The sequence below is a fragment of the Pseudomonas sp. lyk4-TYG-107 genome, assembly GCF_030209055.1.
Taxonomy (GTDB): Bacteria; Pseudomonadota; Gammaproteobacteria; order Pseudomonadales; family Pseudomonadaceae; genus Aquipseudomonas; species Aquipseudomonas putida_A.
Genome location: NZ_JARVST010000019.1, coordinates 517,070 through 572,949 on the forward strand (window position 1 = coordinate 517,070; position 55,880 = coordinate 572,949).

A 55,880-nucleotide genomic window follows, 5' to 3' on the forward strand; every position below is an offset into this window, starting at 1 on the left:
GAATGTCATCCTTATAGTTGGTGTTGCCGCCGTCGATGATGGTGTCACCGGCTTCCAGCAAGTCGCTCAGAGTGTTGATGGTGTCTTCGGTCGGCGCGCCGGCCGGCAGCATGACCCATACGGCACGTGGCTTGGCCAGGCCTGCCACCAGAGCGGGCAGGTCGGCAACGCCGGTGGAGCCCTCGGCGACCAGGTTATCGATGAAAGCGGTATTGCGGTCGTAAACAACGGTGGTGTGACCGTTGAGCATCAGACGTCGCGCAATATTGCCGCCCATGCGGCCCAGTCCAATAATCCCGAGTTGCATGTGCTGATGCTCCTTACTACAAATAAATGTGTGTCATTGGTTATAGCCCAACGCGACTGATGGAGGTTAGTCCAGAGCGTTGCGATGAAGTTTCCGGGCATTGTGCCCGATCCAGACTGATAACGCCCCGAATCCTGCCGAAGACACACCGACCATGAAAAATAAAAAAGTTCCATTCACGGGCAAAAGAAATCAAAATTGGCGCCGATAGCAAGTCAGTAGCCCCGACGTGGGGACGATTTGCAGTTGAGACACGCCATTTGCGAGGTGAGCAATGGGCACAGTACACACAGCAATGCCGCCACAAACCCTGTACGTCACGATCCGTCGCGATGAATTGCGCCAGTTGAAAGACGAGCGCGACCAGTTGAAGCAGGAGCTGGCGCAGCTGCGCTCGCTGACCCAGGGCGCTCAGCCCAAACCTCTGCCGGTGGTCCAGCGCCATCCGCACGCCTGACCTGCCCCGCCAGCTTCGGGAACGGCGCCTGTCGTTCCCGACATGATGCTCCCCTGCCCCTGATCAGCAACTAACGAAGTTTTCACACTGCCTTGGTGATACTCCGGCCCATTCTGGCCGTGCGTTTGCGCGCGGCTTCCGTTCGTCGGTTTGATGTAGCGCTCCGACGGTGGTTAGTGACGATGAGCTGGAGTGCTGAATGGCATTGTTCAAACGCAGCAAAACGACTGCGACAGGTTTCGACTGGGCCGGGGTTCTCTGGCTGTTCGCTTTCTTCTGGTATTTCTCGGGCATCACCCAACTGTTGATTCAGCTGACCGGCACCTCCGGTTTCAGCGGTTTCCGTCAGGCCTTCGTGATGAGCGCGCTGTGGCTCGCCCCGATGCTGGCGTTTCCCAAACGCACCAAACTGCTGGCCGCGCTGATCGGTATCGTCCTGTGGGCCTGCTCGATGGCCAGCCTGGGTTATTTCTTCATCTATCAGCAGGAATTCTCGCAAAGCGTCATCTTCATCATGTTCGAGTCGAACATCTCTGAAGCCGGCGAATACATGACCCAGTACTTCGCCTGGTGGATGATCCCGGCGTTCCTCGCCCATACCGCTTTCGCCTATTTCCTGTGGACCCGCCTGCGCCCGGTGTACATGCCCCGAGGCCGCGCGTTCGTGGCCGCGATCGCGATCGTCTTCGCCGTAGTCGGCTACCCGCTGATCAAACAGACCCAACGTACCGGCAGTTTCGCCGGCGGTTTCGAGAAGTTCGAAGACCGTATCGAGCCAGCCGTGCCTTGGCAGATGGCGGTGGCTTACCACCGTTACCTCGACACCCTGGCCGGCATGCAAGACATGCTGCACAGCGCGAGCAAGGTTCCGCCGCTGCATAACCTGAAAGTTGCCGACGCCGATAAACCGTCGACCCTGGTGCTGGTGATCGGCGAGTCGACCAACCGTCAGCGCATGAGCCTGTACGGCTATGGACGCAACACCACCCCGGAACTGGACAAGCTCAAGGATCAGCTCGCGGTATTCGACAACGTCATCACCCCGCGCCCTTACACCATTGAAGCGCTGCAGCAGGTGCTGACCTTCGCCGACGAAGAGAACCCTGATCTGTACCTGTCCACGCCGTCGCTGGTCAGCATGATGAAACAGGCCGGTTACAAGACCTTCTGGATCACCAACCAGCAGACCATGACCAAACGCAACACCATGCTCACGACCTTCTCCGAGCAGGCCGACGAGCAGGTGTACCTGAATAACAACCGCAACCAGAACGCCGCGCAGTACGACGGTGACGTGATCGAGCCGTTCAACAAAGCGCTGACCGACCCGGCGCAGCGTAAGCTGATCGTCGTGCACTTGCTCGGCACTCACATGAGCTACCAGTACCGCTATCCGCCGACCTTCGACAAGTTCCAGGACCGTACCGGCGTGCCGGCCGGCGTACGTGACGATCAGGTGCCGACCTACAACAGCTACGACAACGCCGTGCTGTACAACGATTTCGTGGTGTCGAGCCTGATCAAGGACTACGCCAAGTCCGATCCGAACGGCTTCTTGCTGTACCTCTCCGACCACGGTGAAGACGTGTTCGACTCCGCCGGCCACAACACCCTCGGCCGTAACGAGAACAAACCGACCGCGCCGATGTACACCATTCCGTTCATGGCCTGGGCGTCGCCGAAATGGCGCGAGAACCACGACTGGAACTTCGCCGCCGACCTGGGCCGGCCGTACAGCAGCTCGCACCTGATCCACACCTGGGCGGACATGGCCGGTTTGAGTTTCGACGAACTGGACCGCAGCAAGAGCCTGGTCAGCGACAGCTTCAAACCGCGTCCGCTGATGATCGGCAACCCGTACGAACGCGAGCAGCGCGCCTTGATCGACTTCAGCCTGATGAAGCCAAAAAAGGTCGACCCTGCCGCAGCGAATGTCGTGCAGCAGTAACCGCTCGGAAGGCATCGGTTTCGAGAGATCGCAACCGGTGTAACGCATAAAGAAAAAGCTCCGTATCGCAAGATACGGAGCTTTTTTCGTTTTGGGCGTTCAGGAAGCCCGCTTTATGGGGCTCTACTGTACCGCCTGAGGGAAATCGGAGCAGCCAGCATGCTCGCACGTACCCTCCTCCCTGAAAGAGCAGCCAGCGCGCTCAGAAGGCGCCAGTAAATTGCACCACCAGGATCAAGGATTGTTCCAGCACAAAATCAAACGCCCCGAACAAGTCGGGGCGTTTGTGGATGCGTTCACTTGAGTGCTTTCACACCCTTCGCGATGCAGGTCCGGCGCTATCAGTAAGCCTTGCCGGTCTTGTAGAAGTTCTCGAAGCAGAAGTTGGTGGCTTCGATGTAGCCTTCAGCGCCACCGCAGTCAAAACGCTTGCCCTTGAACTTGTAGGCCATGACGCAGCCGTTCTGGGCCTGCTTCATCAGGGCGTCGGTGATCTGGATTTCACCACCCTTGCCTGGCTCGGTCTGCTCGATCAGATCGAAGATGTCCGGGGTCAGGATGTAACGACCAATGATCGCCAGGTTCGACGGCGCGTCTTCCGGCTTTGGCTTCTCGACCATGCTGTGTACGCGGTAGATGTCGTCGCGGATCATCTCGCCGGCGATCACGCCATACTTGCTGGTTTCCTGCGGATCGACTTCCTGAATGGCGATGATCGAGCAGCGGAACTGCTTGTACAGCTTGACCATCTGGGTCAGTACGCCGTCGCCTTCGAGGTTGACGCACAAGTCGTCCGCCAGCACCACGGCGAACGGCTCGTCACCGATCAGCGGACGACCGGTGAGGATCGCGTGGCCCAGACCTTTCATTTCAGTCTGACGGGTGTAGGAGAACGAGCACTCGTCGAGCAGCTTGCGGATGCCGACCAGGTATTTCTCCTTGTCGGTGCCTTTGATCTGGTTTTCCAGCTCATAGCTGATGTCGAAGTGGTCTTCCAGAGCGCGCTTGCCACGACCGGTCACGATCGAGATTTCAGTCAGGCCAGCGTCCAGAGCTTCTTCAACGCCGTACTGGATCAGTGGCTTGTTTACCACCGGCAGCATTTCTTTGGGCATGGCTTTAGTCGCTGGCAGGAAGCGAGTACCGTAACCGGCTGCTGGGAACAAGCATTTCTTGATCATATAAGTCCTTGAAAGGGCTGTGTGTACGAGTTTCGGCGCAGTCTAATCAGGCGGCGTGCACCTTACAATGCCCCGCACTGGCTAACCGATGCCAACATAGAGAAATATTCTCGCCGATAGTTCCGTTGGCGACTTCGACCCGCGAAAACAGAGTAGCTCAAACACGCAAATGCGCTGCATCACCATACGCTCATCATCCCCCAATGTGAGGATTTGTCGGTATCATGGCGCCTTTGAACCAGCGAACGAGACAGATAGATGGCCGCGGTAAAAATCATCAACGGGTATGTGATCGACAAGAAAGACGGCAAGTGGAACCTGACCACGACCAATGGCGAACACATCGCCGGTCCTTTCGACAGCGAGCAACTGGCGACTGATGTAGCGTCGGTATTCACCGACACCCCTGCGTCGTCCAAACGCCGTGGCAAAGATCAGGACTGATCTGTTGCGACACGCGCCGAGCCCTGCCCTTGTGCAGGGCTTTTTTGTGGCCGCTCGCAGCATGATGAAAACAAGTGGCCAATCGCTATAACCTTTTCATGCTGGCGGTGTCAGAGCGTTTAGCCCCTCCCTCGCTGAAGACGACACACTTATGAACATGAACAGAATGCTGCCGCTGATCGCGGTATTGGCCCTCGGTGGCTGTGCCACCTCGGAAACCACCTACCTGAACAACGGCGAACAGGGCTTGAGCATCGACTGCTCCGGGGAAGCCAACTCCTGGGCCACCTGCTACGAAAAGGCTGACGCCTCCTGCGCCGGCACCGGCTATCGCATCGTCGGTACCGACGGCACGCCGGCGCCCAAGGAGAGTGACAAAACCCTGGGGGTCGACGTCGGCAACTACAAGAACCGCAGTGTGGTGGTGGTCTGCAAATAGACCCTACATGTGGATCTCGGCGAACTTGATCCCGAGCCCGCGCACGATCTCGATCAGGTCGTCGAGCCGGGCAAAGGATTCGACTTCGTCGTTATCGTCCACCAGAAAATAGCTGCGACCGGCGCTCTTCTTGAAAAACACGATCCATTCGCCCGAGTTCGCCGGGTTCTGAATCACATGCGTGGCAGAGATAAGGCCCTCTGCATGCCGTTCCCGTACTTGCTCTCGCTTCATGCGCGACTCCAGAAATGAAAATGCCGTCACAGCAGGACTGTGACGGCATCGGTGCTGATGGACGCTATTCTATCAGCCGGAAATACAGGCATTGGCGGCGTTTTGCACGTCACGGGGACGAACCGGCACATTGGACATCCGCTCATGCAGCTTGATGCTGCTGCCGCCGGAACGGTCTTCGATATCAAACACCGCAGCCGCGCCGGTGGAAAATTTCCCGGGAACAATCACTCGCACGCCATCCTTGTGCGGCTGCATCTGCAGCGCGCCGCGGCTGTTGGCAAGCTTGTCGGCCAGGCACTGAGCATACTCATGGGGTTTCTTGCCGGAAATCACGCTCATGGTGGGCAAGGTTTCGTTGATTTCGGAAACACTCGCGCAACCACCCACGACCAACATCAACGGCAGACACACCACACCCCACTTCATACAAATACCTCCCATAAAGACCCTCGGACAGCAGTAATGCCATTTTTCTCCGAGGCTTACTCCATTAAACCCGCATGGAATCGCGAATAACTGTTTTTAATTGTCAAAGCAGCGCTCGACGGCGGGATAATAACCCGTTCGGGCTGATAAACTGCGCCAATCGCACATGCTATCGTTTTGATTTAGTAGAAAAAGCCCTTCTGGAGGCGCCCATGAAATTCATTCACCAGCGCGAGCACCTCAACGAAGACGACATCGTCGTCATCCAATGCTCGCAAACCTGCAACATCCGCTTGATGAACGACGCCAACTTCCGCGCGTTCAAGAACGGCGGCCGCCACACCTACCACGGCGGCGCTTTCGACACGTTTCCTGCGCGCATCACCGCGCCGAGCACCGGTTTCTGGAACATCACCATCGACACCGTCAACCGTCGCGCCATCAGCGTCACGCGCAAGCCGACCCTGACCCACTCGATCAAGATCATCCGCCGCTCCAGCTCCAAACTGAGCTGAGTCGCCCCTGACACAAAGGTAAGCACGACCGTGGCCCAAACGACCAAATACGTCATCAAATACAAGCTCAACGGTGAACGCCGTTTCGAGTTCGCGCAACTGGAAAACGGCACCGTCGAAGAGGCCAAGGCCGCACTGGACGCCATCCATGGCACCACCGAAGACGTGATCAGCGACATCGCCGTGAGCAAAGCCCTGTAACGCAACACTCGGGATTCGACCGCAAGCGGCGGAGTGTTCTGCCGCCGGTATTTGCCCAGACTGACAGCCTCGACCAAAGGGTTCAGGAGTCAGCATGTCAATGTCCCCGTCTCGGCTGGATGCGCTCGATTGGGCAAGCCTCGAACAGCATCTGGATCAATATGGCTATGCCATCGTCCGCTCGTTGCTGTCGGCGCAAACCTGTGAACGCTTGAGCGCCCTGTATTCGCAGACCGAACCGTTTCGTTCGCAGGTCATCATGGCCCGCCACGGTTTCGGTCGCGGGGAATACAAGTACTTCAGCTATCCCCTGCCGACAGCCATCGAACGTCTGCGCACTGCGTTTTACCCGCGCCTGGTGCCGCTTGCCAACCGCTGGTACGAACGCATGAGTGTGCCTGTACGCTTTCCCGCAACCCATTCCGAGTTTGTGCAGCGCTGTCAGGCTGCCGGCCAACTGCGGCCGACACCCTTGCTGTTGCAATACGGCCCGCAGGACTACAACTGCCTGCATCAGGATCTGTACGGAGAACTGGTTTTCCCACTGCAAGTGGCGATTCTTCTGTCGCAGCCTGGAGAGGATTTTACCGGTGGCGAGTTCGTCCTGACCGAGCAGCGTCCACGCATGCAGTCGCGCCCGCACGTTGTGGCTCTGCACAAGGGTGACGCGGTTATATTCGCGGTCAACCAGCGCCCGGTCAGCGGCACACGCGGCGATTATCGAGTGACCATGCGTCACGGCGTCAGTCGCCTGCACAGCGGAAATCGGCATACTCTGGGCATCATCTTCCACGACGCATCATGAACGCCATGCACCCGACCACCTTCGACCTGTTCGCCGACCACGAACCCGAGCAACAACCCCGCGCCGAGCAGATCGGCGAACAATCGTGGGTGTTGCGCGGCTTCGCCCTGCCGGTGATCGATCAACTGTTGCCCGCGCTGGAAGCCATTCTCGCCGTAGCACCGTTGCGCCACATGATGACCCCGGGCGGTTTCAGCATGTCGGTGGGCACCAGCAGTTGCGGAACCCTGGGCTGGATCACCGACCGTAGCGGTTATCGCTACAGCACCGTCGACCCGCTGAGTGGCCAGCCTTGGCCAGCGATGCCTGAAGTGCTATCGGAGCTGGCGCAAACAGCAGCACAGAACGCAGGATTTGCCGACTTTCATCCAGACTCCTGCCTGATCAACCAATATGTCCCCGGCGCGAAAATGTCTTTGCATCAGGACAAAGACGAAAATGCCTACGCGGCGCCGATCGTTTCGCTGTCATTGGGGTTGCCGGCGATGTTCCTGTTCGGTGGTTTTGCCCGTAGCGACAAAAGCCAGCGCATTCCTCTGCTGCATGGCGACATGGTGGTCTGGGGCGGGGTTGATCGCTTGCGCTTTCACGGCGTGCTGCCGATCAAACCCGGGCGGCATCCACAGTTGGGCGAACGCCGGATCAACCTGACCTTGCGTGTCGCCGGGTGAACTGAAAAGTTTGACCGCAAGGCCCGGAGTGTTACCAACATCGCCGCTGATTAACCTGAATCAAACAGGTCAACGGACTACTCGCCATGAAAAAGCTTTCACCCCTCATCAACGTTGAAACCGATCCACGCTGGGCCGCCGTCGTTGCACGGGACCCGCGGGCCGACGGACAGTTTGTCTATGCGGTGAAAACCACCGGCATCTACTGCCGCCCCAGCAGCCTTTCACGTTTGCCCAAACCGCAAAATGTCGAATTTTTCGACAGCGCCGAAGCTGCCGAAGCGGCGGGCTACCGCCCAAGCAAACGCACAAGCAAAGATCAGACTGACGTCGCCAGCCAGCACGCCGCGACCGTGGCGATGGCCTGTCGGCAGATCGAGTCGAGTGAAACAGTGCCCGCACTCAATGAACTCGCCGAAACCGCCGGCCTCAGTCCTTTCCATTTTCATCGGGTGTTCAAGGCCGCAACCGGCCTGACACCAAAGGGTTACGCGGCGGCGCATCGTTCGCGCCGGGTGCGTGAACGGCTCGCGGATGGCGGCACGGTGACCGATGCGCTGTACGACGCGGGATTCAATTCCAACAGCCGCTTTTATGAGTCAGCCGACAAGGTGCTGGGCATGAAACCCGGCGACTACCGCGCGGCTGGACGCAACAACGACATTCATTTTGCCGTTGGCCAATGTTCGCTCGGGGCGATTCTGGTGGCGCAGAGTGAGCGCGGCGTGTGCGCGATTCTGTTGGGCGACGATCCGCACCAACTGGTGTGCGATCTGCAGGATCAGTTCCGTCAGGCCAACCTGATTGGCGCCGATGCCGGCTTCGAGCAGTTGATTGCCAAAGTGGTGGGTTTCATCGAAGCGCCAGCGCTGGGCCTCGACTTGCCACTGGATGTGCGTGGCACAGCGTTCCAGGAACGGGTGTGGCAGGCGTTGCGGGAGATTCCAGTGGGTCGCACCGCCAGTTACGCCGAAATCGCTCAGCGCATTGGCGCGCCGACCTCCATGCGCGCCGTGGCGCAAGCCTGCGGCGCCAACCGTCTGGCTGTAGCAATCCCCTGCCATCGCGTGGTGCGCAGCGATGGCAATCTGTCGGGGTATCGCTGGGGCGTAGAGCGTAAGCGCCAGTTGCTGGAACGCGAAACCCAGTCTTAGCGCACGCCGATGTAGACCGACACGGACTCGGGGCCGGTGTAGGCCTCGAAGTCGGTAGCGTAACGGCGCTGAATCTGCGGATTGGCTGCAAAGAAGTCCCAGATCTTTCCCCAAATCGAGATGACCGCATCAGGCAACGGCCCCTGCGCTTCGAACACCAGATACTCGCCCGCTTCGATCCGCACGGACTCAAAGTCTTTGACTGAAGCATTCACGGCAACGCCAGCGGTAACGTCAAACGCACCCGAAGCATCCGACTCGTAAGCCGAATACACGCCATAAATCGGCGAATTGGCTGACTTGCCGGGAATGGATTCGGCCAACTCCTCGCCGAAAAACCGGCCCCACATCGGGCCGATTTTCGCGGTTTCGGGTTGGTGCTCTGCGGCGTTGGTAGTGCGAACCTGCAGGCCAGCAACGGTGAAGGCGTCGATTTGCTGTCGTTTCAAATCCATCGAAATTGCGGCTCCCTGTATAGAAGTGCGGCCACACAGGGCCGCAATGACGCCTACTCTGTCAGCGATTGACGTCGACCACAACCCTGCCGCGAAGCTGTCCGGCGAGCAGTTTTGGCGCCGCGTCGATGGCTTCGCTGAGGGCGATTTCATGACTGATCAATGGCAACAGGGCGAAGTCCAGATCCTTGGCCAGACGCGCCCAGGCCTCGATCCGCCGTGCCTTGGGCTGGGTCACGCTGTTGATTCCGGCCAGGGTCACACCGCGCAGAATGAACGGTGCCACCGACGCCGGAAAATCCATGCCTTGAGCCAAGCCGCAGGCCGCCACAGTGCCTTCGGCGCGGGTGCTGGCACAGGCGTTGGCCAAGGTGTGACTGCCGACCGAATCGATCACTGCGGCCCAGCGTTCCTTAGCCAAGGGCTTGCCCGGCTCAGACAAAGTTGCGCGATCGATGATCTCACTGGCGCCCAGTTGTTTCAGGTACTCATGCTCGGACACCCGGCCCGTGGACGCCACCACGCGATAACCGAGCTTACTTAGCAAGGCGATGGCGAAACTGCCCACCCCGCCATTGGCGCCGGTCACCAGCACTTCGCCCTGATCCGGGGACACGCCGTTACGCTCCAGCGCCAGAATACACAGCATCGCCGTGTAGCCGGCGGTACCAATGGCCATGGCTTGCGCCGCGGTAAAGGCTTTGGGCAACGGAATCAGCCAGTCGCCATTGAGCCGCGCCTTCTGCGCCAATCCGCCCCAGTGACTTTCGCCCACGCCCCAGCCGTTGAGCAGCACCTGATCACCGACCTGGTAATCGGGATGCGAACTGACCTCGACCGTGCCCGCCAAGTCGATCCCCGGCACCATCGGAAACTTGCGCACCACCGGGCTGCTGCCGGTAATCGCCAGTCCGTCCTTGAAGTTCAGCGTGCTGTAGGCGACCTTCACCGTCACGTCGCCTTCAGGCAACTGCGCTTCGCTGATCTGCTGCAGGCTGGCGCGGTAACCGCTGTCGTCTTTGTCGATCAAAATGCCGTTGAACATGGCTGCCTCTCAATCAATGGATTCAAATCCTCGTGCCCTGAAATAACACAAAGCAACACATTGCCCCACCCGACTTTGCGCCAATTCGCGAATTCGCCCGGTAATTGTGAAGCGGGCGGCTATGCTTTTTCGACGGTCGTGCTTTCGCTGCCATCCTGCTGAAAGCGGCCCTGTCGATGGAGCTGACAATGTCTTACCCGCGCTCGTTGCTTGCGATACTGATGCTATGCCTGCTGACGGTTGGCAACACTTGGGCTGCCCCGGCTACCGCCAGCAAACCTGCTGCTGCCGACGCTGCCCCGAGCGCGCCGACGTGGCCGCAAGTGATCACCAGCGGCAAGGCCAAACTGACCGTGTACCAGCCGCAACTCGACAGCTGGGATGGCTACACCCTCAATGCCCGGGCTGCCGTCGAAGCCACCGGCGCCGACGGCAAACCCACCTTCGGCATCGTCCAGTTCAGCGCGCACACGCTGGTCGACAAGGCCACGCGCTGGGTCGCACTGGATCAGTACAAGATCATCAAGGCCGACTTCCCTGCCGACGCCAGTCAGGCCGACGTCTGGCTCGGCGCGCTGCAGAAAGATGCCGAAAGTCGCAAGAAAACCATCTCCCTCGATCAACTTGAAGCCGCCGTCGGCGTACTGTCGGCCGAGCAGAAAGCCGACAGCGCGCCGCTGGAAAACACCCCGCCGACGATCATCAGTTCCGACGTTCCCGCACTGCTCGTCTACATCGATGGCGACGCCGTGTACCGGGCGGTCGACGGCACCGGGCTGCAGCGGGTGATCAACACTCGCCCGCTATTGCTCAAGGACGCCGAGGGCAAGCACTACCTGCATGTGTTCGATGGCTGGATGGTCGCTGACAGCCTCAGCGGCGCATACACCCGTCTGACCACGCCGCCGGCCGATCTGGAGAAGGCCAAACAGGCGGCGATCCAGAACCGTCAGGTCGATTTGCTGACCGGGCAGAGTGATCCGAAAGACAAGGTGCCAAATCTGGCCAGACCGCCGCAGCCGAAAATTTTCATCGCCACCACGCCCACCGAGCTGATCGTCACCGACGGCGCAGCGCAGTGGCTGCCAATTCAGGGCACCAGCCTGCTTTACGTGAGCAACACCACCGGGCACATTTTCAAGGAAATCGGCGACCAGAACAGTTACGTGCTGATTTCCGGGCGCTGGTTTCGCGCTGCCGACATGCACGGCCCATGGACGTTTACCCCGGCGGACAAACTGCCGGCAGATTTCACCAACATCCCGGATGACAGCCCGAAAGAGAACGTCAAGGCCTCGGTCGCCGGCACGCCACAGGCCAAGGAAGCCGCGATCGCGGCGACCATCCCGCAAACCTCGGCGATCAAGAAAAGCGCAGTGAAAATGACCGCACCGCAGTTCGATGGCGAGCCACAGTTGAAGGCAATCAACAGCACATCCCTGCAGTACGTGGTCAACAGCGCGACGCCGATTATTCGTGTCGACAACGACAACTGGTATGCGGTGGAAAACGGTATCTGGTTCAGCGCCACCTCGGTGAACGGACCATGGAGCGTCGCCAGTTCGGTGCCGGCGGTGATCTATTCGATCCCGCCGAGTTCACCGATGCATTACCTCACCTACGTCAAAGTCTATGAATCCAGCGGGGACACCGTGGTGGTCGGCTACACCCCGGGTTATCAGGGGTCGAATCTGGATCCGGCCACCGGTGTGGTGGTCTACGGCACCGGTTATCCGTACACGCCGTGGGTCGGCAGCGTCTGGTACGGGCCACCGGTGACCTACGGTTTCGGCGTCGCCATGCGCTATACGCCGTGGACAGGCTGGACCTTCGGTTTCGGCTTCGGCTGGAGCTGGGGCGGCAACACCGTGGCGATGGGTTGGGGCTGGGGCGCTTATCCATGGTGGGGCAATTATGGCTGGGGTTACGCCTGGGGCCCGCGCCTGTACCCCGCGCCACTGGCCTGGGGCGGCGCCGCTTATGGCTATCGTGGCGGTGCTGTGGCCTGGGGGCCCGGTGGCTGGGCAGGCACCACCGGCAACATTTATCGTCAGTGGGGGGATCGCGCGACGGTGAGTCGCTATGGCGCCGGATACAACGCCTGGACCGGCAATCGCTGGGCCGGTCAGGTTGGCTCGTCCTATAACTCGCGCACCGGCATTGCGGCGGCAGGCCAACGCGGCGCGGTGCACAACGCCTACACCGGCAACTACGCGGCTGGACGCAGCGGTGAAGTGGTCGGGCCGAATGGTGGCGCCATCGCCGGTGGCCGGGTCACCGCAGGTAATGCTCGCACCGGCACCCAGGTCACCGCCAATCGTGGCGCGGTGTACAACCCCAACACCGACAAGACCACGCAGTATGCCGGCGTGAAAGGCCGCAACGGCGGCGCCGCACGGGTTGGCGACAACGTCTATGCCGGGCGCGACGGCAACGTCTACAAGAAAACCGACAACGGCTGGCAATCGATGGTCAAGGGCAGCCCGGCCCGCACGGCGCCGGTCAACAACAATGCGCAACTGCAGAACCTCAATCGCGAGTCTGCTGCGCGCAACTTCGGCAACCAGCGCACCAACAACTTTCACAACTCCTCGCAAGTCATGAACCGCTCATTTGGGGGCGGCGGGGGCGGCGGTTTTCATCGCCGCTGATGGCTGCATTGAAAATTCAGACTGGCCCCGAGTCCGGTTTTGCTGTTAAAAAACCGGCTCTGCCGTCCCTGCCCCGTTTCATCGTTCGGAGAACCGCTTTCATGAGCCAATGGCCTGACACTCGCATTCTTGACCTGCTCGGCATCGAGCTGCCGATCATTCAGGCCCCGATGGCCGGCGCCACGACTTCGGCAATGGTGATCGCCGTGTGCAACGCCGGCGGCTTGGGTTCGATGCCTGCCGCAATGCTGAGCATCGAGCAGTTGCGCGAAGAGCTGAAGACCATTCGCGAGCACACCCGCAAACCGTTCAACGTCAATTTCTTCTGCCACCAGCCACCGGCCGCCGATGAACAGCGCGCGCAAGACTGGAAAAACCTGCTGGAGCCTTACTACCGCGAATTGGGCGTGGATTTCGACGCACCGACACCGGTTTCCAACCGCGCGCCATTCGATGCGGCAGCGTGCGCCGTGCTCGAAGAGTTTCGTCCTGAGGTGGTGAGCTTTCACTTTGGTCTGCCGGAGAAATCCCTGCTGGATCGGGTCAAGGCCACGGGTGCGAAAATCCTCTCGTCCGCCACCACTGTCGATGAAGCGATGTGGCTTGAGCAAAACGGTTGCGACGCGATCATCGCCATGGGTTACGAGGCTGGCGGGCATCGCGGGATGTTTCTCAGCGATGATTTGAGCAGTCAGGTCGGCACCTTTGCGCTGGTGCCGCAGATCGTCGATGCGGTCAAGGTGCCGGTGATCGCTGCCGGCGCCATTGCCGATGCACGCGGTGTCGCCGCAGCATTGGTACTCGGTGCGTCAGCGGTGCAGGTCGGCACCGCGTATCTGTTCACCCCGGAAGCGAAAGTCAGCGCCTCGCATCACCAGGCGCTGCGCAGCGCCAAGGAAAGTGAAACTGCGATTACCAACCTGTTCACCGGCCGCCCGGCTCGCGGCATTCTCAATCGGGTGATGCGCGAAATCGGCCCGATGTCACCGAAAGCTCCGGCCTTCCCGCTGGCCGGCGGGGCGCTGATACCGTTGCGTGCCAAAAGTGAAGCGCAGTTCAGCAACCTCTGGGCCGGTCAGGCGTTCCCATTGGGCGAAGAGCTGAACAGCGCTGATCTGACCCGGCAACTGGCGGATGGCGCTCTGGCAAAACTGCTCCGCCGCTGATCCGGCGCAGGGTGAGACATGGCACCACCTCACCCTGTGTTCACCAGCACTTCCTGTTTAGCGGCATTTCGCTATATATTTCGCTATATAGCGTTCCACCCTTCGCATCGGTGCAGTCCACCTCCAACAATAACTGCCCTCTGCACTCGCCCATAACGGAGCTGTTACATGACCATTCGTGCCCCACGTTTTGCCCCAACCTGCCTGGCCACCCTGCTTGCGGTATTCGCCTTCGGTACCGCTCAGGCTGATGAAGTGCAGGTGGCCGTTGCCGCCAACTTCACCGCGCCGATCCAGGCAATTGCTGCCGATTTCGAAAAAGACACCGGGCACAAACTGGTCGCCGCTTACGGTGCCACCGGCCAGTTCTACACCCAGATCAAAAACGGCGCACCGTTCGAAGTGTTCCTCTCGGCGGACGACACCACGCCGGAAAAACTGGAAAAAGAAGGCGACACCGTCAAGGGTTCGCGCTTCACCTACGCCATCGGCACCCTGGCCCTGTGGTCGGCGAAAGAAGGTTATGTCGACGCCAAAGGTGAAGTCCTGAAGAAGAATGAATACCAGCACCTGTCCATCGCCAATCCGAAAGCCGCGCCATACGGTCTGGCCGCCACTCAAGTGCTGGAAAAACTCAAGCTGACCGAGGCGACCAAGGCGAAAATCGTCGAGGGCCAGAACATCACCCAGGCCTACCAATTCGTGTCCACCGGCAACGCCGAACTGGGTTTTGTCGCACTGTCGCAGATCTACAAGGACGGCAAGGTCACCAGCGGTTCGGCGTGGATCGTTCCAGCGAGCATGCACGACCCGATCAAACAGGACGCGGTGATTCTCAACAAAGGCAAGGACAGCGCCGCCGCCAAAGCGCTGGTTGAATACCTCAAGGGTCCGAAAGCCGCTGCGGTGATCAAGTCCTACGGTTACCAGCTCTAAATGTCGCTGACGAGTGCCGACTTCGCGGCGATCTGGCTGACCCTGAAACTGGCGTCCCTGACCACCGCTATCCTGCTGGTCGTCGGCACGCCGATTGCCCTGTGGTTGTCGCGCAGCCGTTCCTGGCTGCGTGGCCCCATCGGCGCAATCGTCGCCCTGCCCCTCGTACTGCCGCCGACCGTGATCGGCTTTTATCTGCTGCTGGCGATGGGGCCCAATGGCTTTCTCGGCCACTTCACGCAATGGCTGGGTCTGGGCACTCTGACCTTCAGTTTTACCGGGCTGGTGATCGGTTCGGTGATCTATTCCATGCCGTTTGTGGTGCAACCGTTGCAGAACGCGTTCTCCGCCATCGGCACCCGCCCACTGGAAGTGGCCGCGACCCTACGCGCCAATCCCTGGGACATTTTTTTCAGCGTGATCCTGCCGTTGGCCCGCCCCGGTTTCGTGACGGCGGCGATCCTCGGTTTCGCGCATACCGTTGGTGAATTCGGCGTGGTGCTGATGATCGGCGGCAACATTCCCGACAAGACCCGCGTGGTATCGGTGCAGATCTACGACCATGTCGAGGCGATGGAATATGCTCAGGCCCATTGGCTGGCCGGGGCGATGCTGGTGTTTTCGTTTCTGGTGTTGCTGGCGCTCTACTCCAGCCGCAAGACCCGCGCGGGTTGGAGCTGATCGATGATTGATGCACGTCTGAAAATCACTTATCCGGGTTTCAGCCTGGATGTCGATCTGCATTTGCCGGGGCGTGGCGTGACTGCGCTGTATGGTCATTCCGGGTCGGGCAAAACCACTTGCCTGCGCTGTATCGCCGGGCTTGAGCGGGCTGAACAGGGCTTTATCAAGATCAACGACGAAGTCTGGCAGGACAGCGAACGGCGGATTTTTGTCCCGCCGCACAAACGTGCGCTGGGTTACGTGTTCCAAGAAGCCAGTTTGTTTCCGCACCTGTCAGTGCTGGCCAACCTGCAGTTCGGTCTCAAGCGCATTGCCAAGGCCCAGCGCCGGGTCGACATGGCGCAAGCCACCGAACTGCTGGGCATCGGTCATTTGCTGGAGCGTCATCCGCAGCATCTGTCCGGCGGCGAACGCCAACGTGTCGGCATCGCCCGCGCGTTGCTGACCAGCCCGAAACTGTTGCTGATGGATGAGCCGCTGGCCGCCCTCGACAGTCAGCGTAAAAATGAAATCCTGCCATACCTGCAACGTCTGCACGACGAGCTGGACATCCCGGTGCTGTACGTCAGCCATGCGCAGGATGAGGTCGCCCGCCTGGCCGATCATCTGGTGCTGCTCAGCGACGGCAAGGCCCTGGCCAGCGGCCCGATTGGCGAAACCCTCGCGCGCCTTGACCTGCCAATGGCGTTGGGCGATGACGCTGGTGTAATCATCGAAGGCCAGGTCAGCGCCTACGATGCCGAGTACCAGTTGCTGAGTCTGCAATTGCCGGCGACTGCCATGAACATCCGGGTGACTCACGCGCCGATGGCGGTCGGTCAGGCCCTGCGCTGCAAGGTGCACGCCCGCGACATCAGTCTGGCCCTGCACAACAGCGAGGCCAGCAGCATCCTCAATCGCTTGCCGGTGACCGTGGTCAGCGAGCTGGCGGCGGACAACGCCGCGCATGTGCTGATTCGTATGGATGCCGGCGGCACACCGTTGCTAGCGCGGATCACGCGGTTTTCCCGGGATCAGCTCGGCATCCACCCGGGCCAGCATTTATGGGCGCAGATCAAGGCCGTCGCCGTGCTGGCCTGAATTGGTTGGCACGACGGCCATGGCGCGCGGTCAATCGCTGTAACAGAGCGATTCGCCAAGGACACCGCCATGCCCGACACCGCACTAGCCGACGTCTTACCGCCCGACCTGCATTACGTCGACGATACCCAACCCGGCCTCACCCGTAAAAAGCTGCGTGGCAAGTTCGCCTATTTCGATCCGGCCGGGCAGCGCATTACCGACCCTGATGAGATCAAACGGATCAATTCGCTGGCAGTGCCGCCGGCCTACACCGATGTCTGGATCTGCGCCGATCCGCGTGGCCATTTGCAGGCCACCGGACGCGATGCCCGGGGCCGCAAGCAGTATCGCTATCACCCGCGCTGGCGCGAGGTGCGCGATGCCGACAAGTACTCGCGCTTGCGTGAGTTCGGCATGGCATTGCCGAAGTTGCGCAAACAGCTTGAAACCCTGCTGGACGCACCCGGCTTCAGCCGCGACAAAGTCATGGCCACGGTCATCACGCTGCTCGACGCCACATTGATTCGTGTCGGCAATACCCAATACGCGCGGGACAACCGCTCCTATGGCCTGACCACCCTGCGCAGCCGACATGTCGAGGTCAACGGCAGCGCGATCCTGTTCCAGTTTCGCGGCAAAAGCGGCATCGAACACCAGATCACCGTCAAGGATCGTCGCCTGGCGCGCATCATCAAGCGCTGCCTGGAAATCCCCGGACAGAATCTGTTTCAGTATCTGGACGAAAACGGCGAGCGGCACACCGTCAGTTCCCATGACGTCAACAGCTACCTGCAAACCCTCACCGGTGCCGACTTCACCGCCAAGGATTACCGCACCTGGGCCGGCAGCGCACTGGCTCTGGCGGTGTTGCGCGAACTGCAATGGGAGTCGGAAGCCGAGGCGAAACGGCACGTGGTGGAGATGGTCAAGAGCGTGTCCAAACAGCTGGGCAACACCCCGGCGGTGTGCCGCAAGTGCTACATCCATCCAGCCGTGGTCGAGCGCTTCCTGCTCGGTGCGCTGGCCGAACTGCCACGCCCGAGGGTGCGCAAGGGCTTGCGCTCCGAGGAAGTGGCGCTGGCGATGTTTCTCGAGCAAATGATGGACGCGTCTTGATCGCGGCGGATGGGTGATCTAGGCTAGCCTCCTTTCCCCCGTCCGGACGACCGCAGACAGTGAACAATCAAGCCTTCTGAAAATGTAATCGCGATAAGCGCTGAATGGCGCCTGTCAGTCTTCACGACATTTTTCGGAGGTGCCGATGACTCACGTCTCGCGTACGCCTGCCCTCGTCTCCCTGAATCAAACCAGTTTTCAGTTCGCTAATGGCGAGACGATTTTCAACGACCTGAATCTGCAATTCGATCACACCCACACCGCCATCGTCGGGCGCAACGGCGTCGGTAAAAGCGTGCTGGCCAAGCTGATCGCCGGGCACTTGCAACCAACTGCCGGCAGCGTCACCTGCTCGGTGCCATTGGCCTATGTGGCGCAAACATTCACCGCCGATGCGGCGCAGACCGTGGCCGATGCCACCGGCACCGCCGCCGCCCTTCGCGCATTGCAACGGGTGCAGTCTGGCGAGGCGGCAGCAGAAGATTTCGACATCCTCGGCGAGCGCTGGGATCTGCCCGAACGTCTGCGCCAATCGCTGGATAACGCCGGTCTGCCGGACATTGCTCCCACGGATCTGACCCTGCCGCTGAGCGGTGGCCAGCAGGCACGGCTGGCTTTGATCGGGGCTTTTCTGAGTCCGGCGCGCCTGTTGGTGCTGGATGAACCGACCAACCATCTCGACGGCCCCGGCCGCGACTGGTTGATGAGCGAACTGGAACGCTGGCGCGGCGGATTGATCGTCATCAGCCACGACCGGCAATTGCTTGAACGCATGCAGCGTATCGTCGAGCTGACGCCGCTGGGTGTCACGGTGTACGGCGGCAATTTTTCCGCTTACCAGCAGCAACGACAAATCCATCAGGCGGCAGCGCAAGCGACGCTGGATCAAAGCCGAACCGAGCGCCGGCGCGAGCAGCAGCGCTTGCAAAACGAGCACGACATTATCCAGCGGCATGCCGCCCGCTCACTGCGCAATGCCAAAACCGCCAACGTCTCGGGCTTCGAACGCGCCGGCCTCAAAGGTGCGGCGAGGCAGATCATGGGCCAGGTGCGTCATGGTCATCAGCAGCGCAAATCGGAGCTTGATGCACGGGTGCGCGATGCCTACGCCAAAGTGCTCGCGGATGATGCGGTGCTGATGAACCTGCCCGGCAGCGCAGTGCCTGCTGCGCGCAGAGTCTGTACGCTGATTGATGCGTGCGTGCCATGGTTGCCGGCGCAACCGCTCAATGTCACGCTGAGCGGGCCCGTGCGCGTCGCCGTCAATGGTCCGAATGGCTGCGGCAAATCGACGTTGCTCAGGTTGCTCGCGGGTCAACTGCATCCCGCCAGCGGCGAATGCATCACCCATGTTCCTGCGGCTTATCTGGACCAGCATCTGAAGCTGCTGGATGACCGTCTCAGCGTCATCGAGCAACTGCTCGCGCTGCAGAGTCCGTTGAGTGAGAGCGAATTGCGCAGCCATCTGGCGCATCTGCAACTGGACGCGCAACGGGTCACTCGAGCGAGCGCTTCACTGAGCGGTGGAGAACGTTTGAAAGCCGCGCTGGCGGTGGCCTTGTGGGGCAAGACGCCTGCGCAACTGTTGCTGCTCGATGAGCCGAGCAATCACCTGGACCTGGCATCGGTTCAGGCTTTCGAGCAGGCATTGCAGACGTTTCCCGGCGCAATTGTTGCGGTTTCCCACGACACTGAGTTTCTACAGGCGTTGAAACCGACGCATCGTCTGGATTGGCATGCCACAGAATGGCGGCTGCAACCGACGAACTGACTGGCTATTTTTTGCACGATTGGCCAAGGCTTCTATAGTTGATCTGACACCTATTTGCTGTGGTGACGCCATGGAAGACATCTTTGTCGTGAAGCGCTGCAACAAGATCATCATTCACGGCCGCCGCGCCGGGGAAAGTAAGCATGAACCCGCTGAGGCCAGCAGTTGGTTTCGGATCAACGACACCCGCACCGGCGGTTTCATCGGCGATGGCTACGATCTTGAAGAAGATGCCCGACGCGAATGCCGACGGCTCAATGCGGCCAGCTCGCCGCTGCCGGCGCGACAATCGGCCGGCTGATGCAATTGACAGGCGGGGTCTATACTCAAAGCAGCTGACGGACCAGCGCCCCAACGGTAGAGAGCTCGCAGCCCGCGGGCTTTTTGCTGCCTCTCAACGGTTTGTCTGAACGGAGGTGTTCCATGTCCGAAAAAGAGTCCATCACCACCCTCCTCACCCTGCTCGACTCTCGTCAGGCGCGACTTGCCGCGGCCTGCAAGGAAATCGCCGACTGGGTCGATCATCAAGGCGGCCATCCGACTGCCTTGCGCATCCGCGATCGACTGAACGACATCGAAAAAGACACACCGCTGATCCGCAGCACCCTGTCTTCGCTACAGCCTGTCGAACGGCCACTGCCGCGTTTCAGATGACTGCACCGCGATAAACGACAGCTAACCGGCGTACCGTCTGGCCGATGTACCGAACGCCCCGAGGTGTGGGCGGTACAAAACCTGTACACGTCACCCAGGAGACGGTTCATGGTTATCCATTTCAAAACAGACGGACATCTGGCTTGTGGTCACAAGGGCAACAACCTTGCCTCAAGCCTGGAACTCAATCGCGTCAAATGCCGCAGCTGCCGCAACACAGACGCCTACAAAGAAGCACGCAAGACCCAGCGCAATGCCGCACGCCGCGCAGCGCGCCACACCAAAGCTGATCATGGTGCGTCGAACTGGCGTTCGGAGTGGATCGAACGCCTGACCGCGCTGGCCGGGCCGCAGCGCCTGCCAAGGGGCTTTTTCGGGCAAGCGTTCGTATAACCGATTGATGTCGTTTTTTTAGTCCATCACTCGACGTGAATTGCCACGAATTCACCGCTCGAACCCATCAATGCCCTGGCCTTATCGTCAGGGCTTTTTGTTGAAAACTCCGGTTCGAGCAGCCCGTAGCCCTGAGGCAAGCTTGCAAATAGCCAACGCGCCCTCATAACCAGAACCGTATCCACAGTCAGCGAGAGGCAAAAAATCATGACCGGACAAACCGAAACCGCGATTCTCGCCGGGGGCTGCTTCTGGGGCATGCAGGACCTGCTGCGGCGTTATCCCGGCGTATTGCAGACGCGAGTCGGCTACAGCGGCGGCGATGTACCGAACGCCACCTACCGCAACCACGGCAACCACGCTGAAGCCATTGAAATCATCTTCGACCCGGCGGTGATCAGCTACCGGCAGATCCTCGAGTTCTTCTTCCAGATCCACGATCCGAGTACGCCCAACCGTCAAGGCAACGATCTTGGCCCCAGCTATCGTTCGGCGATTTATTATCTCAGCGAAGAGCAACGCGACATCGCCGAGGATACCGCCGCCGATGTTGACGCTTCCGGTCTCTGGCCGGGCCGAGTAGTCACCGAAATCGAACCGGCGGGACAGTTCTGGGAAGCGGAACCTGAGCACCAGGACTACCTGGAGCGGATACCGAATGGCTACACCTGCCACTTCATCCGTCCGAACTGGAAGTTGCCCAAGCGCAGCTAATAACACACCTGCGTAATCACCCCACGCACGGCGCTGGCCTCAACTGAAGGCCGGCACTTGCGCACCTCTGGAATCGATCATTTTGGTGAGCCCTCCGTAGCACAGTTCAAGCGCCCGAGGATGAACATACGTTCATCGCAAGCATGGCTCAATGCGTCTAGCCTGCAGGTTCCAACATAGTGCCTACAGGAGTACCCCACCATGTTCTCGCACGAAAGTCTCCCGCTGATTGCCATTTTCACCATCATGCTACTGTGCGTACTGGCTGCGTTTTTACACCCGGTACATGCATTCTTCAGCTGGCTGCGCAGGCGCAAGGAACGATCAAACGCCCAGGCTGCAAAAGAGGTTGATTCGCGCTGAATGTGTTCCCTGAACCGGCCCGGGTATGCCTGAGCTTTTTGTTTTCTGGCCGAACAGCAGATACAAAAAAGCCCAGCGCGGGGCTGGGCCTGATTATTCGTCAACGTTAAAAACATCCAGGCTTTTTAGCCACGAGAGTGCAACTCAAGTGACTTACGCAAAGCTCCTTTCGTGCTCGCTTTCATGGACATAAACCCATGAAATTCCAGATGGCGAGGCCTGATCGACGCGCATCAGCGCCGAATCGACTTTCTTCTTGGTAATGCCGTCTTTGACAAGGTCGAAGACGGCCAGGAAACAGTCCCCGGGAAGCGCTGTGATCGAGAGGTTGGTGATGTGTGATTCAGGGCTTCCAGCACGCTTGCCATACAAGCCCCAAAGTCGCTCCCAATAGTCCGCCCGACACATGATCTCTCCATCGGTGAGTACCACACGGAAGTCATTCGCCAACGCATCGTACAGAGGCTTGATGGCGCCCTCCGACCGGGAAGACATACCGCGCGACCACGGAAAGAAGAGATTGTACCAACGGTACACCTCGGCTTCGACGAGAGCGGTTTTATCGGTTGCTGCGTGCACTTGATTGATTGCCATCGGTGTTCTCCTTAACACGTCAAAAATGGCGGGGCTGGCGTAACAGACAGCCCGTCTGAATGCCGATCAACTGAGCGATGTACCGCGCCTTGATCAAGATCCATCCTGATATCAACGCCACCGGGTCAAGCTAAAATGTTCACTCAATGGCTTTTGATATCTTCGACCAAGCCACAAACGTAGACGCTTGCAGGATTGGTTGCATCGAGAAGTGACCAACGGTCTTTGCGCGCAGGAACGCAAGGAATTGATGAGGAGCCAGTTAAAAATGGCAATCCGAAAACAAACAAGGGTTTGCTTCAGCTTTCGCCCGCAAACCCTTGATTTAAGATGGTGCCCGAAGCCGGAATCGAACCGGCACGCCCTTACGAGCGGGGGATTTTAAGTCCCATGCGTCTACCAGTTTCGCCATTCGGGCGGTAGCGCTGTTGTAGTGCTCAAATCAGTCGACCAGAGAATCTGTCTTTGTTGAGCCTTTGAAGCAGAGCGGGAAATATATACATCACGTCCCGGTGAAGCAAGTTCACAGTGGCTGATTTCAAGACTAAATCTTGCAGTGCACTGAAAATAAAAAAGCTCCGTAAATCATGGATCTACGGAGCTTGTTTATAGTGGAGGCCGAGGTCGGAATCGAACCGGCGTAGGCGGATTTGCAATCCGCTGCATAACCATTTTGCTACTCGGCCTCAAACGATCGCTGTTTAGTAGCACAACAACAACCGCGTACAAACTTGGAGCGGGAAACGAGACTCGAACTCGCGACCCCGACCTTGGCAAGGTCGTGCTCTACCAACTGAGCTATTCCCGCTTGGTGTGGCGCATTCTATAGATTTCAGATGCCCCGTCAACCCTTTGATTCAAAAAAGTTTTATTTCTTTTCAACGTCGGTTTTCAGATGCGGCCAGGCGGCCCGCAGGTATTGAACCATCGACCACAACGTCAGGCCCGCCGAGATCATCAGCAAGGCGTAACCCAGCAGCACCCAGAAGCTGAAATCGCGGGGATTGGCCAGCAGGATCACCAGCGCCAGCATCTGCGCCGCGGTTTTCCACTTGCCGAGATTGGACACTGCTACATGAGCGCGGGCACCGAGTTCGGCCATCCATTCACGCAAGGCCGATACGACAATCTCGCGGCCGATGATGACGGCTGCGGGAAGTGTCAGCCACAAATTGCCGTGTTCCTGAACCAGCAGTACCAAAGCGACTGCCACCATCAGCTTGTCGGCAACCGGATCGAGAAACGCGCCGAACGGCGTGCTTTGTTCAAGGCGGCGGGCCAGATAGCCATCCAGCCAATCAGTTGCCGCCGCAAAGGCGAATACCGAAGCGGAGGCCATATAGCTCCACTGGTAAGGCAGGTAAAACAGCAAAATGAAGATCGGGATGAGCAGGACGCGGAGAACGGTAATCAGATTAGGGATATTCATCGGCACAACTGGCTACGAGGTGAGTTGGCATTCTACTCGCTATGCAGGTTTGCATAAATCGACTCTGCGAGCTTTTTACTGATCCCCGGTGCTTTGGCGATCTCTTCGATGCTTGCACGAGACAGCTCCTGCAATCCACCAAAATGTTTCAACAAGTCCCGACGTCGGGTCGGCCCGACACCCGCAACGCCTTCCAGCGTCGAGGTACGGCGGGTCTTGCCGCGCCGCGCACGGTGGCCGGTAATTGCGAAGCGGTGCGCCTCGTCACGAATCTGCTGAATCAGGTGCAGTGCCGGTGAATCACCACGCAGCGTGAACTCATGCGCGGCATCATTGAGATACAAAGTTTCGAAGCCCGCCTTGCGTGTTGCGCCCTTGGCCACACCCAGCAGAATGAGATCCGGCACTGCCAGTTCGTTGAGTACGTCGCGGGCCATCGACAACTGACCTTTGCCGCCGTCCACCAACAGAATGTCCGGCAGCTTGCCCTCCCCGTCCTTCAGTTTGCTGAAGCGCCGGGTCAACGCCTGGTGCATGGCTGCATAATCATCACCCGCCGTGACGCCTTCAATGTTATAGCGACGATAGTCGGATTTGATCGCGCCTTCCGGGCCGAACACGACACAGGAAGCGACGGTGGCCTCACCACTGGAGTGACTGATGTCATAGCACTCCAGACGCTGCGGCGGCTCATCCAGGTTCAGCACTTCAGCCAGCGCATCGAAACGCGCAGCCGTGTGTTGACGATTGGCCAGGCGTGCGCCCAGCGCTTGCTCGGCATTGGTGACCGCCAACTGCTGCCATCGAGCTCGCGTGCCGCGTACCCGGTGGCTGATGCTCAGCTCCCGACCGCGCAGCTCGTGGATGGCGTCGATCAGAGCCGTGGCGTCTTCGGGAACCACGTTGACGATCAGTTCGCCTGGCAGGTCGCGCTCCGGACTGCTGATGTAGTACTGACCGAGGAACGCCGCCATGACTTCAGCGACCTCCTCCTCGATACCCACCTGCGGAAAGAAGTTCTTGCTGCCCAACACCCGACCGCCGCGCACACTGATCAAGTGAACGCAAGCGCCGCCCGGGTTGACGAAAGCTGCGATAACATCGATGTCGCCCGTTCCACCTTCCATGCTTTGCTGATCCTGAACACGGCGCAGCAAGGCAATCTGGTCACGCAACTCGGCGGCGCGCTCGAATTCGAGATTGATTGCCGCCTCTTCCATTGCCGTGGACAGCTCATTGGTCAGGGCATGACTGCGCCCCTCGAGAAACATCACCGAATGGCGTACATCCTCGGCGTAGACCTCAGGTTCGACCAGACCGACACAAGGCGCCTTGCAACGCTTGATCTGATATTGAAGACACGGGCGCGTGCGATTTTTGTAATAGCTGTCTTCGCACTGACGGACGAAAAAGGTCTTTTGCAAGAGGCTGAGGCTTTCGCGAATCGCCCCGGCGCTCGGGTACGGGCCGAAATACTTGCCCTTGGCCTTCTTCGCGCCACGGTGGATGCTCAGACGTGGGAATTGGCCGTCAGACAGAAAGACATAGGGATAGGACTTATCGTCGCGCAGCAGAATGTTGTACGGCGGCCGCCACTCCTTGATCAGCGTCTGCTCAAGCAGCAACGCCTCGGTTTCGTTGGCGGTAATGGTCGTTTCGACCTGCGCGATACGCCCGACCAGCGCAGCGGTTTTTGGCGCCAGCCCGGTCTTGCGAAAATAGCTGGCAAGGCGCTTCTTGAGGTTCTTGGCCTTGCCGACATACAGCAGGCGCGCATCGCTGTCGAACATGCGATAGACGCCGGGGCGCCCACTGACAGTCGCCAGGAAGGCGCCGGAATCGAATACTTCAGTCATGATCAGGCGCTGGCATCCACCATGCCGTGGCGCACAGCCAGCAACGTCAGCTCGACGTCACTGCTGATCGACAGCTTTTCGAAAATCCGGTAGCGATATGTGTTCACCGTTTTCGGCGACAAGCAGAGTTTGTCGGAGATGATCTGCACCTTCTGGCAGCCGACAATCATCAACGCGATCTGGATTTCCCGCTCGGACAAGGCGTCGAAAGGGGAATCGTTGGTTGGCTGGAACGATTTGATCGCCAGTTGCTGGGCAATCTGCGGGCTGATGTATCGCTGCCCGGCAAACACCAGACGGATCGCCTGAACCATTTCCGGCAAACCAGCGCCCTTGGTCAGGTAGCCGGCGGCACCAGCCTGTAACAGGCGCGTAGGAAATGGATCTTCCTCGCACACGGTCACCGCGACGACCTTGATGTCCGGGTGGCTGCGCAACAGCTTGCGCGTGGCCTCGAGGCCACCAATACCGGGCATCTTTACGTCCATCAGGACCACATCGGGTTTCAACTCACGGGCCTTGATCAGGGATTCTTCCCCGGACTCGGCCTGTCCAACCACCTGCAAGCCATCGATATCGGCCAGCATACGTGTAATGCCTGTACGAACGAGATCATGGTCGTCGACCACTAGCACCCTAATCAAGCAGACACCTCGCGATATGGTCTTATTGGGATGCCGGACACCTTAGCAAAAAGTGCCAGACAGACCTAGCGGCAAGCATCATTTAAAAAGTTTCAATTCATCATCGAAGGCTTGCCGGCCGTGGGTTTCAGAGCACAAGTGTACCGAAATCGAGCTCCATCCTCAGGAAACACTCGTCCTCACCGCACACCTTGAAGCCTTTTCTCTTATACAGACTTTGCGCCGGATTATTTTTGAATACTGTCAAACGCAGTGCTGACAGTTTTTCGCCGCGAGCCAAAGCGACAACCTGATCAATCGCCCAGGATCCTGCACCTTGCCTGCGAGAGGCCTCGGCTATTTGCAGCTCGCGGATGTACAAGGCCCGGCGATCATGACTGAGACTGAAAAATCCCACAGGAACTTCACCAAGAAGGACCAGCCAGTTGTCCCGCCCATCCCAGGCAACGTCGAACGCTTCGTCCTGCCACAGCAGCTCGTGGTCAATGTAATAGCGCAGCATGTTCTGGCACGTCAGCTTTCGGGCGAACGCCCGATCTGCCGATTCGGCACGACGCAATGCCCAGGTCACAGGTCTACCGCCACGGGTACTACTTGCCCCTGCCATGCGCCGGCATCACGCCGGGCAATAACCAACACTTCACCCGGCCCTCGCGCCGCCACCACCAGCGTCCCGCTTTCAGACCAGAACGCGCTGCGACCCGCCGATTGCCATCCACCCGTGAGCCCGGCGTGATTGGCCATCAGCACCGCCATTGAGTGGTTTTGGGCATAGCCCTGCAGCAGCGCGCTATCCACGCCGTAGCCTTTTTCCCCGATCAGCACGCCTGCTGCGTACAGGTCGGCACCAAGATTGGCGGCCGCTGCCGCGTGACTGGCGTGGGAAAAGTCAGCGCAGACCGCCAGCGCTACGGTATCGCCGCCTATGCTCAAGGACGAACCACCAGCACCTGGGGCATAGAAAAGCTCTTCGCCACTGTGCAGATGTTGTTTGCTGTAAACCTCAAGAGAACCATCCCCTCCTAATGTCAGCGCGCCGATCAATACCTTCGAACTGTCCCTATCGCGAATCGGCATACCGACGACAGCGGTGAGGCCCAGCTCGCGAGCGCAATCGCGCAAGGGTTGCAGCACAGCATCCTGCGGATCGATTGCCAGGTCTGCGGCCATCTGGCCTTCGTAGCCTGTCAGCGACAGCTCCGGGAACACCAGCAGCTCGACGCCCTGCTCCGCCGCCACGGCCATGAAGCGCAAATGACGGGCGAGGTTCGCCGCCAGATCACCGGCAATGGAGAGCGACTGGGCTGCAGCGACCGTGAACATCGACATGAATCATCCTTGGTGTTTGTGCAAAGCAACCAGTGTGTCACAACGCCTGCAGCACTCAAGCGATAGGTAACCTCCGCAATGGCGATAGCAATTTCTGATTGCTCAGCCGTACGGGCCTCTAGTAAGCTCGGCGCATTCATCGGAGACAAACCATGTTCAACGCCCTCTCACAGCTTCGTTCCGCCAGCGCCCTGCGCTCGGTTGCGGCTGCCCGGGCGAATGACGTTTGCGCTCCTGTCAGCTTTTATTTTGGGTATTGGTTTAGCCACTGGCGCGCCTGATACCCACCGGCGCCCATAAAAACGGGTCGCCTACCAGAGAATTCTCAACCCCCGGTCGGCCTCCCGACCGGGGGTTTTGTTTTTTCAGGCCCCAAATTTTTCAGCAACACACCAGAACTTTGAGGAATCACGACATGAACTACGCCACTTATTACCGTTACGACACTTTTACCGCCTGGCGATTTAGCAACCTCCGCTCGGGACAGCCTGCCGCCTCCGATCGGTCACCCACAGGTGGCAAGCACACACACGCAGCCAATCCGGCCAATTGTCGAACACCCCAGTAGGGCCGAGTGAGCGGGAAACACCCGCCGCCAGCCCAGGAATCCCGAATATGAACTCGTCTGTTTCTGCTCTGCCACTGACCACCCTTGATTCTGCCAACGAAGCACTGACCCTGCGTCTGCCCAGCGCGTTGCAGCTCAAACAGCAATTGCCCCTGAGCAATGCCCTCGCCCAGCAAGTCGCAGCCCACCGCCAGGCGGTCCGCGCGATCCTCAATGGCGAAGACCATCGCCTGCTGGTCGTCGTCGGCCCTTGCTCGATTCATGACCCGCGCTCCGCACTCGAATACGCCGAAAAACTTTCCCGCCTGGCCCATGAAGTCAGCGACGAGATGCTGCTGGTGATGCGCGCCTACATCGAAAAACCCCGCACCACCGTCGGTTGGAAAGGTCTGGCTTACGACCCGCACCTGGATGGCAGCGACGACATGGCTGGCGGCCTGACCCTGTCGCGTGAATTGATGCTTGAGATGATCCGCCTGGGGCTGCCCATCGCTACCGAGTTGCTGCAACCAATGGCGGCCGGCTACTTCGACGACCTGCTCAGTTGGGTTGCTATCGGTGCACGCACCACCGAATCGCAGATTCACCGGGAAATGGCCAGCGGCCTGAACATGCCCGTTGGTTTCAAGAACGGCACCGACGGTGGCGTAGGTGTAGCCGTCGACGCCATGCGCTCAGCAGCACATCCGCACCGACACTTCGGCGTCGACAGCCAAGGGCACCCGGCGATCATCCAGACCCCGGGCAATCCCGACACTCATATAGTGCTGCGCGGCGGTCATCACGGTCCTAACTACGATCGCGAAAGCGTCGCCCGCGTACATGCCGACCTGAGCCGACTGAAAATTCCGAGCCGGATCATGGTCGACTGCAGCCACGCCAACAGCGGCAAGGATCCACTGCGCCAGCCCGACGTGTTCAACGAGGTGCTCGAACAACGCCTGCAAGGTGATCGCGCCTTGATCGGCATGATGATTGAATCCCACCTGTTCGAAGGCTGCCAGCCCTTGAGCCCCACACTGCGTTACGGGGTGTCGGTTACCGATGGTTGCCTTGGGTTCAGTGCGACGGAACAGTTGCTGTCGAGCGCTGCCGAACGTCTTCGAGACTGATGATCCGAGCAGCCTTTGCGGGCTTATCAAAATCCCGCAAAGGCTGAGTCATCGCTCAGACTTCACCACCGGGTTATGCCCGCACCCGGATGCGTGTTATCTCGGAAGCCTGGCTGACATCATCCAGCCGCTCCACTGAATACGACACCTGCACCACAGTTTCCCGATGCTCTCGCCAGAAACGATAAGGCACGATGAATACCAAAGGCTCGCCTGCAGTTTCCCGGGTGATGTCCCGATCATCGCGGTGACTGAAATACTCACCATCGCATTTCAAGTAAACCAGCTCCCCCTCCTCGGCCTGGGCATTGCCGATCACCACGGTAATGCCATCCTCGGCATCTGCTGCCTCCAGTTCGCCATCTTGCGCTTCCAGTACCTGCGGAGCTGCGAGCTCGCCTCGCATCAATGGCGCGATCAGAATTCGCGAGGTTGCAGAGTTCCTCACCTGCTCCGCCCCTGACTCCACCCGGTAGCTGACGCTCACCTCCTGCATACGATGAGGGGCGATGCGATCTGCGGGTATCCAAAAAGACAGCGCTTCGCCGACAGCAAACGGCTCCACGAGCAACACATCACTGATCACCGGCAGTGCTTCGACACCTTGCCACGACAGGGTGACCCGGTCCCCGACAGCCATGCGGGCGTATGGTCGCACGATAACGCTAGTGCCCTGCGGAACACGGGCCGGATCGAGCGTCCCGCCCACCGTTTCTTCAAGGATCGGAGCCAGCAAATCGGGTTCCGGATCACCCACATTCAGCTGCAAACGCCTGGATGACACGGGCTTCTGAAGCGCAACGCTGTACAGCGTCCAGTAAACCTCCAGCGAGCCGCGCTCCAGCGCTGCGATGTGCAAACCCTTTATGACAAAGACGAGTTCCTGACCCACCTGGTTTTCACTGACCGCACGAGTGGTTTCGTGAATATAGGGCAATCCTTCGTCATCCAGTCCTTGCCAGCTCAGCACAAGTTTGTCGCCGCACAACATGTTCGGGTAAGGCGCCACCCTGACGAATGCATGGTCCAGTGAAGGATCAAGCATTCCGCCCTCCATAACCTCAAGCATCGGTGCAGGCAGCCATGAGTCTGGAGAGGATGCCGCTGCAGTCGCGTGTCGATAGCAGAATTCGAAGTGGTCGCCGTCCACCTTCAAATTCAGAAAACCGTGTTCACCGGACTCATCCGCTACAGGGGACATATTTGACGCTGGTGCCACAGAAGAATCGCCGGTGGCTTCGTATATAGACATTCGTAGCTCCATTCCTTGGATAAAACGCCGCCGTGAAGGCCGCGTCGAACGAAATCCATTGAACACCATCCAGCGACCGGCGGAAGTCAGCACAACGCCTTCCGTCGGCAGGGTAAATACACCGCATGACGTAGGCTTACGAAGCAGAATCCAGCGACACCGGGCAAAAGATTGCCAAATGTTCCGACTACCCTCTCAAGCAGAAGCGAAAATTCGTACCGCTTTTAGTCCAATTTCCTTTCAGTACAGAGGATTTTTCAGACATCGCCAACCCGCAGGCCTGTTTTACAGTGGCACGCACCAACCACTGACAAGCATCTGCAAAAGAGGCAGGAACATGCAACGGAATGCGACAACCCGCTACCCCATCCTTTTGGTCCATGGCCTGTTCGGGTTTGACCGTATCGGCCATTTCGAGCTTTTTCATGATGTCAAGCAAGCGCTGAGGGAGGCAGGCGGGCAAGTGTTTGTGCCGCAGCTGTCCGCAACCCATAACAACGAAGTTCGCGGCCAGCAATTGATGTTCCAGATCGAGCGCGTTCTGCGAGGCACCGGCGCCGGTAAAGTCAACCTGATCGGACATAGCCAGGGCGCGCTGGCATGCCGTTATGCCGCTGCGCTCGCGCCGGAGAAAGTCGCCTCGGTGACATCGGTCAGCGGCCCCAATCACGGCTCGGAACTGGCTGACGCCTTACGCTTGGCGCTGATTCCGGGAGGCCTGCCGGAGCAGGTGGCGGAGCACGCTGCGACACAGTTTGCGCGATTCCTCTCGCTGCTCAGCGGTCAACCGGGTCTGCCGCAGGCCGCCGTAGCCGCACTCAATGCCCTGACGACTGCGGACGTCGGGCAATTCAACAAAAAATACCCTCAAGGCCTGCCTTCTACCTGGGGCGGCCAGGGGTCAGAACGGGTCAATGACGTTCACTACTACTCCTGGAGCGGCACGCTGCAGGACAATTTGTTGCAGGCTCTGGATCCAGTGCATTCCGTCTGCCACGCATTATCCAGCCATTTCGTCACGGAAGCCGGACAGAACGATGGTTTCGTGGGCCGTTACAGTTCTCACCTGGGCCGGGTCATCCGCTCCGACTATCCCCTCAATCACCTTGGCAGCTTGCGCCATCCGGGCGGGTTGCGAATACCCGGCGCGGATCCCGTCGACCTCTATGTCGAACACGCGATGCGCCTGAAAGCCGCGCAACTGTAGATGTACGTCAATGTACCGAGTGGAACTTTGCCGAGAAATCGCTTACTGAATCCGGTAGGCTCCACACTTTACTGAAATAGATTGGAGAATTTTCCCATGGCTAAAGCCACTGCCCGCCACATCCTGGTTTCCAGCGAAGACAAGTGCAACGAACTCAAAGCCCAGATCGAAGCCGGTGCTGACTTCGCCGAAGTCGCCAAGGCCAACTCCAGCTGCCCGTCCAGCCGTCAGGGCGGCGATCTGGGTTCATTCGGTCCTGGCCAGATGGTCAAGGAATTCGACACCGTAGTCTTCAGCGCGCCAATCAACGTCGTGCAAGGCCCGGTGAAGACCCAGTTCGGTTATCACCTGCTCGAAGTCACCAGCCGCCAGGACTGATCCGTCGCCTGATTGCTGTCCCAACGGCCCGCCTTTTGGTGGGCCGTTGTGTTTTGGTTACAGGATACGGCTGGCGACTGACGCGCCGCTCGCGTACAAATTGCGCTTATCGATCACCCGGCTTTAAGGCTGACAATGCGACTGGCTTTCCCGACTTTACTGTTCACTGCCGTGGCCCTGCTATTGGGCGCCGCCGGTGTGAACGCCACCCCGCAACATGCGTTGACCGTCTATGGCGAACCTGCCAAATACCCGGCCGGTTTCAGCCATTTCGACTACACCAATCCGCGGGCGCCCAAGGGCGGCACCATGCGCCGCTCGGCGATAGAGATCGGGCATTTCGATCACATCCTGCCTTATATAGATAAAGGCATCGGCGTCACCCAGATCGACGGCATGCTCTATTCGCCGCTGGCCCAGCGCTCGATGGACGAGCCCTACACGGTCTATGGCCTGGTGGCGCAAAAGATGGAGCGCTCGGAGGATGGTCTGTCGCTGCGCTTCTTCATCGATCCCAAGGCGCGTTTTGCCGACGGCAAGCCGATCACTGCCGAGGACGTGCGCTACACCTATGACCTGTTGATGACCCAGGGCAGCCTGCGCTATCGCACGCAGTTCGCCGATGTCAAAGGCGTCGAAGTGGAAGCGCCGCTGACCGTGCGTTTCGATTTCAAGAGCAATGAGAACCGCACCTTGCCGCTGGACATCGCCACCCTGCCGGTATTCCCCGAGCACTGGTGGAAAACCCGCGACTTCGCTGGCGGTGGCGGTTATGAACCACCACTGGGCAGCGGCCCGTATCGGGTCGGCAAGGTCGACTCCGGGCGCAGCATCACCTTTGAACGCAACCCCGACTGGTGGGGCAAGGACCTGCCGGTCAGTCGCGGCCTGTATAACTTCGATCACTTCAGCATCGAATATTTCGGCGACACCGATGTTGCCCGTCAGGTATTGCGCGGCGGTGCCTATGACTACAACCGCGAGTTTTCCGCCACCGGCTATTCGATCGGTTACGACAGCCCTGCGCTGAGTGATGGCCGCTTGCAGAAAGCCCACCTGGCCACCGAGGCCCCGCAATCGGCTCAGGGGTTCGTGTTCAACCTGCAGAAACCGATGTTCCAGGATCGTCGGGTGCGCCAGGCGCTGGCGATGCTCTGGGATTTCGAGTGGAGCAACCGGCAGATGATGCGCAACATGTACATCCGCCAGCAGAGCTATTTCTCCAATACCGCACTGGCAGCCCGCGAGTTGCCGGATACCGCCGAGCTGAAAATCCTCGAGCCGTTGCGCGGGCAGGTTCCCGACGAAGTGTTCACCCAGGTCTTCGAGGCGCCGAAAACCGATGGCAGCGGGCTGATCCGCGACAAGCAACTGCAAGCCCTGGAACTGCTCGAACAGGCTGGCTGGAAACCCGAGGGCGACCAACTGGTCAACGCCGAAGGCGAACCTTTGAGTTTCACCTTTCTGGTCAGCCAGAACGGTATGGATCGCCTGCTTCTGCCTTACAAGCGTACGCTGAAACAGATCGGCATAGAGCTGAATATCCGTCGCATCGACTCCTCGCAATACGTCAATCGCCTGATGAGCCGCGACTACGACATGATCGTCACCGGCTACCCGGTCAGCACGTCTCCGGGGGGCGAGCTGCTCAACTACTTCGGTTCGATATCGGCCAACGACCCCGGCGCCAACAATTACATGGTGCTGAAGAATCCGGCGGTCGACACCCTGATCAACGGCCTGATCCGCGCGTCGACCCAAAGCGACATGTTGCACTACGCCCACGCTCTGGACCGGGTGCTGCAATGGAACTACTACTGGATTCCCAACTATTACCCGCCGGGCACCTCCACCGTCTGGTGGAACCGCTTCGGCATGCCGGCGATCCAGGCCAGCAATGACGAAGCCATCGAGAGCTGGTGGGAAATCAGCAGCACGCCGTTGACCAACCAACAGATGACCGCCGAAAAAATCGGGCGTGGCAGACCCGGAGGACCGCACTGATGTGGGCATACATTCTGCGGCGCCTGCTGCTGATCATTCCGACGCTGGTGATCATCCTGCTGGTCAATTTCGTGATCATTCAGGCGGCACCCGGCGGCCCGGTCGAACAGGCCATCGCCCATCTGCAAGGCATCGGCGGTGCGAGTGTCGGCGGCAGTTCCAGCGAAACCATGAGCAACACTTCGCGCGCCAGCCGTGGCCTCGATCCGCAACTGATCAAGGACATCGAAAAGCAGTACGGTTTTGACAAACCGGCGCATGAGCGGCTGTGGCTGATGCTCAAGAACTACGCGCAGCTGGACTTCGGCAAAAGCTTTTTCCGCGGTGCGACGGTCACCGATCTGATTCTGGAAAAAATGCCGGTGACCATTTCCCTCGGCTTGTGGGCGACGCTGATCACCTATCTGGTGTCGATCCCGCTGGGCATCCGCAAAGCGGTGCATCACGGCAGCCATTTCGACATCTGGAGCAGCACCGCGATCATCATCGGCTACGCGATGCCGGCGTTTCTGTTCGCAATGTTTCTGATCGTGGTGTTTGCCGGTGGCACGTCATTGAACTGGTTTCCAGTGCGCGGTCTGGTCTCGGACAACTTCGAATCGCTGTCGACCCTGGGCAAGATTGCCGATTACTTCTGGCACCTGGTGTTGCCGGTCACGGCGCTGGTGATTGGCGGCTTCGCCACGCTGACGATTCTCACCAAGAATTCGTTCCTCAATGAAATCACCCGCCAGTACGTAGTCACCGCCCGCGCCAAAGGCTTGAGCGAGCGCCGCGTGCTTTACGGCCATGTGTTCCGCAATGCGATGCTGCTGGTGGTCTCGGGGATTCCGCAGGCGTTCATCAGTGTGTTCTTTGCCGGTTCGCTGTTGATCGAAGTGATCTTCTCTCTCGACGGCCTCGGCCGCATGAGTTACGAAGCGGCGGTTTCTCGCGACTATCCGGTGGTGTTCGGCTCGCTGTTCATCTTCACCCTGTTCGGCCTCCTGATAAAACTGATCGGCGACTTGTGCTACACCCTGGTCGACCCACGTATCGACTTCGCCGCGAGGAACGCCTGATGTTCAAGCTCTCGCCTCTGGGCCGTCGCCGTTTCGCGCGATTCAAGAAAAACCGCCGTGGCTGGTGGTCGTTGTGGCTGTTTATCGGACTGTTCGTGGTGACGCTGGGCGGTGAACTGATCGCCAATGACAAACCACTGGTGGTCAGCTATCAGAACCAGCTCTACTTCCCGGTCTTCAAGCGCTACACCGAACAGGAGTTTGGCGGGCAATTGCCGTTCCAGGCCGATTATCGCAGTGACTATGTGCAGAACCTGATCCGCAAGGGCGGTGGCTGGCTGCTGTTCCCGCCAATCCCGTTCAGCGACGACACGCCCAACTACGACCTCAATCAACCTGCGCCGAGCCCGCCCTCGAAGGTCAACTGGCTGGGTACTGACGATCAGGCGCGTGATGTGTTGGCACGGGTGATTTTCGGTGCCCGGGTATCGATCCTGTTTGCCCTGATGCTGACCGCCGTCAGCGCGCTGATCGGCATTGCTGCCGGCGCCCTGCAAGGCTATTACGGCGGTTGGGTCGATCTGCTCGGGCAGCGTTTGCTGGAGGTCTGGAGCGGATTGCCGGTGCTGTACCTGCTGATCATTTTGTCCGGTTTCGTCGAGCCGAATTTCTGGTGGCTGCTGGGGATCATGGCGCTGTTTTCCTGGCTGGCACTGGTGGATGTGGTGCGCGCCGAGTTCCTGCGCGGGCGTAATCTGGAATACGTCAAAGCGGCGCGCGCATTGGGCCTGAGCGACCGCAAGGTGATTTTCCGGCACATCCTGCCGAATGCGATGAACGCGACGCTGAGTTACCTGCCGTTCATTCTGACCGGAGCGATTTCCACCCTTACCGCCCTCGACTTCCTCGGTTTCGGCATGCCCGCCGGCAGTGCCTCGCTGGGCGAGCTGATTGGCCAGGGCAAACAGAACCTGCAAGCGCCGTGGCTCGGGCTGACGGCATTTTTCACCCTGGCGCTGATTCTTTCTTTACTGGTGTTCATCGGCGAAGCGTTACGTGACGCGTTCGACCCTCGATCCTGAAGTGTGACCATGACTGATAACCTGATCGAAATCCGTGACCTGAACGTCGCCTTCCATGGCCAGCCGGCGGTGCGCAACCTGTGCCTGGACATCCGCCCCGGCGAGTGCCTGGCGCTGGTCGGCGAGTCGGGCTCGGGCAAATCGGTAACCGCGCATTCGATCCTGCAACTGCTCCCCGAAGGCGATGCGCAAACCAGCGGCAGCATTCGCTATCGCGGTCAGGAACTGCTCGGTGCCGATCCAAAGGTCTTGCGTGAGCTACGCGGCAACCGGATCGCAATGATCTTCCAGGAGCCGATGACCTCGCTCAATCCGCTGCACACCATTGAAAAGCAGATCGGCGAGACGCTGCTGGTGCATCGCGGCCTGGGCGGTAAAGCAGCGCAACAACGCATTCTTGAACTGCTGGAACTGGTGGGCATTCAGAAGCCCAAAGAGCGCCTCAAGGCCTATCCGCATCAACTGTCCGGCGGCCAGCGGCAACGGGTGATGATTGCCATGGCGCTGGCTTGCGAGCCGGAACTGCTGATCGCCGACGAGCCGACCACGGCGCTGGATGTGACGGTGCAGCGCAAGATCCTGCTGCTGCTCAAATCCCTGCAACAACGCCTGGGCATGTCGCTGCTGCTGATCAGTCACGACCTCAATCTTGTGCGCAGCATTGCGCAACGGGTGTGTGTGATGAAGGCTGGCGAAATCGTCGAGCAAGCCCCGTGCGAAATCCTGTTTACCGAACCGAAACATCCTTACAGCTGCGTGCTGCTCAACGCCGAGCCGGAAGGCGAAGCCCTGCCCCGCGATGAACGCGAGAACGTGCTGGAGGTGGATGATCTGCGCGTCGAGTTCGTCGTCGGTGGCGGGCTGTTCCAGCGCAAACAATATTTGCGCGCGGTGGACGGCATCAGCCTGAATATCCAGCGCGGCAAAACCTTGGGTATTGTCGGCGAGTCCGGTTCAGGCAAGTCGACCCTGGGCCAGGCGATTCTGCGGCTGCTCGACTCCGAGGGCAGTATCCGTTTTCAGGGCACCGCCCTCGACGGCCTCGATCAGAAGCAATTGCGGCCGTGGCGTCGGCAGATGCAGGTGGTGTTTCAGGACCCGTTCGGCAGCCTCAGTCCACGGATGTCGGTGGCGCAAATCATCAGCGAAGGGCTGGAGGTGCACTGTCAGTCCAGCGCCGATGAGTGCGATGCACAGGTGATCCGTGTGCTCAAGGAAGTCGGCCTGGACCCGGAAAGCCGTCATCGCTACCCGCACGAATTTTCCGGCGGCCAGCGCCAGCGCATCGCTATCGCCCGGGCGCTGGTGCTGAAACCGGCGCTGATCCTGCTCGACGAGCCGACCTCGGCCCTTGACCGTACCGTGCAAAAACAAGTGGTCGCCCTGCTCCGCGATCTTCAGGAAAAACATGGCCTGACCTACCTGTTCATCAGCCACGACCTGGCGGTGGTGCGGGCGCTGGCGCATGACATGATCGTGATCAAGGACGGCAAAGTGGTTGAGCGCGGTGCCAGCCATGATGTGTTCGACTCACCGCAGCATCCTTACACCAAAGAGCTGTTGGCGGCGGCGCATCCGGGGTAGGCATAATCGGCGCTTGCCTTGATACCGAGTAGCATCTATCGCGAGCAGGCTCACTCCTACATTTGAAATGCGTTCCATTGTAGGAGTGAGCCTGCTCGCGATGGCGTCGCCAAAGCCGAAAGACATTCAGGATCTGTCAGATGAACACCACCGAAAGCCTCAAGGACTACCAACGCGTGCGCACGCTGGCGATCCGCTCGCTGTTCGAGATCATCGAGCAGTCCAGCGAAGGCACGGTGATTGTCGATCGTGATGCAAACATCGTCTGGATGAACGAACGCTATGCGCGGCGTTTCGGTCTTGAGTCAGCGAAAAAAGCCATCGGCCAACCCTGCGAAAGCGTGATCCCCGGCAGCTTGTTGCGTGAAGTGGTGCGCACTGGCCGGCCGATCCTGCTGGACATGCAGGACACGCCGAAAGAGCCGCTGGTGGTGATGCGCCTGCCGATCCACGACGATGCCGGGGCGGTGATCGGCGCCATCGGGTTTGCTCTGTTTGATGAATTACGCAGCCTGTCACCGATGCTCAAGCGCTACCTGAGCATGCAGGAAGAACTCGCCTCGACCCGCTCGCTGCTGCGGGCGCGGCAGACCAAATATAACTTTGCCCATTTCATCGGTACCAGCAGCGCCAGCCTCGAAGTCAAACGCCGCGCCCGCCGCAGCGCCAGCGCCGAATCCCCGGTATTGCTGCTCGGCGAAACCGGCACCGGCAAGGAGTTGCTGGCTCAGGCGATTCACAGCGCTTCGCCACGGGCACATAAAGCCTTCGTCAGCATCAACAGCGCCGCAATCCCGGAGGCGTTGCTCGAAGCGGAATTCTTCGGCACCGCGCCTGGCGCGTTTACCGGCGCCGACCGCAAGGGTCGTACCGGCAAATTGCAGATCGCTCAGGGCGGCACGCTGTTTCTCGATGAGATCGGCGACATGCCGTTGCCGCTGCAAAGCAAACTGCTGAGGGTGCTGCAGGAAAAGGAGTTCGAGCCGGTTGGCTCCAACGACGTGATTCAGAGCGATGTGCGAGTGATCGCGGCGACTTCGACCGATCTGCAAGCCGCGATCAAGCGCGGTGAATTCCGCGCCGACCTGTATTACCGACTTAACGTGCTGCCGATCCAGGTTCCGCCGCTGCGCGAGCGTCTCGACGATTTGCCGGCGCTCAGCGAGGCGATCCTTGAAGAGTTGCGTAGCCAGCATGAACTGAGTCGCGCAGCGCTGGATCTGCTCGGACAACATGCGTGGCCGGGCAACATCCGCGAATTGCGCAACGTGCTGGAGCGCGCGGCGCTGCTCAGCGATGACCTGATCCTCACCGAAGAGGATATTCGCGCGGCCATCGGCACCTTTACCCCGGTTGAGCGCCCGTCGGTGTCGACGCGAGAGCCGTTGGCGGATGAGACTTTCGCCGAGGCACGGCAGCGGTTTGACCGGCAGTTGATCCAGTCCGCCCTCGCGCAATGTGCGGGCAAAGTGCCGGAGGCGGCGGCTCGACTGGGACTGGGACGCTCGACGCTGTACAAGAAGATGCTGGCCTTGGGCATCACCGAGTCTCAATAAAGAGACCAGAGTCTCCAATAAAAGACAACAGCAAAAGCTTCGCGAGCAAGCCCGCTCCCACAGGGAATACGCATTCCAAATGTGGGAGCGGGCTTGCTCGCGAAGGCGTCAGCCCTCTCTACAAAAATCTCCAAAGAGAGACAACTCTTCAACTCTCAACACGCTTAAAACTATAAAACCCTTACATTTCAATGATTTGAGTATCTGGCATAGATCTCGCTAAAGCCTCTCCTGCACCCGCTTCACCCACAAAAATAACAATCTTTGGAGACACTCCATGAGTGTGATCATTGCCTTGGCAGCCCTCGCGCTGCTGATGCTCGCCGCCTACCGTGGCTACAGCGTCATTCTCTTCGCCCCGATTGCCGCCCTCGGCGCTGTCCTGCTGACCGACCCCTCTGCAGTCGCCCCTGCCTTCACCGGGGTGTTCATGGAGAAAATGGTCGGTTTCATCAAACTGTATTTCCCGGTGTTCCTGCTCGGTGCCGTGTTCGGCAAGTTGATCGAATTGTCGGGGTTCTCCCGTTCGATCGTGGCCGCAGCGATTCGCTTGCTCGGCACGCGTCAGGCGATGCTGGTGATCGTGCTGGTTTGCGCCTTGCTCACTTACGGCGGCGTGTCGTTGTTCGTGGTGGTGTTTGCGGTGTATCCATTTGCCGCGGAAATGTTCCGCCAGAGCAACATTCCCAAGCGCCTGATCCCGGCAACCATTGCCCTCGGCGCATTCTCGTTCACCATGGACGCCCTGCCCGGCACGCCGCAGATTCAGAACATCATTCCCAGCACCTTCTTCAATACCACCGCGTGGGCGGCGCCGTGGCTGGGGGTAATCGGCACGATTTTCGTGTTCTGCGCCGGCATGTTGTTCCTGCAGCGCCAACGCAACAAGGCCCAGCGTGCTGGCGAAGGTTATGGCACCGAGCTGCGTAACGAGCCGGAAACCGCCGAAGACCTGAAACTGCCGAACCCATGGATCGCCCTGTCGCCGCTGCTGGCGGTGGGCATCATGAACCTGCTGTTCACCCAGTGGATTCCGCAGTGGTACGGCAAGACCCACAGCCTCGCGTTGCCGGGGATGGCCACGCCGGTGACCACGGAAATCGCCAAGCTCACCGCAATCTGGGCGGTGCAGGCGGCATTGCTGATCGGCATCCTGATGGTGCTGGTGTTCGGCTTCAAGGCGATCCGCAGCAAACTCGCCGAAGGCAGCAAAAGCGCGGTCAGCGGCGCACTGCTGGCGGCGATGAACACCGCCTCGGAATACGGTTTCGGTGCGGTAATCGCTTCGTTGCCGGGCTTTCTGGTACTGGCCGACTGGCTCAAGCAAATCCCCAATCCGCTGGTCAACGAAGCGATCACCGTGACCCTGCTGGCGGGTATCACCGGCTCGGCATCGGGCGGCATGAGCATCGCGCTGGCGGCGATGTCCGAGCAGTTCATCGCGGCGGCAAACGCCGCGAACATTCCGCTGGAAGTGCTGCACCGCGTGGCTGCGATGGCCAGCGGCGGCATGGACACCCTGCCGCACAACGGCGCGGTGATCACCCTGCTGGCGGTCACTGGCCTGACCCACCGCGAAGCCTATAAAGACATTTTCTGTATTACGCTGATCAAGACCCTGGCGGTCTTCGTAGTGATCGGCACTTTCTACGCCACTGGCATTGTGTGAGGTATTCATGACGACTCTTTCGGGCAAGACCGCACTGGTTACCGGTTCCACCAGCGGCATCGGTCTGGGCATCGCCCTGAGCCTGGCCAAGGCCGGCGCCAACCTGATTCTCAATGGTTTCGGCGATGCCTCGAGCGTGATCGCCGAAGTCGGCCAGTTTGGTGGCAAGGTCGGTCACCATCCAGCCGATGTCAGCGATCCGGCGCAGATTGCCGAGATGATCGCTTACGCCGAACGCGAATTCGGCGGCGTCGACATTCTGGTCAACAACGCCGGGATTCAGCACGTGGCGGCCGTGGAGGAGTTTCCGGTGGAGCGCTGGGACTCGATCATCGCGATCAACCTGTCATCGGTGTTCCACAGCACCCGCCTGAGCCTGCCGGGGATGCGCGCCAAGGGTTGGGGACGAATCGTCAACATCGCCTCGGTGCATGGTCAGGTGGGTTCGACCGGCAAGGCTGCGTATGTCGCGGCCAAGCATGGAGTGATCGGCTTGACCAAAGTGGTCGGACTGGAAACGGCTACCAGTAATGTGACCTGCAACGCGATCTGCCCGGGCTGGGTATTGACGCCGCTGGTGCAGAAACAGATCGATGATCGTGCCGCCAAAGGCGTCGATCCGCAGCAGGCGCAGCATGATTTGCTGGCGGAGAAGCAGCCGTCGCTGGAGTTCGTCACGCCGCAGCATCTGGGGGAATTGGTGTTGTTCTTGTGTAGCGAAGCTGGGAGCCAGGTGCGCGGGGCGGCGTGGAATATTGATGGGGGCTGGTTGGCGCAGTAATGCTGCGCCCCTGTGGGAGCGAGCCTGCTCGCGATAGCGGTGTATCAGCCAACATCAATGTTGAGTGTAATTCCACTATCGCGAGCAGGCTCACTCCTACAAGTGATGTGTCATGAACAACACAACAAGAGGCAAACCAATGTCCGACCTCCTCTGGCAACCCGATGCCGAGCGTATCGCCCAGTCGCGCATGGATCAGTTCCGCCGCGACATCAATCAGCGTCATGACCTGGCGCTGAACAGCTACACCGATCTGCACCGCTGGAGCGTGGAACAGCGCGAAGCGTTCTGGCAGGCGATCGTCGATTGCTTCGACATCCGCTTTCACACCCAGCCCGACGCCGTCCTGCGTGAAGGCGCGCAGATGCCCAGTGCCGAATGGTTTCCCGGCGCGACCCTGAACTTTGCCGAACACCTGCTGCGCCGTCGTGACGATGCCGTTGCAGTGATCGCCGTGGCGGAAAACGGTCAGCGCGAACAGCTGACCTGGGCCGAACTGGCCGAGCACGTCGCCGGTTTTCAGGCCAGCCTGCAAGCCGCCGGTGTCGGCCTCGGCGACCGCGTGGCCGCGTGCATGCCCAACACCTGGCAGACTCTGGTGGCGATGCTCGCGACCACCAGCCTCGGGGCGATCTGGTCGTGCTCGTCGCCGGACTTCGGCACCCACGGCGTGATCGACCGTTTCGGCCAGATCGAACCCAAAGTGTTGATCACCTGCGCCGGCTACCGTTACGCCGGCAAAGACATCGACCAGACCACCAAGATCAACGAAATCCTCGCGCAACTGCCATCGCTGCAGCAGTTGATCATTGTGCCCTACGCTCGCGCGCAGGCCCGTACCGAGGATTACCAAACCCACGCCAACGTGACGTTGTGGGACGAGTTCTACCAACCCGGCGGCGAACCGCGGTTTGTCCCGGTGCCGTTCAATCACCCGTTGTACGTGTTGTATTCCAGTGGCACCACCGGCGTGCCGAAATGCATCGTGCACAGCACCGGCGGCGTGCTGCTGCAGCATGCCAAGGAGCATGGGCTGCACGTCGATCTCGGCCCCGGTGACCGCTTGTTCTACTACACCACTTGCGGCTGGATGATGTGGAACTGGCTGGTCTCGGCCCTCGCGGTCGGCAGCGCGGTGGTGCTGTATGACGGCTCGCCGTTTCACCCGGGCCATGAGCGCTTGCTCGACCTGATCGACGACGAGCGCATCAGTGTGTTCGGCACTAGCCCCAAGTTTCTCGCGACACTGGAAAGCAGCGGTTTGAAGCCTGCGCACAGCCATGATCTGAGTAGCCTGAAGACCCTGCTGTGCACCGGCTCCGCGCTGTCGCCGCAGAGTTATGACTTCGTCTACCGCGACTTCAAGCGCGATGTGTGCCTGGCGTCGATGTCCGGCGGCACCGATGTGGTGTCGTGCTTCGTCAACGGTAATCCGCTGTCGGCGGTGCGCCGCGGCGAAATCATGGGCAAGAGCCTGGGCATGGCGGTTGAAGTGTGGAACGACGCCGGCGTTGCCGTGATCGGCGAAAAAGGCGAACTGGTCTGCACCCGACACTTCCCGGCGATGCCCGTCGGGCTGTGGCATGACCCTGACGGCGCAAAACTGCGCAAATCCTATTTCAGCCTGTTCCCCGGTGTCTGGGCCCAAGGCGACTACGCCGAGCAATTGCCCCACGGCGGGATGCTGATCCACGGCCGCTCCGACGCGGTGCTCAACCCCGGCGGCGTGCGCATCGGCACGGCGGAAATCTATCGTCAGGTCGAGAAAGTCCCGCAGGTGCTGGACAGCGTGGCGATCGGACAGCAATGGCAGGACGATGTGCGCGTAGTGCTGTTTGTCCGTCTGCAGGATGGCGTGACGCTGGATGACCACCTGCAACAACAGATCCGCCAGGTGATCCGCGCCAACACCACGCCGCGCCATGTGCCGGCGAAGATCGTCGCGGTGACCGATATTCCGCGCACCATCAGCGGCAAGGTGGTGGAACTCGCGGTGCGCAATGTGGTGCATGGCGAGCCGGTGAAAAATACCGATGCGCTGGCCAATCCCGAGGCCTTGGAGCAGTTCCGCAATCGCCCGGAGCTGTCGGATTAGCCCGCCATCCCCTTGTGGGAGCGGGCTTGCTCGCGAAGGCAATCTGTCAGTCGATAACAATGTGACTGATACACCGCTTTCGCGAGCAAGCCCGCTCCCACAGGGGTGAGGTGTTAATCCATCAGGCCCCAATCGCCTGATGTTGTGGGTGCGGGCGCCGGGCCCGCCTCGGTGTGCAGTTTCAAACGCAGGCGCAGATTGTTCTGCGAATCGGCATGCTTGAGCGCTTCGTCCTCACTGATCACGCCCTCCACCACCAGCCCGTACAGCGCCGCGTCGAACGTCTGCATGCCGGCCTCGCCGGACTTCTCCATGATGCCCTTGAGTTCGCCCAACTCGTTGCGGCGGATCAGGTCGGCGATGGTCGGGGTGCCGAGCATCACTTCGACCGCCGCCCGCCGCTGACCGTCCACAGTGCGCACCAGCCGTTGCGAGACGAACGCCTTGAGATTGTTGCCCAGTGCATGCAGCAACTGCGGGCGGCGCTCTTCGGGGAACAGATTGACGATACGGTCCAGCGCCTGATTGGCGTTGTGCGCATGCAGCGTCGACAGCACCAGGTGCCCGGTGTCGGCGAACGTCAGCGCATGCTCCATGGTTTCGCGGTCGCGGATCTCACCGATCAGCACCACGTCCGGGGCCTGGCGCAGGGTGTTTTTCAGCGCCGCATGGAAGCTGCGGGTATCGACGCCGACTTCGCGTTGATTGATGATCGAGCGCTGGTGTCGATGGATATACTCCACCGGGTCTTCGATGGTGATGATGTGCCCGCTGCTGTGGCGATTGCGGTGATCGATCAGCGCGGCCAGCGAGGTGGATTTACCGGAGTCGGTGGCGCCAACGAACAGGATCAGCCCCTGTTTGAGCATCACCGTTTCCAGCAATACCGGCGGCAGTTTCAAGTCTTCGAAGCGCGGGATATCGAGTTTGACGTTGCGGATCACGATTGACACATCATTGCGTTGCTTGAAGGCGTTCACCCGAAAACGCCCGATGCCCGTACGGGAAATCGCCAGGTTCATTTCCAGATCCCGATCGAACTCGCGCCGTTGCTCGGCGTCCATCAGGGAGTTGGCGATAGTCTCGACCTCGCCGGGCTTGAACGGCCGCTCGCTGAAAGGCGTCAGCACGCCATCGATGCGCGCACTGGGTGGCGCTCCCGTGGACAGGAACAGGTCAGAGCCGTGCTGGCTCGACAGACGGAGCAACAGTGCATCGATTTCCATGGCAATAAGCACCCGCGAAGCATTCAATGAACAGAAATGACCCGCTGTCGTGACGTAACGGGTCATACAGCGTCTACCGCAAGTGCAAGAATAGTAGATGCCAACGCACTGACCGACGCTCAGGATACATGTGATGAACGCAGCACCCTCCCCCGATGACGCCCAAGCCCTGATCGCCCGTACCGACTGGAGCCGCACGCCGTTGGGCGCTTCTGGCACCTGGCCGCAAAGCCTGCGCACAGCTGTGGACATCGTGATTCACTCGCCGATGCCGATGCTGCTGTTGTGGGGGCCGCAGCTCACGCAGATCTACAACAATGGCTTTGCGATGCTCGCCGGGAGCAAGCATCCGCACGCTTTCGGACAGCCGGCGCACCTTATATGGCCGGAACTTCAAGACTTTACCGACCCGATTTATCGAGCCGTCCTACAAGGCCAGGTGCGCACCTACAGCGAGCGGCGATTTACCCTGCAACGCGGAGGCGTAGAGTCCGACTTCTGGCTGGACCTGACCTACAGCCCCATCCGCGATGAAGACACGCAAGTGGCGGGGATTCTGGTAACAGCCATCGAAACCAACGAACGCCGGCGCATCGCCCTCGAACTGCAACGCCGTTCCGAAGAAAGTCTCAAGGCCCAGCGCGACACTGAAGAACGCCTGCAACTGGCGCTGGCCGCCACCGATGCGGTTGGCACCTGGGATTGGGACATCGGCGAAGACCGTTTCATCGCCGACGCCCATTTCGCCCAGTTGCATGGCATCGATCCGGCCCACGCCAGTCAGCTACCGATCAGCGACTATCTGCAAGGCGTGCACCCCGAAGACCGCGCCCTGATCGCCCGCAGCATCAAGCATTGCATCACCCACGGCACCGAGTACGCCGAGGAATATCGCCTGCTAAAAGCCGACGGCGAACTGCGCTGGGTGTTTGCCCGGGGCCGCTGTTACAAGGATCACCACGGGCGACCGGTGCGCTTCCTCGGCGCCGCGCTGGACCTGACCGAGCGCAAGCACACCGAGCAGGCGCTGCGCCAGAGCCAGACGGAATTGCAGCTGATCATCAATGCAATGCCGATCCTCATCAGTTACGTCGACCACGACGAGCGCTTCCGCCTGAACAATGCGGCGTATCTGGACTGGTACGGCCTCACGCCGCAGGAGTTGTATGGCCGTACCATTCGCGAAGTGATCGGCGAAGAAGCCTACTTCCTGCGCGCGCCCTATATTGCCGAGGCCCTGGCCGGGCGGCCCTGCTCGTTCAGCCTGTACACCCCGCATCGCGACGGCAGCAACCGCCATGCGCTGATGAATTACCTGCCGCGCCACGGCGCCGACGGCTCAGTCAACGGTTTCTATATTTTCGTGATCGACGAATCCGAACGGAAGAAGACCGAAGAAGCCCTGCGCAATCTCAACGAAACCCTGGAAGAACGGGTCAGCGCCCGCACCGAACAACTGGCCCAGGCCAATCAGCGCCTGCAGAACGAGATGTTCGAACGCGAACGCGCCGAGGACGCGTTGCGCCATGCGCAAAAGATGGAAGCGGTCGGCCAACTCACCGGCGGTATCGCCCACGACTTCAACAACATGCTCACCGGGATCATCGGCAGTCTGGACCTGATGCAGCGTTACATCGCCGACGGCCGCGCCGATGAAATCGGCCGTTTCACCGAAGCGGCGGTGTCGTCGGCCAACCGAGCGGCGGCGCTGACCCATCGGCTGCTGGCGTTCTCGCGCCGGCAGTCGCTGGACCGCAAGACCCTCAACGTCAACGAGCTGATTCATTCGCTGGAAGATTTGATCCGCCGCACCAAGGGTGACCCGATCGAACTCACGTTGCGTCTGGCCGACGATGTCTGGCCGATCAGCACCGACGTCAGCCAACTGGAAAATGCCCTGCTCAACCTGGTGATCAACGCCCGCGACGCCATGCCCGATGGCGGCGAGCTGCTGATCGAGACCGCCAACGTTTACCTCGACGGCAACGACATCACCACCCTCGAACCGGTCAAGGCCGGCGACTACCTGATGCTGGCGGTCAGCGACAACGGCACCGGCATGACGCCGTCGGTGCGCGCCAAGGCGTTCGATCCGTTCTTCACCACCAAACCGATCGGCCAGGGCACCGGGTTGGGGCTGTCGATGATCTATGGTTTCGCCCAGCAGTCGGGCGGCCATGTCAGCCTCGACAGCCTGCCGAATCAGGGCACCTGCGTGCGCTTGTACTTGCCGCGCCTGAACCTGCTGGAGCCGGAACGGCCAGTCGTGGAAACCCTCGGTGCCGCGCCGACGGCCACCTGCGGCGAAACCGTGGTGGTGGTTGAGGATGACCCGGCAGTGCGCATGCTGGTGCTCGATCTGCTCAAGGAGCTGGGTTACCTCGCCCACGAAGCCGCCGACGCCAGCGCCGCCCTGCCGCTGCTGGAATCGGAGATGCGCGTGGATCTGCTGGTGACCGACGTTGGTCTACCGGGGATGAATGGCCGGCAACTGGCGGAAATCGCCCGCCAGCATCGTCCGGGGCTGAAGGTGCTGTTCATGACCGGTTACGCGCAGAAAGCCGCCGAGCGTCAGGGCTTTCTCGAGGATGGCATGGACATGGTGGCCAAGCCGTTTTCGATTGAAGTGCTGGCCAACAAGATCCGCGAGATGATCAACCAAACGCCGTCACTTGAGGCATAATCCCGCGCCCCGCCGTCACCCCGTTACAGGTATCGCACGATGAAAGCCCAAGCCCGCCACATTCTGGTGAAAACCGCCGAAGAGGCCGAACAGCTCAAACAACGCATTGCCAAGGGCGAAGCGTTCGATGTGCTGGCGAAGAAATATTCGACCTGCCCGTCCGGCAAACGCGGCGGTGATCTGGGTGAAGTGCGGCCGGGACAGATGGTCGGTGCGATTGATGCGGTGATTTTCAAGAAACCGCTGCGCACGGTGCACGGGCCGATCAAGAGCAAGTTCGGCTATCACCTGGTGCAGGTGTTTTTCCGCGATTAAGTGCTTTGCTTTCGGGCCTCTTCGCGAGCAAGCTCGCTCCCACAGTCTGGAATGCGTACCCTGTGGGAGCGGGCTTGCCCGCGAACCGATTGCGCAGCAAGCGGCCATCCACCGCTTACCTGGGAATCAATGCCCCCGGCACCTGAATCACCCGACTTGCCAGCCAATGCCCCGCCTGCGCCGCCTCGACCGGACTGCCACCCAGCAACCGCCTGGCCAGATACGCCGCGCTGAACGAGTCTCCCGCCGCCGTCGTATCCACCACCTTCTCGACCTGCTGCGCCGGCACTTCGAACGCCTCATCATCGCAGCGAATCAGACACGCCTCGGCGCCACGCTTGAGCACCACTTCCGGCGTGCCGATCTGCGCGTACGCCTCGAACACCGCGTCGCAATCGACAAAATGGAACAGCGCCTGCTCGTCATCCACGGTCAGCAACGCCAGATCGACATGCGGCAACACGCTGCGATAGGCCGCCCGCGCCTCTTCCTGTGACGCCCACAAGCGTGGCCGATAATTGTTGTCGAAGACGATCCGCGCATCGCGCTGGCGGGCTTCGATCAGGGTCTGGATCAAGCGTTCGCGGCCCTTCGCACCTAACACTGCGAGGGTGATGCCGCTGAAATACAGCACATCGTAGTCCGGCAGCGCTGCCAGAATCGGCTCCGCCGCCGGGGTGGTGAAGCAATCGCGCACCGCCGCTTCATTGCGCCAGTAGAGGAAACGCCGTTCACCGTTGGCGTCGGTCTGAATGCAGTACAGGCCGGGCAAGCGACCGGGCAGACGCTGCACGAGATCCAGGCCAATGCCTTCGTCGGCCCAGCTCTGGCACATGGCGTCGCTGAAGCTGTCGTCGCCGAGCGCGGTGACGTAATCGACCTGGGCTTTGTCGCCGAGAGCGCGGGACAGGTACACCGCGGTGTTCAAGGTATCGCCGCCGAAGCTTTGCTGCAGGCTGCCGTCGGCGCGGTGCTGGAGTTCGATCATGCACTCGCCGATCAGGGCGATGCGCGGGGTGTTCGGGCCCAGGGGGCTGAGGCTGGTCATTGGGAGGTGTCTCTGGATAATCATCGGTGTTTGGGCGGCCCTCATCGCGAGCAGGCTCACTCCTACAATTGGAATGCGTTCCCCTGTAGGAGTGAGCCTGCTCGCGATGGGCGCGACTCGGTCTGAAACCTTAGAAGCAGGTCTCCATGCTCTCGACCACCGCCAACTGCTCATCCACCAGCAACCCCACCCGCCACTTGTCGAACGTCAGGCACGGGTGCGAGGTGCCGAAGGAAATGATGTCGCCCACCCGCAGCTCAACCCCAGGCGCCACACTCATGAACGCGTGCTGATCCATCACTGCCGTCACCTTGCAGGCGCCGACATCGTCGCCCACCGCCGGCAACACACCGGCCTTGTAGCGCAGCAGCGGCACCGGCAGGCCGGCATCGAATGCCACATCGCGCTTGCCGAGGGCGATCACCGCAAATCCCGGCTCCGGCAGCGATTGCACATGCGCCCAGACTTCCAGCGCCGGACGCAATCCTTCGTGCAGGTCACTGCGACGATCCAGCACGCAGCACTGCGCTTCCTTGTAGATGCCATGATCATGCGCCACGTAACTGCCCGGGCGCAGCACGCTAAGGAAGCGTCCGCTGGCGTTCTGCGCTTCGAACGACTCGGCGATCAGGTCGTACCACGCCGAACCCGAGGCGGTGATGATCGGCTTGGCAATGGCAAACGCGCCGCTGTCCTGCAACTGCACCGCCAGGCGCACCAGCGACGCGGCGAATTCACGAATGCCGCTAACCGCGTGATCGCCATGGATCACCCCTTCGTAACCCTCGATGCCGGTCAGAGCCAGCGCCGGTTGCGCGTTGATCGCCTTGGCCAGTTCAATTACTTCCTGCTCGCTGCGGCAACCGCAACGGCCACCGACCACGCCGTACTCGATCATCACGTTCAATTTGACCCCGCGCGAAGCGAAGTACGCGCCGAGATCGGCGACGTTGTCCGGGTGATCGACCATGCAGTAGAAATCGAAATCCGGGTCTGCCAACAGATCGGCGATCAGCGCCATGTTCGGCGTGCCGACCAGTTGGTTGGCCATCAGCACCCGGCGTACACCGTGGGCGTATGCGGCGCGGGTCTGGGTGGCGCTGGCGAGGGTGATGCCCCACGCGCCAGCGTCGAGCTGACGCTGGAACAGCGCCGGGGTCATGCTGGTCTTGCCGTGGGGCGCGAGCTCGGCGCCGCTGTCGCTGACGAACTTCTGCATCCAGCGAATGTTGTGCTCCAGCGCCTCGCGGTGCAACACCAGCGCCGGCAGGCTGACGTCGCGCACAAGGTGCGCGCCAACGGCAGCGTCGCCCTTTTCCACAGCGGTATTGATGGCAGTCGTCATGGTCAAACTCCTCGCATTCAGTCGCGGCCGCAAACAGCCGCGGTTATTCGTTGATGCGCCGGGCGAGGCTGTTGGCGCTCTCGATCAGCACCCGGCGATAGTCGTCGTAATTGTTCTTCGCATCGGCCCGTGGGGCGACGATGCACAGGGTGCAAATGGCCACGCCGCTGGGGTCTTTGACCGGCGCGGCGAAGCAATGGGTGAAGGTGTCGGCCACGCTGTCGAACGAGAAGAATCCGTCGATGCCGGCCTGGCGGATCTCCGCCAGAAAGCGTTCCAGCGGCAGGCGCTCGCCGTCGGGCAGGATGTAGTCGTCCTCGTCGATCAGGTCGATGATCTGCTGGTCGCTCAAATGCGCCAGCAGCAAGCGCCCGGACGCAGTCCACGGGATCGGCGCGCTTTCGCCGATGTCGGACGAAATGCGGAAATGCCGCTCGCCCTCCTTCATCAGCGCCACCGTGTATTTGCGCCCGTTGAGCAGGCACATTTGCGCAGTTTCCCGGGTCTGGCTGACGATTTCCTGCAAGGCGTGATCGGCCTCGCGGCTGAGGTCAAAATGGCGCAGATGCGCCTGCCCGAGGAAATACAACTGACGTCCGAGATAGACGTGACCGTCCTTGCCCACCGGCTCCAGAATCCGTCGTTCCAGCAGCGACGCCACCAGTTCGTAGACCGTGGATTTCGGGCTGCCGATGCCATTGGCGATGTCGTTCGGACGCAACGGCTGGCCGATCTCCTTGAGGAAGTCGAGGATATCGAACGCCCTGTCCAGACCACGGGCCCGGCGTTTGATGGTGTCTTCGGTCATGTTTTCAGTTCCCAATGAAAGTGCCGGGAGTTTACCGAGAGTACTGCGGCGCTTGGTAGGCCGCTTTCGCGAGCAGGCTCGCTCCCACAGGGGATTGCATTTCAAATGTGGGAGCGAGCCTGCTCGCGAAGAAGTCAGCACAGATTTCAGGGTTTCTTCTTGTACGCGATGCAATCGATCTCGACCTTGCAATCAACCATCATGCTCGCCTGCACACAGGCCCGTGCCGGAGCGTGTTCCGGTTTGAAGTACTCGCCGAAGACCTTGTTGAAACTGCTGAAATCCCGCGGATCGTCCAGCCATACCCCGGCGCGCACCACGTCCTCCAGGCCATAACCGGCCTCTTCGAGAATCGCGATCAGGTTTTTCATGGTCTGGTGGGTCTGCTCGACGATACCACCAACGATGATCTCGCCATCCACCGCCGGCACCTGGCCGGACACGTGCAGCCAGCCATCCGCTTCAACGGCGCGCGCAAAGGGGCGTGGCTGACCGCCAGCGGCGGTGCTGCCGGTGCCGTATCGAGTAATGCTCATGGGTACTTCTCCTGATTACAAAGCAAAAATTAGAACCGCGTGCTCTTGAGAAACTCAGCCAGACGCGGCGATTGCGGGCGTTCGAACAGTTCCTTGGGCGGCCCCTGCTCTTCGATTCGCCCCTGATTCATGAACACGATCTTGTCCGAGACCTCGAAGGCGAAACGCATTTCGTGGGTCACCAGCAACATGGTCATGCCGTCTTCGGCCAGGCCCTTGATCACGTTAAGCACTTCACCGACCAGCTCCGGATCGAGGGCTGAGGTGACTTCGTCGAACAGCATCAGGCTGGGGTTCATCGCAATCGCCCGGGCAATCGCCACACGCTGTTGCTGACCACCGGACAACTGCCCGGGAAAGTGATTGCGCCGCTCCAGCAGGCCGACCCGCTCCAGCCATTTTTCGGCCAGCACCACGGCTTGGTCCTTGTGCATTTTCTTAACCTTGAGCAGACCGAGGGTGACGTTCTGCAAGGCTGTCAGGTGCGGAAACAGGTTGAATTGCTGGAAGGCCATGCCGGTCATGGCGCGATGGCGGGCGATGACTTTTTCCGCATGACGCACACGTTTACCGCCGACCTCGTCATAGCCGATGGACTCGCCGTCGAGCAGGATCTGCCCGCCCTGGAACTCTTCAAGCATGTTCACGCAGCGCAGCAAGGTGGTCTTACCCGAACCGCTGGAGCCGATCAGCGTCACGACGTTGCCGCGCTGCATGCTCAAGTCGACGCCCTTGAGCACTTCGACTGCGCCGTACTGCTTGTGCAGGCCACGGATGTCCAGCAGCGGCTGACCGTTCTGAACGTTGGAAACTTGAGCTTGAGTCATGGCAGGGCCACCCGCTTTTCAATATGCCGGCCGAGTAATTCGATGCCGTAGTTGATGACGAAGAACAGAAAACCGGCGAACAGGTAGAACTCCAGAGTCATGAAGGTCCGGGCGATGATCTGTTGGGTGCTGAGCAGCAATTCGGCGACACCGATCACCGAGAGCAAGGTCGAGGCCTTGACGATTTCGGTGGACGAGTTGACCCAGGTCGGCAGGATCTGCCGCAACGCCTGGGGCAACAGCACGTAACCGAGAGACTGATAAAACGTCAGGCCGATCGCCTTGCTCGCTTCCATCTGTCCACGCGGCAATGCCTGCAAGGCACCGCGCACAATCTCGGCAACGTGCGAGCCGCAAAACAGCGTCAGGCCCAGCGCACCGGCCTGAAACGCGCTGATCTGCCAGCCCAGCGCCGGCGCCATGTAGAAGCAGGCCAGCACCAATACAAACACCGGCGTGCCGCGAATAATGTCGACATAAAAGCGAAACGGCGCGCGCATCCAGAACTTGCCGTAAGTCAGCACCAGACCGGTGACAACCCCGAGCAGCGTGCCGAGCAGAATCGCCAGCGCCGACACCTGCACACTGGTCAGGAAGCCTTGCAGCAACGTCTCGCGTGCTACCCACAATTCATGCAACCAACTGGGAGATTCGTACATCGCAGCCTCCTATCGGCGGATCGCCAGACGCTGCTCGAGGTAACGCAGCAGCATGGCAATGAGGTAACAGGCCGCGACATACAACGCCGTGGTCACCAGCCAGGTTTCGATCACCCGGTAGCTCTCGACGTTGATCTTGCGCGCGTAATAGGTCAGCTCCGGCACCGCAATCGCGGCGGCCAGCGAGGTGTCCTTGAACAGCGAGATAAAGTTGTTCGACAGCGCCGGCAGCACGTTGCGCAGCATCACCGGCACGGTGACGTAGGCCTTGACCTGCCACTCACCGAGACCGATCGCCAGCCCCGCTTCGCGCTGGCCTTTGGGGATGCTCAGCAAGCCGCCACGGAACACTTCGGTCAGATAGGCACCGGCATACAGCGACAGCGTGATGATGAACGAGGGAATCTTGTCCAAGCGGATTCCCAGGCTCGGCAAGGCAAAGTAGATCAACAGAATCAACACCAGAATCGGCGTGTTACGCACCACCGTGACGTACACCGAGGCCAGCACCCGCAAGGCGCGATGCTTCGAGAGCAAGGCAAACGCCATCAGCAGGCCGATCACGCAGCCGATGGCGATCGACACCAGCGCCAGTTCAAGGCCCAGACCGAGCCCCGCCAGCAAGGTGTCGAAATCGCGCCACACGGCGGCAAAGTTCAACTGATAGTTCATGGTCAGCAGTACCTTGAGCGGGGCGCGTGCAGGCGCCCCACTCTCACGGGATCATTTGAATTCGACAGGGAAACCGATCGCCGGCGACGGCAGGTCGACACCGAACCATTGCTTGAAGGATGCCGCGTAAGTCGGGAACTCAACGCCGGTCATGGCTTCATGCAGAGTGGTGTTGACGAAGTTCAGCCAGTCCTGATCGCCGCGTTTGACTGCGCAGGCGTAGGTCTGCGGGCTCCACGCGTAGGTTGGGCTGCGGTAGCGGCCGGGGTTCTGCACCATCAGGTATTTGACCGACGACTGATCGGTAGCCGCGGCATCGGCACGGCCGGAGTTCACCGCCTGATACATCAGATCGACACTGTCGTACTGATCGACCTTGGCCTTGGGCAGCGCCTGATGCACCAATTCTTCGGCATAGACGTTTTGCAGCACGGCCACAGTAACGCTGTCACCGGCCGCCTGCAGGTCCTCGATTTCCTTGTACTTGCTGTTGGCTGGCAGTAGCAGGCCGACACCTTCGCGGTAGTACGGCAGGGTGAACGCCACTTGTTGCGCACGGCTGGCGGTAACGGTGATGAACTGGCAACTCATGTCGACCTTGTCGGTCAGCAGATTGGGAATCCGCGCATCGGACGACTGCACGACGAACTCGACCTTGTTCGGGTCATTGAACAGCCCTTTGGCCACCATCCTGGCGATGTCGATATCAAAGCCCTGCAACTTGCCGTCCGCACCCTGAAAGTGCCACGGCGCATTGGTGCTGCCGGTGCCGACAATCAGCTTGCCCCGGGCCAGAACACTGTCGAGCTTGCTATCGGCTGCCTGGGCCATGCCCATCACAGCGGACGAAGCCGCAAGAACGAAAACACACGCTTTGAACAACGAAGGACGGCGATGCATGGCAAGCACTCCAGGATGATGTTTATTCCGCTATACCGGAACACGGTTTGTTACTACGGAATAGACAGCAGAAAGTGTGCCACAGGAATCACAGGGAATCTGTAGAGGGGTTAAATGTTTTTGGAATCAACGGGATGCAGGAAATGCGAAAAATGGAGTCAGGTGCGGGTACTGATGGGCTGCGCTACCTTAGGCTACAAATAACGAGTAGCAGGTTCCCAGATGGAGCACGAAGGGCTACTTCGGTGCAATGTGGTTAGCGATTGAAGGGGCCAGCTCTCCATATCTATCGGCAAGCGGCTTTGTCGTAGACCTCTCCCCGCTCTCTTCTCCCTACCGCAATCACGGTAACAACCAAAACCTCGTTCTTTACGCGATAGACCAGCCTGTATCCCGCACTGCGAAGCTTGATTTTGTAGGCGTTTCCCAACCCTCGGAGTCGATCGGCAGGAACGTGAGGATTGACCAGACGTGTAGAGAGCTTTTTCTTGAACTGATCCTGAAGTGCTGAATCAAGCTTTTTCCATTCCCTCCAGGCCTTCTCGGAAAACTCCAGCTCATAGGTCATCTATAGAGACCTTGATGGTGGGATCGTTTTCTCGCTCCTTGCACAGTGCGATCAGTTCCAGATCCTCAAGGCGATTCATCATCGCCTCATACTCCTTTGCGGGAACACAATAAAACGCTGGCTCATTTCGATTGAGGATTGCAACAGATTGGCCGCCACCGGCGGCCACGGTACCCATGGGGTTTCTTTTCAATTCAGAAATACTCGCAACGATATTAGAAAGGACTACGTGAGTCATGATGGTGCTCCCTGGAGTGCTGTTAATGGTGCTTAAAATAGCACTCCAAGACGGCTTCGACGCCTATCGCTTATTACCGCCTTCTCTTTTATTGAGTGAAAAAAGGTATCACGTCCCGA

Annotated in this window: 58 protein-coding genes and 3 tRNA genes (1 of these 61 cut by a window edge); 34 read left to right on the forward strand and 27 right to left on the reverse strand. The window is 60.0% G+C overall.

What is annotated here, in order from left to right; genetic code table 11:
- On the reverse strand, positions 1-307 hold the 5' portion of the coding sequence (gene gnd, locus QRN61_RS17595) for a phosphogluconate dehydrogenase (NAD(+)-dependent, decarboxylating) (RefSeq protein WP_007964647.1). It extends 674 nt beyond the left edge of the window; only the first 307 of its 981 coding nucleotides appear in the window; it begins with the start codon at positions 305-307; its stop codon lies off the left edge, out of view.
- Positions 308-581: 274 nt separating this feature from the next.
- On the opposite strand from gnd, the gene QRN61_RS17600 reads away from it, so the two are divergent.
- Positions 582-764 (forward strand): DUF6026 family protein, encoded by a 183-nt coding sequence (locus QRN61_RS17600; protein ID WP_007964649.1) that lies wholly within the window; start codon positions 582-584, stop codon positions 762-764.
- 199 nt (positions 765-963) lie between these two features.
- A complete protein-coding gene (locus QRN61_RS17605) occupies positions 964-2,712 on the forward strand; it encodes a phosphoethanolamine transferase CptA (RefSeq protein ID WP_285374333.1) in 1,749 nt (582 codons plus the stop codon).
- A 341-nt stretch (positions 2,713-3,053) separates the two neighbouring features.
- Here the strand turns inward: QRN61_RS17605 and galU are convergent, their stop codons facing one another.
- The gene (galU, locus tag QRN61_RS17610) at positions 3,054-3,893 is read right to left on the reverse strand and encodes a UTP--glucose-1-phosphate uridylyltransferase GalU (RefSeq protein WP_007912230.1); all 840 of its coding nucleotides are present in this window, start codon (positions 3,891-3,893) and stop codon (positions 3,054-3,056) included.
- A gap of 258 nt (positions 3,894-4,151) precedes the next feature.
- Here galU and QRN61_RS17615 point away from each other — a divergent pair, with 258 nt between their 5' ends.
- Positions 4,152-4,337: a hypothetical protein gene (locus tag QRN61_RS17615; RefSeq protein WP_007964653.1), complete on the forward strand. Its 186-nt coding sequence runs from the start codon at positions 4,152-4,154 to the stop codon at positions 4,335-4,337.
- A 151-nt stretch (positions 4,338-4,488) separates the two neighbouring features.
- Positions 4,489-4,776 carry a hypothetical protein gene (locus tag QRN61_RS17620; protein WP_007964655.1) on the forward strand — a complete coding sequence of 96 codons (288 nt, stop codon included), beginning with the start codon at positions 4,489-4,491 and terminating at the stop codon, positions 4,774-4,776.
- Between the two features lie 3 nt (positions 4,777-4,779).
- On the opposite strand, the gene QRN61_RS17625 is transcribed toward QRN61_RS17620, so the two are convergent.
- On the reverse strand, positions 4,780-5,010 hold the full coding sequence (locus tag QRN61_RS17625) for a hypothetical protein (protein WP_027612691.1): 231 nt from the start codon (positions 5,008-5,010) through the stop codon (positions 4,780-4,782).
- Positions 5,011-5,082: 72 nt separating this feature from the next.
- Positions 5,083-5,439 (reverse strand): hypothetical protein, encoded by a 357-nt coding sequence (locus QRN61_RS17630; RefSeq protein WP_027612690.1) that lies wholly within the window; start codon positions 5,437-5,439, stop codon positions 5,083-5,085.
- Positions 5,440-5,651: 212 nt separating this feature from the next.
- On the opposite strand from QRN61_RS17630, the gene QRN61_RS17635 reads away from it, so the two are divergent.
- The 5 genes from QRN61_RS17635 to ada all read left to right on the forward strand — a co-directional run bounded on the left by QRN61_RS17635 (position 5,652) and on the right by ada (position 8,785).
- On the forward strand, positions 5,652-5,954 hold the full coding sequence (locus tag QRN61_RS17635; RefSeq protein ID WP_024164475.1) for a DUF1883 domain-containing protein: 303 nt from the start codon (positions 5,652-5,654) through the stop codon (positions 5,952-5,954).
- Positions 5,955-5,984: 30 nt separating this feature from the next.
- Complete coding sequence (locus QRN61_RS17640) at positions 5,985-6,155, forward strand: hypothetical protein (RefSeq protein ID WP_096796544.1); 171 nt, start codon at positions 5,985-5,987, stop codon at positions 6,153-6,155.
- 94 nt (positions 6,156-6,249) lie between these two features.
- Entirely contained in the window at positions 6,250-6,960 is a 711-nt protein-coding gene (locus QRN61_RS17645) for a 2OG-Fe(II) oxygenase (protein ID WP_285374334.1), read from the forward strand.
- A 5-nt stretch (positions 6,961-6,965) separates the two neighbouring features.
- On the forward strand, positions 6,966-7,631 hold the full coding sequence (gene alkB, locus QRN61_RS17650) for a DNA oxidative demethylase AlkB (protein ID WP_285374376.1): 666 nt from the start codon (positions 6,966-6,968) through the stop codon (positions 7,629-7,631).
- A gap of 86 nt (positions 7,632-7,717) precedes the next feature.
- Positions 7,718-8,785, forward strand: a complete 1,068-nt coding sequence (ada, locus tag QRN61_RS17655) for a bifunctional DNA-binding transcriptional regulator/O6-methylguanine-DNA methyltransferase Ada (protein WP_285374335.1) — start codon at positions 7,718-7,720, stop codon at positions 8,783-8,785.
- On the opposite strand, the gene QRN61_RS17660 is transcribed toward ada, so the two are convergent.
- Entirely contained in the window at positions 8,782-9,240 is a 459-nt protein-coding gene (locus QRN61_RS17660) for a GyrI-like domain-containing protein (protein ID WP_183780055.1), read from the reverse strand. The genes ada and QRN61_RS17660 overlap by 4 nt on opposite strands.
- 61 nt (positions 9,241-9,301) lie before the next feature.
- Complete coding sequence (gene acuI / locus QRN61_RS17665) at positions 9,302-10,285, reverse strand: acrylyl-CoA reductase (NADPH) (RefSeq protein ID WP_098964154.1); 984 nt, start codon at positions 10,283-10,285, stop codon at positions 9,302-9,304.
- Positions 10,286-10,473: 188 nt separating this feature from the next.
- On the opposite strand from acuI, the gene QRN61_RS17670 reads away from it, so the two are divergent.
- From QRN61_RS17670 to QRN61_RS17725, 12 genes are all read left to right on the forward strand, one after another.
- The gene (locus tag QRN61_RS17670) at positions 10,474-12,936 is read left to right on the forward strand and encodes an autotransporter (RefSeq protein ID WP_285374336.1); all 2,463 of its coding nucleotides are present in this window, start codon (positions 10,474-10,476) and stop codon (positions 12,934-12,936) included.
- A 101-nt stretch (positions 12,937-13,037) separates the two neighbouring features.
- A complete protein-coding gene (locus QRN61_RS17675; protein WP_096796538.1) occupies positions 13,038-14,102 on the forward strand; it encodes an NAD(P)H-dependent flavin oxidoreductase in 1,065 nt (354 codons plus the stop codon).
- A gap of 168 nt (positions 14,103-14,270) precedes the next feature.
- Positions 14,271-15,038, forward strand: coding sequence for a molybdate ABC transporter substrate-binding protein (gene modA / locus QRN61_RS17680; protein ID WP_285374337.1), 768 nt, complete (start codon positions 14,271-14,273; stop codon positions 15,036-15,038).
- Positions 15,039-15,719, forward strand: coding sequence for a molybdate ABC transporter permease subunit (gene modB / locus QRN61_RS17685; protein ID WP_096796536.1), 681 nt, complete (start codon positions 15,039-15,041; stop codon positions 15,717-15,719). It abuts the gene before it with no gap.
- Positions 15,720-15,722: 3 nt separating this feature from the next.
- Positions 15,723-16,802, forward strand: coding sequence for a molybdenum ABC transporter ATP-binding protein (modC, locus tag QRN61_RS17690; protein WP_285374338.1), 1,080 nt, complete (start codon positions 15,723-15,725; stop codon positions 16,800-16,802).
- Between the two features lie 69 nt (positions 16,803-16,871).
- Complete coding sequence (locus QRN61_RS17695; RefSeq protein ID WP_096796534.1) at positions 16,872-17,900, forward strand: DNA topoisomerase IB; 1,029 nt, start codon at positions 16,872-16,874, stop codon at positions 17,898-17,900.
- Between the two features lie 145 nt (positions 17,901-18,045).
- Positions 18,046-19,671, forward strand: coding sequence for an ABC-F family ATP-binding cassette domain-containing protein (locus tag QRN61_RS17700; protein ID WP_285374339.1), 1,626 nt, complete (start codon positions 18,046-18,048; stop codon positions 19,669-19,671).
- A gap of 70 nt (positions 19,672-19,741) precedes the next feature.
- Positions 19,742-19,972 (forward strand): hypothetical protein, encoded by a 231-nt coding sequence (locus QRN61_RS17705; protein WP_027612678.1) that lies wholly within the window; start codon positions 19,742-19,744, stop codon positions 19,970-19,972.
- A gap of 122 nt (positions 19,973-20,094) precedes the next feature.
- Positions 20,095-20,325: a hypothetical protein gene (locus tag QRN61_RS17710; protein WP_007964939.1), complete on the forward strand. Its 231-nt coding sequence runs from the start codon at positions 20,095-20,097 to the stop codon at positions 20,323-20,325.
- A 108-nt stretch (positions 20,326-20,433) separates the two neighbouring features.
- Positions 20,434-20,718 (forward strand): hypothetical protein, encoded by a 285-nt coding sequence (locus QRN61_RS17715; protein WP_047598549.1) that lies wholly within the window; start codon positions 20,434-20,436, stop codon positions 20,716-20,718.
- A 207-nt stretch (positions 20,719-20,925) separates the two neighbouring features.
- Positions 20,926-21,432, forward strand: coding sequence for a peptide-methionine (S)-S-oxide reductase MsrA (gene msrA / locus QRN61_RS17720; RefSeq protein ID WP_115989685.1), 507 nt, complete (start codon positions 20,926-20,928; stop codon positions 21,430-21,432).
- 201 nt (positions 21,433-21,633) lie between these two features.
- The gene (locus QRN61_RS17725) at positions 21,634-21,795 is read left to right on the forward strand and encodes a hypothetical protein (protein WP_166495875.1); all 162 of its coding nucleotides are present in this window, start codon (positions 21,634-21,636) and stop codon (positions 21,793-21,795) included.
- 153 nt (positions 21,796-21,948) lie between these two features.
- Here QRN61_RS17725 and QRN61_RS17730 read toward each other — a convergent pair whose 3' ends face one another.
- The 9 genes from QRN61_RS17730 to QRN61_RS17770 all read right to left on the reverse strand — a co-directional run bounded on the left by QRN61_RS17730 (position 21,949) and on the right by QRN61_RS17770 (position 27,647).
- A complete protein-coding gene (locus tag QRN61_RS17730; protein ID WP_096796531.1) occupies positions 21,949-22,389 on the reverse strand; it encodes a hypothetical protein in 441 nt (146 codons plus the stop codon).
- A 331-nt stretch (positions 22,390-22,720) separates the two neighbouring features.
- Positions 22,721-22,807 (reverse strand) — tRNA-Leu (locus QRN61_RS17735).
- A gap of 194 nt (positions 22,808-23,001) precedes the next feature.
- Positions 23,002-23,075 (reverse strand) — tRNA-Cys (locus QRN61_RS17740).
- Positions 23,076-23,121: 46 nt separating this feature from the next.
- Positions 23,122-23,197, reverse strand: a tRNA-Gly gene (locus tag QRN61_RS17745).
- 60 nt (positions 23,198-23,257) lie between these two features.
- The gene (gene pgsA, locus QRN61_RS17750; protein WP_003225417.1) at positions 23,258-23,818 is read right to left on the reverse strand and encodes a CDP-diacylglycerol--glycerol-3-phosphate 3-phosphatidyltransferase; all 561 of its coding nucleotides are present in this window, start codon (positions 23,816-23,818) and stop codon (positions 23,258-23,260) included.
- Positions 23,819-23,850: 32 nt separating this feature from the next.
- Entirely contained in the window at positions 23,851-25,674 is a 1,824-nt protein-coding gene (uvrC, locus tag QRN61_RS17755; RefSeq protein ID WP_027612674.1) for an excinuclease ABC subunit UvrC, read from the reverse strand.
- 2 nt (positions 25,675-25,676) lie between these two features.
- Positions 25,677-26,318 carry a response regulator transcription factor GacA gene (gene gacA / locus QRN61_RS17760; protein WP_024012761.1) on the reverse strand — a complete coding sequence of 214 codons (642 nt, stop codon included), beginning with the start codon at positions 26,316-26,318 and terminating at the stop codon, positions 25,677-25,679.
- Positions 26,319-26,445: 127 nt separating this feature from the next.
- Entirely contained in the window at positions 26,446-26,889 is a 444-nt protein-coding gene (locus QRN61_RS17765; RefSeq protein ID WP_190953414.1) for a GNAT family N-acetyltransferase, read from the reverse strand.
- Entirely contained in the window at positions 26,886-27,647 is a 762-nt protein-coding gene (locus QRN61_RS17770; RefSeq protein WP_096796529.1) for a carbon-nitrogen hydrolase family protein, read from the reverse strand. The genes QRN61_RS17765 and QRN61_RS17770 overlap by 4 nt, the downstream gene beginning before the upstream one ends.
- 615 nt (positions 27,648-28,262) lie before the next feature.
- On the opposite strand from QRN61_RS17770, the gene QRN61_RS17775 reads away from it, so the two are divergent.
- Positions 28,263-29,327 (forward strand): 3-deoxy-7-phosphoheptulonate synthase, encoded by a 1,065-nt coding sequence (locus QRN61_RS17775; RefSeq protein WP_103366955.1) that lies wholly within the window; start codon positions 28,263-28,265, stop codon positions 29,325-29,327.
- Positions 29,328-29,400: 73 nt separating this feature from the next.
- On the opposite strand, the gene QRN61_RS17780 is transcribed toward QRN61_RS17775, so the two are convergent.
- Positions 29,401-30,579 (reverse strand): hypothetical protein, encoded by a 1,179-nt coding sequence (locus QRN61_RS17780; RefSeq protein ID WP_285374340.1) that lies wholly within the window; start codon positions 30,577-30,579, stop codon positions 29,401-29,403.
- A 337-nt stretch (positions 30,580-30,916) separates the two neighbouring features.
- Between QRN61_RS17780 and QRN61_RS17785 the strand changes: the two genes are divergently transcribed.
- The 10 genes from QRN61_RS17785 to QRN61_RS17830 all read left to right on the forward strand — a co-directional run bounded on the left by QRN61_RS17785 (position 30,917) and on the right by QRN61_RS17830 (position 43,936).
- Positions 30,917-31,786 (forward strand): esterase/lipase family protein, encoded by an 870-nt coding sequence (locus tag QRN61_RS17785; protein WP_285374341.1) that lies wholly within the window; start codon positions 30,917-30,919, stop codon positions 31,784-31,786.
- Between the two features lie 96 nt (positions 31,787-31,882).
- Positions 31,883-32,164: a peptidylprolyl isomerase gene (locus QRN61_RS17790; protein WP_016774509.1), complete on the forward strand. Its 282-nt coding sequence runs from the start codon at positions 31,883-31,885 to the stop codon at positions 32,162-32,164.
- Between the two features lie 135 nt (positions 32,165-32,299).
- Positions 32,300-34,168 carry an extracellular solute-binding protein gene (locus QRN61_RS17795; protein ID WP_098964174.1) on the forward strand — a complete coding sequence of 623 codons (1,869 nt, stop codon included), beginning with the start codon at positions 32,300-32,302 and terminating at the stop codon, positions 34,166-34,168.
- Positions 34,168-35,229 (forward strand): microcin C ABC transporter permease YejB, encoded by a 1,062-nt coding sequence (locus QRN61_RS17800; RefSeq protein WP_027612667.1) that lies wholly within the window; start codon positions 34,168-34,170, stop codon positions 35,227-35,229. The genes QRN61_RS17795 and QRN61_RS17800 overlap by 1 nt, the downstream gene beginning before the upstream one ends.
- Positions 35,229-36,251: an ABC transporter permease gene (locus QRN61_RS17805; protein ID WP_027612666.1), complete on the forward strand. Its 1,023-nt coding sequence runs from the start codon at positions 35,229-35,231 to the stop codon at positions 36,249-36,251. Before QRN61_RS17800 ends, QRN61_RS17805 begins: the two co-directional genes overlap by 1 nt.
- 9 nt (positions 36,252-36,260) lie before the next feature.
- Entirely contained in the window at positions 36,261-37,835 is a 1,575-nt protein-coding gene (locus QRN61_RS17810; protein ID WP_285374342.1) for an ABC transporter ATP-binding protein, read from the forward strand.
- 140 nt (positions 37,836-37,975) lie between these two features.
- Positions 37,976-39,391: a sigma-54 interaction domain-containing protein gene (locus QRN61_RS17815; RefSeq protein ID WP_096796522.1), complete on the forward strand. Its 1,416-nt coding sequence runs from the start codon at positions 37,976-37,978 to the stop codon at positions 39,389-39,391.
- A gap of 277 nt (positions 39,392-39,668) precedes the next feature.
- Positions 39,669-41,060, forward strand: coding sequence for a GntP family permease (locus QRN61_RS17820; protein WP_095136155.1), 1,392 nt, complete (start codon positions 39,669-39,671; stop codon positions 41,058-41,060).
- Between the two features lie 7 nt (positions 41,061-41,067).
- The gene (gene hbdH / locus QRN61_RS17825) at positions 41,068-41,841 is read left to right on the forward strand and encodes a 3-hydroxybutyrate dehydrogenase (RefSeq protein ID WP_027612662.1); all 774 of its coding nucleotides are present in this window, start codon (positions 41,068-41,070) and stop codon (positions 41,839-41,841) included.
- Positions 41,842-41,980: 139 nt separating this feature from the next.
- The gene (locus tag QRN61_RS17830; protein ID WP_285374346.1) at positions 41,981-43,936 is read left to right on the forward strand and encodes an acetoacetate--CoA ligase; all 1,956 of its coding nucleotides are present in this window, start codon (positions 41,981-41,983) and stop codon (positions 43,934-43,936) included.
- A gap of 113 nt (positions 43,937-44,049) precedes the next feature.
- Here QRN61_RS17830 and QRN61_RS17835 read toward each other — a convergent pair whose 3' ends face one another.
- Complete coding sequence (locus tag QRN61_RS17835; RefSeq protein ID WP_285374379.1) at positions 44,050-45,162, reverse strand: PilT/PilU family type 4a pilus ATPase; 1,113 nt, start codon at positions 45,160-45,162, stop codon at positions 44,050-44,052.
- A gap of 133 nt (positions 45,163-45,295) precedes the next feature.
- Between QRN61_RS17835 and QRN61_RS17840 the strand changes: the two genes are divergently transcribed.
- A complete protein-coding gene (locus QRN61_RS17840; protein WP_285374347.1) occupies positions 45,296-47,845 on the forward strand; it encodes a PAS domain-containing hybrid sensor histidine kinase/response regulator in 2,550 nt (849 codons plus the stop codon).
- 39 nt (positions 47,846-47,884) lie between these two features.
- A complete protein-coding gene (locus QRN61_RS17845; protein WP_003225447.1) occupies positions 47,885-48,160 on the forward strand; it encodes a peptidylprolyl isomerase in 276 nt (91 codons plus the stop codon).
- 115 nt (positions 48,161-48,275) lie between these two features.
- Here QRN61_RS17845 and QRN61_RS17850 read toward each other — a convergent pair whose 3' ends face one another.
- The 10 genes from QRN61_RS17850 to QRN61_RS17895 all read right to left on the reverse strand — a co-directional run bounded on the left by QRN61_RS17850 (position 48,276) and on the right by QRN61_RS17895 (position 55,761).
- Positions 48,276-49,208 (reverse strand): sugar kinase, encoded by a 933-nt coding sequence (locus tag QRN61_RS17850; RefSeq protein ID WP_285374349.1) that lies wholly within the window; start codon positions 49,206-49,208, stop codon positions 48,276-48,278.
- 130 nt (positions 49,209-49,338) lie between these two features.
- Positions 49,339-50,553, reverse strand: a complete 1,215-nt coding sequence (locus tag QRN61_RS17855) for an amino acid deaminase (RefSeq protein WP_285374350.1) — start codon at positions 50,551-50,553, stop codon at positions 49,339-49,341.
- Positions 50,554-50,596: 43 nt separating this feature from the next.
- On the reverse strand, positions 50,597-51,361 hold the full coding sequence (locus QRN61_RS17860; protein ID WP_285374351.1) for an IclR family transcriptional regulator: 765 nt from the start codon (positions 51,359-51,361) through the stop codon (positions 50,597-50,599).
- Between the two features lie 146 nt (positions 51,362-51,507).
- Positions 51,508-51,897, reverse strand: a complete 390-nt coding sequence (locus QRN61_RS17865) for a RidA family protein (protein WP_003225452.1) — start codon at positions 51,895-51,897, stop codon at positions 51,508-51,510.
- A gap of 29 nt (positions 51,898-51,926) precedes the next feature.
- A complete protein-coding gene (locus QRN61_RS17870; RefSeq protein WP_007965123.1) occupies positions 51,927-52,724 on the reverse strand; it encodes an amino acid ABC transporter ATP-binding protein in 798 nt (265 codons plus the stop codon).
- Positions 52,721-53,383: an amino acid ABC transporter permease gene (locus tag QRN61_RS17875; RefSeq protein ID WP_096797671.1), complete on the reverse strand. Its 663-nt coding sequence runs from the start codon at positions 53,381-53,383 to the stop codon at positions 52,721-52,723. Before QRN61_RS17875 ends, QRN61_RS17870 begins: the two co-directional genes overlap by 4 nt.
- A 9-nt stretch (positions 53,384-53,392) precedes the next feature.
- Complete coding sequence (locus QRN61_RS17880) at positions 53,393-54,055, reverse strand: amino acid ABC transporter permease (RefSeq protein ID WP_003225455.1); 663 nt, start codon at positions 54,053-54,055, stop codon at positions 53,393-53,395.
- Between the two features lie 51 nt (positions 54,056-54,106).
- Positions 54,107-54,955, reverse strand: a complete 849-nt coding sequence (locus tag QRN61_RS17885; protein ID WP_047294802.1) for a transporter substrate-binding protein — start codon at positions 54,953-54,955, stop codon at positions 54,107-54,109.
- Between the two features lie 286 nt (positions 54,956-55,241).
- Positions 55,242-55,523: a type II toxin-antitoxin system RelE family toxin gene (locus tag QRN61_RS17890; protein WP_285374355.1), complete on the reverse strand. Its 282-nt coding sequence runs from the start codon at positions 55,521-55,523 to the stop codon at positions 55,242-55,244.
- The gene (locus tag QRN61_RS17895) at positions 55,513-55,761 is read right to left on the reverse strand and encodes a type II toxin-antitoxin system Phd/YefM family antitoxin (protein ID WP_003225462.1); all 249 of its coding nucleotides are present in this window, start codon (positions 55,759-55,761) and stop codon (positions 55,513-55,515) included. Before QRN61_RS17895 ends, QRN61_RS17890 begins: the two co-directional genes overlap by 11 nt.
- Positions 55,762-55,880 lie beyond the last annotated feature (119 nt).

Bases quoted from the DNA above. Each gene is read 5' to 3' on its own strand.
- QRN61_RS17670 (WP_285374336.1), top strand. From the start codon at position 10,474: ATGTCTTACCCGCGCTCGTTGCTTGCGATACTGATGCTATGCCTGCTG.
- QRN61_RS17795 (WP_098964174.1), top strand. From the start codon at position 32,300: ATGCGACTGGCTTTCCCGACTTTACTGTTCACTGCCGTGGCCCTGCTA.
- QRN61_RS17875 (WP_096797671.1), bottom strand. From the start codon at position 53,383: ATGTACGAATCTCCCAGTTGGTTGCATGAATTGTGGGTAGCACGCGAG.
- QRN61_RS17890 (WP_285374355.1), bottom strand. From the start codon at position 55,523: ATGACCTATGAGCTGGAGTTTTCCGAGAAGGCCTGGAGGGAATGGAAA.
- QRN61_RS17730 (WP_096796531.1), bottom strand. From the start codon at position 22,389: ATGGCAATCAATCAAGTGCACGCAGCAACCGATAAAACCGCTCTCGTC.
- QRN61_RS17805 (WP_027612666.1), top strand. From the start codon at position 35,229: ATGTTCAAGCTCTCGCCTCTGGGCCGTCGCCGTTTCGCGCGATTCAAG.
- QRN61_RS17715 (WP_047598549.1), top strand. From the start codon at position 20,434: ATGGTTATCCATTTCAAAACAGACGGACATCTGGCTTGTGGTCACAAG.
- QRN61_RS17830 (WP_285374346.1), top strand. From the start codon at position 41,981: ATGTCCGACCTCCTCTGGCAACCCGATGCCGAGCGTATCGCCCAGTCG.
- QRN61_RS17850 (WP_285374349.1), bottom strand. From the start codon at position 49,208: ATGACCAGCCTCAGCCCCCTGGGCCCGAACACCCCGCGCATCGCCCTG.
- QRN61_RS17855 (WP_285374350.1), bottom strand. From the start codon at position 50,553: ATGACGACTGCCATCAATACCGCTGTGGAAAAGGGCGACGCTGCCGTT.
- QRN61_RS17645 (WP_285374334.1), top strand. From the start codon at position 6,250: ATGTCAATGTCCCCGTCTCGGCTGGATGCGCTCGATTGGGCAAGCCTC.
- QRN61_RS17840 (WP_285374347.1), top strand. From the start codon at position 45,296: ATGAACGCAGCACCCTCCCCCGATGACGCCCAAGCCCTGATCGCCCGT.
- QRN61_RS17880 (WP_003225455.1), bottom strand. From the start codon at position 54,055: ATGAACTATCAGTTGAACTTTGCCGCCGTGTGGCGCGATTTCGACACC.
- QRN61_RS17630 (WP_027612690.1), bottom strand. From the start codon at position 5,439: ATGAAGTGGGGTGTGGTGTGTCTGCCGTTGATGTTGGTCGTGGGTGGT.
- ada (WP_285374335.1), top strand. From the start codon at position 7,718: ATGAAAAAGCTTTCACCCCTCATCAACGTTGAAACCGATCCACGCTGG.
- msrA (WP_115989685.1), top strand. From the start codon at position 20,926: ATGACCGGACAAACCGAAACCGCGATTCTCGCCGGGGGCTGCTTCTGG.
- QRN61_RS17625 (WP_027612691.1), bottom strand. From the start codon at position 5,010: ATGAAGCGAGAGCAAGTACGGGAACGGCATGCAGAGGGCCTTATCTCT.
- galU (WP_007912230.1), bottom strand. From the start codon at position 3,893: ATGATCAAGAAATGCTTGTTCCCAGCAGCCGGTTACGGTACTCGCTTC.
- QRN61_RS17810 (WP_285374342.1), top strand. From the start codon at position 36,261: ATGACTGATAACCTGATCGAAATCCGTGACCTGAACGTCGCCTTCCAT.
- acuI (WP_098964154.1), bottom strand. From the start codon at position 10,285: ATGTTCAACGGCATTTTGATCGACAAAGACGACAGCGGTTACCGCGCC.
- QRN61_RS17705 (WP_027612678.1), top strand. From the start codon at position 19,742: ATGGAAGACATCTTTGTCGTGAAGCGCTGCAACAAGATCATCATTCAC.
- QRN61_RS17660 (WP_183780055.1), bottom strand. From the start codon at position 9,240: ATGGATTTGAAACGACAGCAAATCGACGCCTTCACCGTTGCTGGCCTG.
- modC (WP_285374338.1), top strand. From the start codon at position 15,723: ATGATTGATGCACGTCTGAAAATCACTTATCCGGGTTTCAGCCTGGAT.
- QRN61_RS17635 (WP_024164475.1), top strand. From the start codon at position 5,652: ATGAAATTCATTCACCAGCGCGAGCACCTCAACGAAGACGACATCGTC.
- QRN61_RS17770 (WP_096796529.1), bottom strand. From the start codon at position 27,647: ATGTCGATGTTCACGGTCGCTGCAGCCCAGTCGCTCTCCATTGCCGGT.
- QRN61_RS17865 (WP_003225452.1), bottom strand. From the start codon at position 51,897: ATGAGCATTACTCGATACGGCACCGGCAGCACCGCCGCTGGCGGTCAG.
- QRN61_RS17800 (WP_027612667.1), top strand. From the start codon at position 34,168: ATGTGGGCATACATTCTGCGGCGCCTGCTGCTGATCATTCCGACGCTG.
- QRN61_RS17725 (WP_166495875.1), top strand. From the start codon at position 21,634: ATGTTCTCGCACGAAAGTCTCCCGCTGATTGCCATTTTCACCATCATG.
- uvrC (WP_027612674.1), bottom strand. From the start codon at position 25,674: ATGACTGAAGTATTCGATTCCGGCGCCTTCCTGGCGACTGTCAGTGGG.
- QRN61_RS17600 (WP_007964649.1), top strand. From the start codon at position 582: ATGGGCACAGTACACACAGCAATGCCGCCACAAACCCTGTACGTCACG.
- modA (WP_285374337.1), top strand. From the start codon at position 14,271: ATGACCATTCGTGCCCCACGTTTTGCCCCAACCTGCCTGGCCACCCTG.
- QRN61_RS17775 (WP_103366955.1), top strand. From the start codon at position 28,263: ATGAACTCGTCTGTTTCTGCTCTGCCACTGACCACCCTTGATTCTGCC.
- QRN61_RS17790 (WP_016774509.1), top strand. From the start codon at position 31,883: ATGGCTAAAGCCACTGCCCGCCACATCCTGGTTTCCAGCGAAGACAAG.
- QRN61_RS17695 (WP_096796534.1), top strand. From the start codon at position 16,872: ATGCCCGACACCGCACTAGCCGACGTCTTACCGCCCGACCTGCATTAC.
- modB (WP_096796536.1), top strand. From the start codon at position 15,039: ATGTCGCTGACGAGTGCCGACTTCGCGGCGATCTGGCTGACCCTGAAA.
- QRN61_RS17700 (WP_285374339.1), top strand. From the start codon at position 18,046: ATGACTCACGTCTCGCGTACGCCTGCCCTCGTCTCCCTGAATCAAACC.
- QRN61_RS17780 (WP_285374340.1), bottom strand. From the start codon at position 30,579: ATGTCTATATACGAAGCCACCGGCGATTCTTCTGTGGCACCAGCGTCA.
- QRN61_RS17710 (WP_007964939.1), top strand. From the start codon at position 20,095: ATGTCCGAAAAAGAGTCCATCACCACCCTCCTCACCCTGCTCGACTCT.
- QRN61_RS17895 (WP_003225462.1), bottom strand. From the start codon at position 55,761: ATGACTCACGTAGTCCTTTCTAATATCGTTGCGAGTATTTCTGAATTG.
- QRN61_RS17835 (WP_285374379.1), bottom strand. From the start codon at position 45,162: ATGGAAATCGATGCACTGTTGCTCCGTCTGTCGAGCCAGCACGGCTCT.
- QRN61_RS17815 (WP_096796522.1), top strand. From the start codon at position 37,976: ATGAACACCACCGAAAGCCTCAAGGACTACCAACGCGTGCGCACGCTG.
- QRN61_RS17870 (WP_007965123.1), bottom strand. From the start codon at position 52,724: ATGACTCAAGCTCAAGTTTCCAACGTTCAGAACGGTCAGCCGCTGCTG.
- QRN61_RS17860 (WP_285374351.1), bottom strand. From the start codon at position 51,361: ATGACCGAAGACACCATCAAACGCCGGGCCCGTGGTCTGGACAGGGCG.
- hbdH (WP_027612662.1), top strand. From the start codon at position 41,068: ATGACGACTCTTTCGGGCAAGACCGCACTGGTTACCGGTTCCACCAGC.
- QRN61_RS17820 (WP_095136155.1), top strand. From the start codon at position 39,669: ATGAGTGTGATCATTGCCTTGGCAGCCCTCGCGCTGCTGATGCTCGCC.
- QRN61_RS17845 (WP_003225447.1), top strand. From the start codon at position 47,885: ATGAAAGCCCAAGCCCGCCACATTCTGGTGAAAACCGCCGAAGAGGCC.
- QRN61_RS17885 (WP_047294802.1), bottom strand. From the start codon at position 54,955: ATGCATCGCCGTCCTTCGTTGTTCAAAGCGTGTGTTTTCGTTCTTGCG.
- QRN61_RS17620 (WP_007964655.1), top strand. From the start codon at position 4,489: ATGAACATGAACAGAATGCTGCCGCTGATCGCGGTATTGGCCCTCGGT.
- QRN61_RS17605 (WP_285374333.1), top strand. From the start codon at position 964: ATGGCATTGTTCAAACGCAGCAAAACGACTGCGACAGGTTTCGACTGG.
- alkB (WP_285374376.1), top strand. From the start codon at position 6,966: ATGCACCCGACCACCTTCGACCTGTTCGCCGACCACGAACCCGAGCAA.
- QRN61_RS17675 (WP_096796538.1), top strand. From the start codon at position 13,038: ATGAGCCAATGGCCTGACACTCGCATTCTTGACCTGCTCGGCATCGAG.
- QRN61_RS17785 (WP_285374341.1), top strand. From the start codon at position 30,917: ATGCAACGGAATGCGACAACCCGCTACCCCATCCTTTTGGTCCATGGC.
- QRN61_RS17615 (WP_007964653.1), top strand. From the start codon at position 4,152: ATGGCCGCGGTAAAAATCATCAACGGGTATGTGATCGACAAGAAAGAC.
- pgsA (WP_003225417.1), bottom strand. From the start codon at position 23,818: ATGAATATCCCTAATCTGATTACCGTTCTCCGCGTCCTGCTCATCCCG.